We start from the raw sequence: 56,325 nt of genomic DNA on the forward strand, positions 1-56,325 counted from the left end.
GTGCGGTTATCAGGCTGGACTTTTTTCCGCAATGTCAAAAAAGGCCTGCCGCAACGAAAGTGTCACAGAGCCGGGGTGCCCGTTGGCCACCGGATCGCCGTCGATGGCCACGACAGGCATGGCAATTGTCGTCGCCGAACTGATGAAAGCCTCGCGCGCCGCCTTGGCTTCGGCGACGGAAAAACCGCGCTCTTCGATCTTCAGGCCGAGCTTTGCCGCCACTTCGAACATGGTCGTGCGGGTGATGCCGCGCAGGATGCCATGATCGGCCGGCCTGGTGACCAGGACGCCGTCCCGCGTGACGATCCATGCGTTCGACGAACCGCCTTCCTTGACGTTGCCATCGGTATCTACGAACCACGCCTCCTGAGCGCCGGCTTCCTTGGCTTTCTGCTTGGCCAATACATTGGGAAGCAGTCCAACAGTCTTGATGTCGACCCGGTCCCATCGGTTCTCGGATACGGTGATGACGGCGATGCCGGTTTCGGCTCGCTTTGTAGCGGCGGCGGGGTCGGCCTTCCTGGCGGTCACCACCAAAGCTGGCTTGGTGTCCGTCGAGGGGAAGACAAAGTCGCGGCTGGCGACACCGCGCGTCACCTGGACATAGACAAGGCCATTGACGACGTGGTTGCGGGTGACCACTTCGCGCAGGATAAGCGGCAGCACGTTGCGCGCGACCGGCCAGGCGATCGACAGTTCGGTCAGCGAGCGGTTCAACCGGGCAAGATGGCGCGGCATGTCGACGATGAAGCCTCGCGCGACCTCGCAGACCTCATAGACACCGTCGGCGAACTGATAGCCGCGATCCTCGATATGCACGGAAGCGTCGGCGTGAGCGACGTAGCGCCCGTTGACATAGGCAATGCGCGGCATTGGCGACCCTTGGGAAATTCTCGGGCTGTCTTATGCGATTCCGCCGCTGCCGTAACCGACAAATGGTTGGCCCACACGCGACTGAATGGACATCGCGCGCGTCAGACGCCCAGCGACTTCAGTTTGCGATGCAGGGCGGAACGTTCCATGCCGATGAACTCGGCTGTCTTCGAGATGTTGCCGCCAAAGCGGTTGATCTGGGCGATCAGATAGTCCTTCTCGAACTGTTCACGCGCTTCGCGCAACGGCAGCGCCATGATGTGCTGGTCGGATTGATTCGGTGTGCGCGGCATGACATCGCCGATCTCGGACGGCAGAAGGTCCGCGGTGATCGGCGCATCGACGTCGTCGCCGCGCGCCAGGATCATCAGCCGCTCGACATTGTTCCGCAGCTGGCGGACGTTGCCCGGCCAGTTGTGCGCCTGCAGCACGGCCAGCGCGTCGTCGCCGATGCGGCGCGGCTTGATGCCGGCCTGGCGGGCGATCTGTTTCATGAAATTGTCGACGAGATAGGGAATATCCTCGCGCCGCTCGGCCAGCCCCGGCACCATGACCGGAACCACCGCCAGGCGATGGTAAAGATCCTCACGGAAACGTCCGTCGGCGATCATGGCTTCCAGGTTCTGCGAGGTCGAGGAGATGATGCGGACATCGACCTTGACCCGCTTTGTGCCCCCTACCCGCTCGAACTGCTGCTCGACCAGCACACGCAGGATCTTATTCTGCGTCTCGCGCGGCATGTCGGCCACTTCGTCGATGTAGAGAATGCCGCGGTGGGCCTCTTCCAGCGCGCCGACCTTGCGCTCGACGCCATTCGATTCGGTGCCGAACAGCTCGATCTCCATGCGTTCGGGCGTGATGTTGGCGGCGCTCAGCGTCACGAATGGCGCGCCCTTGCGCGCCGACAGCGTGTGGATGGCGCGCGCCGCCAGTTCCTTGCCGGATCCGGACGGGCCAATGATCATCACGCGGCTGTTGGTCGGCGCGACGCGCTCGATGGTCTGGCGCAACTGGCTCATCGCCGACGACATGCCGATCAGGTCGAAGGTCTCGCCGCTGCGCTGCTTGAGGTCGGAAACCTCGCGCCGCAACTTCGAGGTTTCCAGCGCGCGCTCGGCAATGAGGATCAGCCTGTCGGCCTTGAACGGCTTCTCGATGAAATCATAGGCACCGCGGCGGATGGCCGAGACCGCCGTCTCGATGTTGCCGTGGCCGGAGATCATCACCACCGGCAGCGTAGGATGCATGGTCTTGATCTCGTCGAGCAGCGCCAGGCCGTCCAGACGCGAACCCTGCAGCCAGATGTCGAGGAAAATCAACCTCGGCGCGCGATCAGCTATAGCAGCTAGCGCGCTGTCGGCATCGAATGCCGTACGGGTTTCGTGACCTTCGTCGCTCAGGATGCCTGCGACGAGCTCGCGGATGTCTTCCTCGTCATCGACGATGAGAATATCAGACGCCATTACCGACCTTTTCAGTTTCTCTTTCGTGTTCCGTCTTGGCTTCACCGCGCAACGGCATGGCAGCCGCGAGCGGCAGAATGATGCTGATCATCGCACCGCGCCCACCATGGAAATCCGCAGGTGCATCATGAAGTTCCAGCCTGCCACCATGGTCCTCCACGATCTTCTTGACGATAGCGAGACCAAGTCCGGTGCCCTTCTCGCGTGTGGTCATATAGGGCTCGAGCAGCCGTTGGCGATTCTCGCGCGGCAGGCCTTTGCCATTGTCGATGACGTCGATTCGAATCGCGCCATTCTGACGGCCGGCTTGAATCCGGATTATGCCGTGCGAACCGTCCTTCTGTTCCAGCCCGTCGATCGCCTCGGCGGCATTCTTGATCACATTGCCGAAGGCCTGCGCCAAAAGGCGGCTGTCGAAGGTGCCCTTCAGTGGCTCATTGCCGAAGACCCGCTCGAAGGTGATGTCGGCGCGGCTGACTTCGACCAGGAACGACGCCTCGCGCAGCGATTCGCGCAGATCGATGGCCTTCATCTCCGGCTTGGGCATGCGCGCGAAAGCTGAGAATTCGTCTACCATGCGGCCGATGTCCTCGACCTGCCGGATGATGGTGTCGGTGCACTGGTCGAAAACCTCGCGGTCCTCGGTGATGACCTTGCCGTAGCGGCGCTTGATGCGCTCGGCCGAAAGCTGGATCGGCGTCAGCGGGTTCTTGATCTCGTGAGCGATGCGGCGCGCCACGTCGGCCCAGGCGGAAGAACGCTGCGCCTGAACCAGATCGGTGATGTCGTCGACCGTCACGACGTAGGATTTTTCCTCCGAACCGTCGTCGCCCGCCTCGATGGTGATCTGCACGTTGAAGGTGCGCTCGGTGCCGGCGCGGAAGAATGTCACCTGCTCGCGGTAGACAGGCTTGCCCGACTGGCGGCCGATCTCGAAGACGCGGCCGACATGCGGCAGAATGGCGGAAAGATTCTGCCCGAGCGCGGCACTGGCGGAGATGGCCAGCATCGATTCGGCCGAACGGTTGACGATGGTGACGATGCCGTAGGGATCGACGCCGATGACGCCGGCGGTGACGCCCGCGAGCACGGCCTCCGAAAAGCGCCGCCGCTCGTCGATCAGGTCTTTTGCCGACAGGATCTCGTTGCGTTGCGATTTGAGCTCCAGCAACATCTTGTTGAAGGTATCGCCGAGCGAAGCGACATCGCCGTCTGAAGGCCTGACGGGAACCGCGACGTCGAGATTGCCGGTCGCCACCTCATCGGCGGCACCGATAAGCTGGCGAATCGGCCGCACGAGACGGTCGGCGACGGCAATGCCGGTCCAGATTGCCGACAGGATGATGATCAGGGTCAGCGATAGGTAGGGCAGCGCGAAGGCCACTTGCGAGGTGCGCCTGTTGTCTTCGAGATTGCGGTATTCGTCGGTGTTGGACCTGACGATCTGCCGCGCCTTGATCACCTCGGGATCGACAAGGCGGATGGTGTAGAGATAGAGGCCCTCGATCTCGCGCAGCTTGACGATGGCGCCCATGATGTTGCGGGTGCGCGGCTCGATCAGCACCGGTTTTCCTTCGGTGGCGCTGCTGACTGAGCCTTCCGGCGGTTCCGGCATGGCGAAGTCGGCATCCGTCTTGGCGCTCATGACGAACGAGCCGTCGGGCTTGATCAGCGCCGCATGGGCCAGCGACCGGCCCACCGCCTCCTTGTTCAGAAGGTCGAGAAAGCCTGTGCGATCAAGGCCGTAGAGCGTGCGCGACGCATCGAGGTCATAGGCCATCGACAACGTCGTGCCCTGCAAATTGCGGGCATTTTCCTGGACATAGGCATCGGCGATCGACAGCGAGGAATTGACGATTGTCTTGGTGCGGATCTCGAACCAGCGGTCGAGGCCGATGTCGAGCGTGATCGAGGCGATGATCGCCACCATGATGGCGGGAATGGCGGCAACCAGCGCGAACATGGCGACGATGCGCACATGCAGCCGCGAGGCCGCCTTGCCATGCCGGCGCGCCATCACGATGCGATGCACCTCGCGTCCGACCAGCGCGCTGAGGAAAAGCACGAAGGCGGCGTTGAGCGCAATCAGCGCCCAGGTCGTCCTGGCGTCAGGCGCGATCGGCGTCGCGCCGACCAGGATGGTGAACGAAATGGCCGCCATGACCAGCGCGCCGACGACCGCCACGACGCCGGGCAGCGCCAGCAAGCGGCGTCCGTCGCGCGCGCCGGGTTCGCTGAAAAGCGGTTGGTTGAGTACAGGTGCCTGCGGAGCCATGTCGCCGTCTGGGAGCCAATGATTGCGTCCGATCTATGCAACGCATTGTGGCGATTATGCAACAAGTGTGACAATGGCGGAAATGTTTCGCCGCTCAGTCCCCTGAAAAGAGTGCGTCAGATCAGCGCTCAGCCTGGTCGCGATGATTTGTAGACGTTGACGCCCAGTTCGCGAATCTTCTTGCGCAGCGTGTTGCGGTTCAGCCCCAGCAGTTCCGCGGCCTTGATCTGGTTGCCGCGGGTTGCCGTCATCGAGGCCAGGACCAGCGGATATTCGACTTCGGACAGAATGCGCTGATAGAGCCCGGCGGGAGGCAATTCACCCGCAAACGAGGCGAAATAGCGCTGCAGGAAATGCTCCACCGCCTGGCCGATGGAGAGGTCGTCGGGAATGAGGTTGCCGCCGCCGGGCACCACGGGGCGCTCACCGGTCTTCAGCTCCGCCTCGATGATCTCGGCTGATATTTCGTCCTGCGAATAGAGCGCGGCCAGCCGGCGAACGAGGTTTTCCAGTTCACGCACGTTGCCCGGCCAGGGGTAGCGCTTCATCAGTTCAATGCCGCCGGAAGAGATGCGCTTGGTCTGCAGCCCTTCCATCTCGCCAAGCTTGAAGAAGTGACGCACGAGATCGGGCACGTCCTCGGAACGCTCGCGCAATGCCGGCAGCCTGAGCGGCACGACATTGAGACGATAGAACAGATCCTCGCGGAACAGTCCCTGGTTGATCAGCGTGCGCAGATCCTTGTTGGTGGCGGCGACGATGCGCACATCGGTCTTGATCGGCGTGCGGCCGCCGACCGTCGTGTATTCGCCTTGCTGCAGGACACGCAGCAGGCGCGTCTGCGCCTCCATTGGCATGTCGCCGATCTCGTCGAGGAACAGCGTGCCGCCCTCGGCCTGCTCGAATCGGCCGGTGGAGCGGTTCTGGGCACCGGTGAAAGCGCCCTTCTCGTGGCCGAACAGTTCCGATTCGATGAGATCGCGTGGGATTGCCGCCATGTTGATGGCGACGAACGGCCCGCCGCGACGGCGGCCATATTCGTGGAGCGCGCGCGCCACCAGTTCCTTGCCGGTGCCGGATTCGCCCGAGATCATCACCGTCAGGTCAGTCTGCATCATGCGCGCCAGCATGCGGTAGATGTCCTGCATGGCCGCCGAGCGGCCGACCAGCGGCATGGTTTCAGGCTGCTCATCCGGCCGCGCATCGATCTTCGGCCGCCTTGGCTCCGACAGCGCCCGGTTGACGATGTTGAGCAGCTCGGTCAGGTCGAACGGTTTTGGCAGGTATTCATAGGCGCCGGTCTCGGATGCCCGGATTGCCGTCATGAACGTATTCTGGGCGCTCATGACGATGACCGGCAGTTCCGGCCGCGCCTTCTTGATGCGCGGCAGCATGTCGAAGGCGTTCTCGTCCGGCATGACCACGTCGGTGATGACCAGGTCGCCCTCGCCCGCTGCTACCCAGCGCCACAAGGTCGAGGCGTTGGAGGTGACGCGCACCTCGTGGCCGACGCGCGACAGCGCCTGGTTGAGCACGGTGCGGATCGCCGCATCGTCATCGGCGACGAGAATATTGCCGCGAACCGTCATTTGCGGTCTCCTTCGCCATCTTCATCGGCACCGAACTGCGTTTCCTTCCAGGCCGGCATCAGGATGCGGAAAGTGGTTCCGCGTGGGGTCGAATCGCATTCGATGATGCCGCCATGCTCGCCGACGATCTTGGCGACCAGCGCCAACCCCAGCCCCGAGCCGTTCGGCTTGGTGGTGATGAAGGGATCGAACAGGATCGGCAGAATGTCCTCCGAGACGCCGGAGCCATTGTCGCGCACGCAGAACTCCAGCGGCAACGAGACGCGGTCCTGTGTGCCTGGAACCGAAACGCGAATGCCCGGCCGGAAGGCGGTCGACAGCACAATCTCGCCCTGCGGGTCGCTGCCGATCGCCTCGGCGGCGTTCTTGACCAGGTTCAGGAACACCTGGATCAGCTGGTCGCGATTGGCGAACACCGGAGGCAATGATGGATCATAGTCCTCCAATATCTTGATTCTCTTGGCAAAACCGTTCTTTGCGATCGCCTTCACATGGTCGAGCACGACATGGATGTTGACGGGATAGCGATCGATCGGCCGCTCGTCGGAAAACACCTCCATGCGATCGACCAGCGAGACGATGCGGTCCGTCTCGTCGGTGATCAGTCGGGTCAGCGCACGATCTTCGTCGGAAGCGGACAGTTCGAGCAGTTGCGCGGCGCCGCGAATGCCGGAGAGCGGGTTCTTGATTTCATGGGCAAGCATCGCCGCCAGGCCGGTCACCGAGCGCGCCGCACCGCGATGCGTCATCTGGCGGTCGATCTTGTCGGCCATCGACCGCTCCTGGAACATGACGACGACGGAGCCCGGGAATTCCGGCACCGGCGCGACATAGAGATCGACGACCTTTTCGATGCCGAGGCGTGGCGACGACACATCGACGCGATATTCGTTGACCGGAGCCCGGCGCTCGCGCACCTGGTCGACCAGCGTCAGCAGTGGGCTGCCGAAGGGGATCAGCTTGGACAGGGTGTTGCGCGCCAGCATGGTCGCGCTGGAGCGAAAGAAGTCTTCGGCGTCAGCATTGGCAAAGGTGATGAAGCCTTCCTCGCTGATCATGATCACCGGGCGGCGGATGGTATTGAGGACGATCTGCGCGGCATTCGCCGTTTCAGCGCTCTGGCCAGCGGCGGCGTTCATGCGGCGCTCCGCAGGTTCAAGGGTTGTGGATCACGCGAGAACACATTGCGCAGCAAGGCAACGACGCGGGTCGGCTCGAACATGGTCAGGATGGCTTTTCGGTCATCGTCGGCGACACCAGCCGCATGGCGATCGAGATACCAGCCCAGATGCTTGCGCGCCTGCCGCAAACCGCTCTCAACGCCATACAGCGCCAGCATGTCTTCGTAGTGGGCGACGACATAGTCAGCCAATGCCGCGGGAGTCTGAGGCTGGTCGGTCACCGTTTTGCCAGCGGCGGCGGCTGCGATGCCACCGGCGATCCAGGGCGCGCCATAGTGCGCGCGGCCGACCATCACGGCATCGGCGCCAGATTGGTCGAGAATGGCGGCCGCCTCGGCAGGGGAACAGACATCGCCATTGGCAACGACCGGAATGGACACGGCTTCCTTGACACGGGCAATGGCACGCCAGTCGGCCTTGCCCTGGTAGAACTGGCAGCGCGTGCGGCCATGCACCGTTACCATCTTGACGCCTGCCTGCTCGGCACGGCGCGCGAGGATGGGCGCATTGAGCGCGCCCTCGTCCCAGCCGAGCCGCATCTTGACCGTCACCGGCACCTTGACCGCGCCAACCACGGCGTCGATCAGCGACAGCGCATGGTCGAGATCCAGCATCAATGCCGAGCCGGCATAACCGCCGGTGACCTTCTTGGCCGGGCAGCCCATGTTGATGTCGATGATGTCGGCGCCCTCGCCTGCGGCGATCCGTGCGCCTTCGGCCATATGGATCGCTTCGCGGCCGGCCAGCTGCACCATATGGACGGGCAGGCCGGAATGACGTATGCGCAAGTCGAAGCCGGCCCTGCCCTTGGCGAGTTCGCCGCTTGCCACCATTTCGGACACGACCAGGCCCGCGCCATGCGCATGGGCGCGCCGCCGGAACGGCTCGTCGGTGATGCCCGACATCGGCGCGAGGAATACGCGATTGCGGATTTCCACGCCGCCGACGTCCAAAGGCGCGGCCAATTTGGCTGAGTTAACCATGCACAAAAACCAAGCACGTCCATTCGTTGCACATTCTCTAGCCATATCGGCCGCAATGTGCAACGCGGAATGACGCCACATTAAGGCGCAATTGGGAAAATCCCGACCTTCGGTTTTTGCGGCAACCAAGGCGCCGCGCGTCCTTCAAGATGCTTTGGAGTTCACATTTGACGCACGATCTTTTTGGAAAACCAATTACACTTTTGGGGATCGTGCGCTAAGCCAATCGCCATGACTGACGGAAGTGAAAACGCGAGCGCGACAGGTGGGGTTGCGGTGGTGATCGTCGCCGCCGGCCGCGGCGCTCGTGCCGGACAGGCCAACGGGCCCAAGCAGTACCAGAACATCGGTGGCCGCGCCGTCATTGCGCATACGCTGGAGATGTTTCTGGCCCATCCGCGAACCGGCCGGATTGTCGTCGCCATCCACGCCGACGACCACGAACTGTTCCGGCAGGCGGCGGGCACCCAGGCCCAGCGCGTCACCGCCGTCATTGGCGGGCCGACCAGGCAGGAGTCCGTCCGGCTGGGGCTGCTTGCGCTCAAAGACCACGCGCCGGACCAGGTTCTGATTCACGATGCCGTCCGACCGTTCGTCGACGCGGACTTGATCGACCGCACCATCGCCGCCATCGGCGAGAACGAGGGCGCGTTGCCCGCCCTGCCCGTCGCCGACACACTGAAGCGCGAGTCGGCTGCCGGCGTGGTCGCGGAGACCGTCTCCCGCAGCGGGCTCCACGCGGCGCAAACGCCGCAAGGTTTTCCGTACGGCCCGATCCTTGCCGCACACGACAAGGCGCATCAGCTGGGCAGGCTGGACTTCACCGACGACGCGGCCATTGCCGAATGGGCGCATATTCCGGTCAAACTGGTTCCCGGCTCGCCGGACAATGTCAAACTCACCTGGGCACGGGACATCGCCATGGCGCACCAGCGGCTTTCCAGCGAACGAACACACTTCCCCGACATCCGCACCGGCAACGGCTACGACGTCCACGCCTTCGAACCCGGCGACCATGTCACCTTGTGCGGCGTCGCCATACCGCATGACAAGAAACTATCCGGCCATTCCGATGCCGATGTTGGCCTGCACGCTTTGACCGATGCTCTGCTGGCGACCTGCGGCGCCGGCGATATCGGCACGCATTTTCCGCCGTCCGATCCGCAGTGGAAGGGCGCTGCGTCGCGGATCTTCGTCGAACATGCGGCCAAAGTGGTGCGCGAGCGCGGTGGACGCATCGCCAATGCCGACATTACGCTGATCTGCGAGGCGCCGCGCGTCGGCCCGCACCGCGAGGCGATGACGGCAGCCCTGTCGCAGATGCTGGGGATTTCCGCCGATCGCATCTCGATCAAGGCGACAACCAATGAAAAACTCGGCTTTGTCGGGCGCGAGGAAGGCATTGCGGCGATCGCCACCGCCAGCGTCGTATTTCCGGGCGAGGTGCCGGAATGAGCAACGCCGAGCTCGCAAACGCCCTGCTGCTGGCCTGCCAGCAACGTGGCATCATGCTGGCGACAGCCGAAAGCTGCACCGGCGGCCTGATTATCGCCGCGCTCACCGACATTGCCGGCTCCTCCGCCGTGGTCGACCGCGGCTTCATCACCTATTCCAATGAAGCCAAGATGGAGATGCTCGGCGTTTCTCCCGAAACGCTAGACGCACATGGAGCTGTGTCGCGCGAAACGGTGCTGGAGATGGCGGCCGGCGCGCTGGCGCATTCGCGCGCGAGCCTTTCTCTTGCCGTTACCGGCATTGCCGGTCCAGGCGGAGGTTCAGCTGACAAACCGGTCGGTCTCGTCTGGTTCGGCCTTGCCCTGGCCGGCCAGCCGGTTGTCGCCGAGCGCCAGCTGTTTGGGCACAAGGGCCGCGAATTCATCCGCCACGAGACGGTGAGACACGCGCTGCAGCTTGGCCTGCGCGCGCTTGGATAAAGCATGGATTCACCGCGATAGCGTCATGCCGGCTAGAGTGTTTCACCGTTTCATGGAAACGGCGAAACGCTCTAACTCTTTGTTTTGACGCAATTCCAGGCGGAAAACCGCTCACACTTTTCCTGGAATTGCTCTAAACGCCGTAGATGATGTCGGCACGCTTCTCGAAGGCCTCGGAAAACATGCGGAAGCCGCGGTCGAACATCGTTCCCATCAGCACGCCGAGAATGCGGCTCTTAAACTCGTAGTCGATGAAGAAGTGGACCTCGCAACCGCTGTCGGCCGGGTCGAAGCGCCAGATGTTGCTGAGGTATTTGAACGGTCCGTCGATGTATTTGACGTCGATGGTCTTCTCGTCGGGCTTCAGCAGCACCTGCGTGGTGAAGGTCTCGCGGATCGCCTTATAGCCGATGCTCATGTCAGCCAGCAGAACGGTGCGACCGTCACGCTCCTTGCGCGAGCGCACCGTCAGCGCTTCGCAAAGCGGCAGGAATTGCGGATAGGCCTCGACGTCGGCAACCAGCGCAAACATTTGCTGTGGCGTGTGGGCAACACGGCGGGTGGCTTCGAATTTCGGCATAAAATCGCCTCTAAAGCGCGTCGCGTCGGAACGGATTCATGCGACGCGCTTTAGATTTTTTGTTTTTATGCAAGTCGTTCTCCCAAAACCGAGGTCACTTTTGGGCGACATGCATCAGAGCGACTTCTGGAGCTGTGCTTCCCGCGCCGCGCGCAGCCGGGCGAAATCGTCGCCGGCATGGTGCGATGAGCGCGTAAGCGGGCTCGATGCCACCAGCAGGAAACCCTTGGTCCGGCCAATCGTCTCGAAGGACTTGAACTCTTCGGGGGTGACGAAGCGGATCACCGGATGGTGCTTCTTCGACGGCTGCAGATATTGGCCAATGGTCATGAAGTCGACATTGGCCGAACGCAAATCGTCCATCAGCTGCAGGATTTCATTCCGCTCCTCGCCCAGGCCGACCATGATGCCGGACTTGGTGAAGATCGACGGATCGAGTTCCTTGACCCGCTGCAACAGCCGGATCGAGTGGAAATAGCGGGCGCCCGGGCGGACCTTCAGATAGTTCGACGGCACGGTTTCGAGATTGTGGTTGAAGACGTCGGGCTTGGCCGCCACGACGATCTCCAGCGCGCCATCCTTGCGCAAAAAGTCGGGCGTCAAGATTTCGATCGTCGTCGACGGCGTTGCCGCGCGGATCGCCCGGATGACTTCGGCGAAGTGCTGCGCGCCACCATCGGCGAGATCGTCGCGGTCGACCGAGGTGATGACGACGTGGCTGAGGCCCATCTGCTTGACGGCATGCGCGACGCGCGCCGGCTCATCGGCATCGAGCGCGGTCGGAATGCCGGTGGCGACATTGCAGAAGGCGCAGGCGCGCGTGCAGATCTCGCCCATGATCATGAAGGTGGCGTGCCTCTTTTCCCAGCACTCGCCGATGTTGGGGCAGCCGGCCTCTTCGCAGACGGTCACCAGCTTGTGCGATTTCACGATCTCGCGTGTCTCGGCGTAACCCTTCGAGACCGGCGCCTTGACGCGGATCCAGTCCGGCTTGCGCAGCACCTCCTGGTCGGGCTTGTGCGCCTTCTCGGGGTGCCGCAGCCGCGGCGCGTTGGCGATCGTGTCGAGGACAGTGACCATCTGAACCCTGGCTTTTCTTGCGACCGCCCGTCGGCGATCGTCACGTTTACGTCATCTAGGACTTTTCGTCACAAAGAAAAAGGCTGCAGCGGCGCATGCCGCTACAACCGTTTTCGCATAGCCGGACCCGTATCGACTAGCGGCGCACTAGGCGACCGACCCAGATCAGCAGGCAGGCGCCGATGAAACCGGTGATCAGATAGGCGGTCCAGCCGACGCCGAATGGGCCGAAATTGAGCGCCTGCAGGATGGCGTTCAACACGACCGCACCAACGATGCCCATGATAATGTTCATGAAAATGCCGGTGTTGCTCTTCATGACCATTTCGGCGAGCCAGCCTGCCAGGCCGCCGATGATGATGGCTGCGATCCAACCCACGCCGTTCAAGTGCATATGCCTTCTCCTTGCGCGCGTAAAAATGCATCCGGAAACGAACTGCCTTGCCGTCGAACTCCTGCGGCTTTCGCGGCTGAGTCTCTCGCGGCGAATCTATCATGCGTTCAAGGCGCGGCCATAGGCGTCGAGCACGCTTTCCTTCATCATCTCCGACAGCGTCGGATGCGGGGAAGATGGTGTGCATCAGCTCTTCCTCGGTCGTCTCGAGGTTCATCGCCACGACAAAACCCTGGATCAGTTCGGTCACCTCGGCGCCGACCATATGGGCGCCGAGCAGCTGACCGGTCTTCGTGTCGAAGATGGTCTTGATGAAGCCCTGGTCCTCGCCAAGCGCGATCGCCTTGCCGTTGGCGGCGAACTGGAAGCGGCCGACACGGATATCCTTGCCTTCGGCCTTGGCCTTGGCTTCCGTCAGGCCGACGGAGGCGACCTGCGGGTTGCAATAGGTGCAGCCGGGGATCTTGAGCTTGTCGATGGCGTGTACACCGGGGAAATTCGCGATCTTCTCCACGCATACGACGCCCTCATGCTCGGCCTTGTGGGCAAGCATTGGCGGGCCGGCGACATCGCCGATGGCGTAGATGCCCGGCACATTGGTCTTGCCGTAGCCGTCGACGACGACGCAGCCGCGGTCGGTCTTCACGCCGAGCGCTTCCAGGCCGAGATTCTCGATGTTGCCTTGCACGCCGACGGCGGAGATCATGCGGTCGGCGGTGATCTTCTCGACCTTGCCATCCTTCATCTCGACATGCGCGGTGACCGAGTTCGCACCCTTCTCGACCTTGGTCACCTTGGCTTCGAGAATGATCTTCATGCCTTGCCTCTCGAACTGCTTTTGCGCGAATTTCGAGACTTCGGCATCCTCTACCGGCATCACCGCCGGCAGCAGTTCGACCACCGTCACGTCGGCGCCCATGGTGCGGTAGAAGGAGGCGAATTCGATACCGATGGCGCCCGAACCCATCACCAGCAGCGACTTCGGCATCTCCTTCGGCACCATGGCTTCGAAATAGGTCCAGATCAGCTTGCCGTCCGGCTCGATGCCGGGCAGCGCGCGCGGGCGGGCGCCGGTCGCGAGAATGATGTGCTTGGCGGTGTAGGTGCCCTCGCCCTTGACGCCCTTCGGCACCGGCGGCTGCGGCTCCATCGGCTTCTTGGCTGTCTTGGAGACGACGATTTCGCCGGGCTTCGACAGCTTGGCCTCACCCCAGATGACATCGACCTTGTTCTTCTTCATCAGGAAGGCAACGCCGCCATTGAGCCGTAGCGAAACTTTGCGCGAGCGGTCGACGACGGCCGATGTGTCGACGCTGACCTTGCCGTCGAGCTTCAGCCCGTAATCCTTCAAATGATCCGAATAATGCATGATCTCGGCCGAGCGCAGCAGCGCCTTGGTCGGGATGCAGCCCCAGTTGAGGCAGATGCCGCCGAGATGCTCGCGCTCGACGATCGCCGTCTTGAAGCCGAGCTGGGCGGAACGCACCGCCGTGACGTAGCCGCCGGGGCCGGAGCCGATGATGATGACGTCGTAGTTCTCAGCCACGGATTTTCTCCTTATTCACTGTTCCAGCATGCCGCGCACGACAGGCGCCAAGGCCTTGCCGATGTTGCGCGTATTTTCGGCGTCGAGATGGACACCATCGAGCGGTGTACATCTGGCGACGCTCGCGGCATCAAAAAAGCCGCAGCCCATCTCGTCGGCGGCGGTTTGATAGAAGCCGGCGAGCTTGGGCGACTCGATTGCGCCGGTCCCCAACATTTCGGCGTAGTCCGCCTTGCGGGTCTCCACGATATGCGGCGGCGAAACCAGAATAATCCGGGGGGTGGCACCGCCGAACGGATAGGCGTGCCCCCGCACGATCTCGACGAGGCGCCGCATGCCATAGGACGCAATCACCGCGCTGCCGTGAATCGACGGCTTCATGTCGTTCGAGCCAAGCATGATGACGATCAGATCGATCGGCGAATGCGTGCTCAGGATCGTCGGCAATACCCGCGCGCCGTTTCGGTCCGCGGCCGACAGGAAGTCGTCATAGGCCGTGGTGCGACCACCCAGTCCCTCGGCAATGACGCGGAAGCCCGGTCCGAGCGCTGTCGCCAGCGCGGTTGGCCACTGGTCTTCATAGTCATGTCGACCCAAAGTCTCCGGGTTGTGGCCCCAGGTCAGCGAGTCGCCGTAGCAAAGAACTGTCTTCATGCACCCACACCCATTTGTGCCTTGATCAAACCGCGTCTCACGCGCCAGCGCACGAACAACCATTGCAAAATGATGGTCACCAGGCCCGGCAGACCAAGGCCGGTTACCATTGGAATGTCCTTCTTCACCACCGCGGCGCTGCTATCGCTGTAGAGGATCAGCGCGATCAACAGGACGAGCAACACCACAAACACAATCAGCGTCCACTTGCCCGTCCTGGCCACGGCCGCGACCGGATCATTCATCAACTGCGCCACGAAGAAGACGAAGGTGACGACACACGTCACCAGCACCGAGAACATGAAGACGATGATGTATTCTTCCTCGGCACCGGTAGCGACGGCCAGTTGCTGCGCGACCAGGCCGCCGACAAAACCGGAAAGGATGAAGGCAAAAAGGCTGGTGAAGAATTTCCGCACCGCCTTTTCCTTTCCTAGACCAGCATGCCCATCGGGTTTTCGATCAGCCGCTTGAAGGCGACCAGCAGCTCGGCGCCGAGCGCGCCGTCGACAGCGCGATGGTCGGTCGACAGCGTCACCGACATAACGGTGGCGATTTTGATCTCGCCATTCTTGACCACTGCCCGCTCCTCGCCCGCGCCGACCGCCAGGATCGTCGCATGCGGCGGGTTGATGACAGCGGCAAAATCCTTGATGCCGAACATGCCGAGATTGGAGACGGCCGTGGTGCCGCCCTGATACTCTTCCGGCTTCAGCTTGCGACTGCGGGCACGGCTCGCCAGATCCTTCATCTCGTTGGAGATGGTGGACAGCGTCTTTTCATCCGCCTTACGGATAATCGGCGTGATCAGGCCACCCGGGATCGACACGGCAACGCCGACATCGGCATGCTTGTGCTTGACCATGGCGCTTTCGGTCCATGAAGCATTGGCATCCGGCACCGCCTTCAGCGCCATCGCCATCGCCTTGATGACCATATCGTTGACCGACAGCTTGTAGGCGGGAGCCTCGCCCTTGTCGGTCTTCTTCATCGGGGCGGCGGCATTGATCTGCGTGCGCAGTGCCAAAAGCGCATCGAGTTCGCAGTCGAGCGTCAGGTAGAAATGCGGGATGGTGGATTTTGCTTCGACCAAGCGCCGCGCAATGGTCTTGCGCATATTGTCATGCGGGACGAGCTCGTATGAGCCTTGCTCGAACAGCTTCAGCACCTGATCGTCCGACATCGGCTTCACGGCGGGGGCAGAAGCAGTAGCCGGCGCGCCGGCCGGAGCCTTGGCCGCGGGCGCCGCCTTGGCACCGCCACCGGCAATCGCCGCATCGACGTCGGCCTTCACCACGCGGCCATGCGGGCCGGTGCCGGTCACGGCCGACACATCGACGCCGGCGTCCTTGGCGATGCGGCGTGCGAGCGGCGATGCAAAGGTGCGCTCGCCAGCGGCGTGGCCGTTGGCGACCGGAGCTGGCTCTGCCTTCGGAGCGGCTGGGGCAGCAGGTTCAGCCTTTGGCGCCTCAGCCTTGGGAGCCTCCGCTTTGGCAGCTTCGGCCTTCGCTGGTGCAGCACCGCCACCGCTTTTCGCGGCGGCGCCTGCGTCCTCGCCTTCAGCAGCGAGCACGGCAATCAGCGCATTGACCTTGACACCTTCGGTGCCAGCGGGAACAACGAGCTTGGCGACCGTGCCTTCATCGACGGCTTCAACCTCCATCGTCGCCTTGTCGGTCTCGATCTCGGCGATGACATCGCCCGGCGAAACCTTATCGCCTTCCTTGACCAGCCACTTTGACAAATTGCCCTCTTCCATCGTGGGCGAGAGCGCCGGCATGGTGATGTTGATTGGCATTTTTCCTCCTCAGTTCCGCCCGGTCAGCGAACGGTGCTGGATATTGAACTGCTCCGACATTCTGCCACGATAGCCGTCTTCCAATGCCTGAAGCGTCTCGACTTCAGGGATGCCATCTTGTTCCAGTCTCATCCTGGCTATGTGCATACCGACATCAGCGAGCACCATGCCCCAGTTGTGAGCGTTTGGTCCAAAGAGGTCTTGCATCGTGACGACCGCCTCCGAACCAATCCAGACGCGGAGTATTTCTTCGAATTCGCTATTCTCGACCACCAACGCGGGAACTTCTAGTTCACGCGACATCTCCTTAACCCCGGTATGTAACGGCTTTGACCGCCTCGATCACCTCGCCGACATTCGGCAAAGCCAGCTTTTCGAGGTTTGCCGCATAAGGCATCGGCACGTCCTTGCCGGCAATGGTGATGACCGGCGCGTCGAGGAAATCGAAGGCGCGCTGCGAGACCTGGTTGGCGATATGGTCGCCGACCGAACTCTGCGGGAAGCCTTCTTCGACCACGACCAGCCGGTTGGTCTTCTTGACCGAGGCAATGATGGTGTCGAGGTCGAGCGGGCGGATGGTGCGCAAATCGATGATCTCGGCATCGATGCCCAGACCACGCAGTTCGGCTTCCGCCTTGACCGCATAGGTCATGCCGATGCCGAAGGAGACGATGGTGACGTCCTTGCCCGTCTTATGGATGCGCGCCTTGCCGATCGGCAACACGAAATCATCGAGCTTCGGCACGTCGAAGGACTGGCCATAGAGGATTTCGTTCTCGAGGAAGATGATCGGGTTCGGATCACGGATGGCCGCCTTGAGCAAGCCCTTGGCGTCGGCGGCAGTATACGGCATCACCACCTTCAGGCCAGGAATGTGGCTGTACCAGGCGGCGTAGCACTGCGAGTGCTGGGCGGCGACGCGGGCAGCAGCCCCGTTCGGTCCGCGGAACACGATCGGCGCGCCCATCTGGCCGCCGGACATATAAAGCGTCTTGGCGGCCGAGTTGATGATCTGGTCGATAGCCTGCATGGCGAAGTTGAAGGTCATGAATTCGACGATCGGCTTCAGCCCTGCCATGGCCGCACCGACGCCGACGCCGGCAAAGCCATGCTCGGTGATCGGGGTGTCGACGACGCGACGCGGTCCGAATTCCTGCAGCAGGCCTTGGGTGATCTTGTAGGCGCCCTGGTATTCGGCGACCTCCTCGCCCATGACGAAGACATCGCCGTCGCGGCGCATTTCCTCGGCCATGGCATCGCGCAGCGCTTCGCGCACCGTGGTCGAGACCATTTCCGTGCCGGCAGGGATATCCGGATCGGCGGCGATCTCGGTCTTCGGTGCCGCCGCGACTGGTGCCGCGGCCTCGCTCTTGGCCGCAACTGGTGCCGGTGCAGCCGTTTCAGCCTTGGCAGGCTCTTCGCCAATGCCTTCGCCGGCCTTGTCGGTGTCTTCGCCTTCAACCGCGAGCACGGCGATCACCGCGTTGACCTTGACGCCTTCGGTGCCGGCGGGAACCACGATCTTGGCAAGCGTGCCTTCATCGACGGCTTCGACTTCCATCGTCGCCTTGTCGGTTTCGATCTCGGCGATGACGTCGCCGGCGACGACCTTGTCGCCCTCGTTCTTCAACCACTTGGAAAGATTGCCCTCTTCCATGGTCGGCGAGAGAGCGGGCATGAGAATTTCGATCGGCATGTCCTGGCCCTCCCCTTACAATACGATATCGGTCCAGAGCTCGGACGTATCCGGCTCTGCATCGTTCTGGGCAAACTCGGCGGCGTCGGCGACGATGTCGCGAACCTCCTTGTCGACGGTCTTCAGCTCGTCCTCGGTCGCCCACTTCTTCTCGATCATCCGCGCCTTGACCTGCTCGATCGGATCGTGCTCCGAGCGCATCTTCTGCACTTCTTCCTTAGAGCGGTATTTCGCCGGGTCGGACATCGAGTGGCCGCGGTAGCGATAGGTCTGCATTTCGAGGATCAGCGGGCCGTTGCCGGCGCGGCACCATTCGGTGGCGAGATCGCCTGCCGCCTTGACCGCGCGCACGTCCATGCCATCGACCTGGATGCCGGGAATCTTGAAGGAAGCGCCGCGATGCGAAAAATCCGTCTCGGCGGAAGAGCGCGAGACCGAAGTGCCCATGGCGTAGCGGTTGTTCTCGATGATGTAGATTACCGGCAGCTTCCACAGCGAGGCCATGTTAAAGCTTTCATAGACCTGGCCCTGGTTGGCGGCGCCGTCACCGAAATAGGTCAGCGAAACGTTGTTGTTGTCGCGGTAGCGGTTGGCGAAGGCGAGACCGGTGCCGAGCGACACCTGCGCGCCGACAATGCCGTGGCCGCCATAAAAATGCTTCTCCTTGGAGAACATGTGCATGGAGCCGCCCTTGCCCCGTGACAGGCCGCCACGGCGCCCGGTCAGCTCGGCCATGACGCCGCGTGGCGAAAGCTCCATGGCCAGCATGTGGCCATGGTCGCGATAGGCTGTGATCATCTGGTCGCCGTCGATCAGCGCCATCTTCATGCCGGTGACGACGGCTTCCTGGCCGATATAGAGATGGCAGAAGCCGCCGATGAAACCCATGCCGTAAAGCTGGCCGGCCTTTTCCTCGAAGCGGCGGATGAGCAGCATGTGCCGGTAGGCGGCAAGCTCTTCATCCTTGGTGAATTCAGCGGGCTTAGGGGTCGAAAGCCCTGATTTGCCGTCGGATTTCGATTTGGCAGGCGCTTTTCTGGCTGCGGTGGCCATGCATCACTCCCTGTTGGCGTCTCTTTGCGGACATTAGGGCAAGATGAAATCTGCCCTGGGAAGATCAGCTCTCCCCACCGATTTATGCAAAGCTAACACGCGTCAGAGCGTTGCGCCATGACGAATTTGCATAGCTGGCATGCGCCTAAGCGATTAAAATCATTGAAAATATTGTCGATTAACTGGAATTCAGTTATTTCGACGAGGCCGGCAACATGATGGTGATTTCATCGGCCTGAGACAGATTGAGCGCCCTGCGCGCCTGCTCGTCGAGCATGTCCTTCTCCAGCGTGCCGTCATGCATGAGCCGAACGCGGCGTTCGAGTTCCATCCGACGCGCCTTGATGGCGTCAAGCTGGGCCTGCAGCGCTACTGTCTGGGCTTCCAGCTGATATTTCGAATTGATGCCGAATTCGCCGTGATAGGCGTGGAAGCCGAAATAGGCCAGGAACACCACGCAAAGCGAAGGGATGATCAGCCGGCCGGTGTTTCTCTGCTTGTGCTGACGCGTCCACATGACCGATTCCCCATGGCCGCAAACTCAAACGACCCGGAACCTTTTTCGCCTGATTGTGCTTAACGGACGGTTACGGAGATCCACCCGGCGATCAGCGAAATGAAAAAGGGCGGGAATGATCCCGCCCTCCACAGTATCTAAGTTTAGTGTTTCCCGATCAGCCCTTGATCACCGACTTGCCGGCATAACGCGCCTGCTTGCCGAGCTCTTCCTCGATGCGGATCAGCTGGTTGTACTTGGCCATGCGGTCAGAGCGCGACAGCGAACCGGTCTTGATCTGTCCGCAATTGGTGGCGACCGCGAGATCGGCGATGGTCGAATCCTCGGTTTCGCCCGAGCGGTGAGACAGGACGGCGGTATAGCCGGCCTTGTGCGCGGTCTCGACGGCGTCGAGCGTTTCCGTCAGCGAGCCGATCTGGTTGACCTTGACCAGGATCGAATTGGCAACTCCCATGCGGATGCCGTCGCGCAGGCGCGCCGTGTTGGTGACGAACAGATCGTCGCCGACCAGCTGCGTCTTCTTGCCGATCAGGTCGGTGAGGTACTTCCAGCCTTCCCAGTCGTCCTCGGCCAGGCCGTCCTCGATCGAGATGATCGGATAATCGGCGGCGAGCTTGGCGAGATACTTGGCCTGGGCCTTGGGATCGCGCGTCTTCTTCTCGCCCTCATAGACGTAGTTGCCGTCCTTGAAGAATTCGGTCGCGGCGCAATCGAGGCCGAGCGCGATCTCCTCGCCCGGCTTGAAGCCGGCCTTCTCGATCGATTCCATGATGAAATCGAGCGCCACCGGCGCGCTCTTCAGGTTCGGCGCAAAGCCGCCTTCGTCGCCGACATTGGTGTTGTGGCCGGCATCCTTCAGCTTCTTGCGCAGCGTGTGGAAGATTTCCGAACCCCAGCGCACGCCTTCGCGCAGCGTCGGCGCGCCGACCGGCAGGATCATGAATTCCTGGAAATCGATCGGGTTGTCGGCATGGGCGCCGCCATTGATGATGTTCATCATTGGCACCGGCAAGATGTGCGCCTTGGTGCCGCCGACATAGCGATAGAGCGGCAGGCCGGCGGCATCGGCCGCGGCCTTGGCCACGGCCAGCGAGACGCCGAGGATGGCGTTGGCGCCGAGCCGGCTCTTGTTGGGGGTGCCGTCGAGCTCGATCATGGTCTGGTCGATATGGATCTGGTTTTCGGCCTCCATGCCGCCGATCGCCTCGAACAGCTCGCCATTGACCGCCTCGACGGCCTTGAGCACGCCCTTGCCGAGATAGCGGGCGCCGCCGTCGCGAAGCTCAACGGCTTCGTGGGCACCGGTCGAGGCGCCCGAGGGTACCGCGGCGCGGCCCATAGAACCGTCTTCGAGTACGACGTCGACCTCGACGGTCGGGTTTCCACGGCTGTCCAGGATTTCACGTCCGACAATGTCGATGATGGCGGTCATTGCGATGTCCCCGATTGATCTGACGAAAGGTCGCGCCCGTCTTAGCCAAAGCGACGCAAAAGGCAATCCGGCCATGGCCGAATAGTGCCGCTGGCTCGATCCACGAAGCGCAAATTTCTGTCATCATAAGTCATGCGCCCGGACATCAGTTCCGGGTTATGGCTGGTGTCGCGCGGGGCGAAACAGGAGGAGTTTCGCCATGTCCGAGTGGAGCGGTATCGTGAGTTTGTTCCTGATCGCGGCGGCGTTCCTGACGTCGTGCGACACCAAGCAATCGCCACCGAAGGCTTTCGCGCCTTTGCCGGCGTTGAGCATCAGTGAATAGGCGTTGGCGTTGAATCAGAAGGGCCCCGTCGAAACGAGGCCCTTCTTGATTGCGGTTGCGTCAATGCCAGTAGGGCGTGACCTTGTAATACTCATAGGACGCGTCGCGCGCCGTCTCACCATCCGCGCCGGCCAGTTCGTTGACCGAATAGGCGGCGCCGCCTTCAACTGATCCTTGGAGAAGGGCACGACATAGCCGCCCTTGTCCTCATCATAGTCGAGGCTGGCCCAGGGAACGGCGTGGTACTTCTCGCCGATGCCGAGAAAGCCGCCGAACCCAATGACCGCGAACATGATACCGTTCGACGTCTTGTCGAGCATGATGTCCTCGATACTGCCGATGCTCTTGCCTTCGGTGTTGTAGACCGACGTGCCGATGACTCGCGAAGCGGCGATGGCTTCGGTGTGGCCTGTCTGGGTTGTCATGATCTGCTCCTCGTTGTCGTTGAACTCTGCTTTGACAATGAGGGGCGCGGGCGAAAGTTCCCGACTTTTTCGGCGGCGGCCAATCACTCCGCGAGGATGAAAGTCACCTTCATGTTGACGCGATAGGCAGCGATCTTGCCGTCCTCGACGACGATCTTCTGATCCTGGATCCAGGCGCCTTCTACATTCTTCAGGGTTTTCGCTGCGCGGGCGATTCCCTTTTCGATAGCGTCCTGAAAGCTCTTCTTCGACGACGAGGTGATTTCGGTGACGCGGGCGACGGACATGGCTTCCTCCTGCCAAAACGCTCATTTGCCGACCAAGCGTACAACCGGCCCCTCTGGACCACAAGCACCGGCAGGAAGCGCCGGCTCAGCGGCCCTTGGCGATCCGGTCGAAGGCCATCAGCCTTTCGAGAAGCGCCGGCATATCCTTCAGCGGCAGCATGTTCGGGCCGTCGGAAGAGGTCGAATTGTCGGGATCCTGGTGGGTCTCGATGAAGACGCCGGCGACGCCGACCGCGACGGCCGCGCGGGCCAGGGTCTCGACGAAGCGACGCTCGCCGCCAGACGAACCGCCCTGCCCGCCCGGCTGCTGCACCGAATGCGTGGCGTCGAAGATCACCGGCGCGCCGATCTCGGCCATGACAGGCAGTGCGCGCATATCCGACACCAGCGTGTTGTAACCGAAGGACGCGCCGCGCTCGGTGGTCAAGACGTTTGCGTTGCCGGAGCCGGTGATCTTGGCGACCACGTTCTTCATGTCCCAGGGCGCGAGGAACTGCCCCTTCTTGACATTGATCACCTTGCCTGTTTTCGCGGCCGCGACCAGCATGTCGGTCTGGCGCGACAGGAAGGCCGGGATCTGCAGCACATCGACATGCGGCGCGACGATCGCGCACTGCTCCTCGGTGTGGACATCGGTCAGAACGGGAAGCGAAAATTCCTTGCGCAGTTCGTCGAAGACGGGAAGTGCGGCGTCCATGCCGGCGCCGCGCGTTGCCGACAGCGAGGTGCGGTTGGCCTTGTCGTAGCTCGTCTTGTAGACAAGGCCGATGCCGAGCTTGGCTGTCAGTTCCTTCAGCGCACCGGCCATGTCGAAGGCGTGCTGGCGCGATTCGAACTGGCAAGGGCCGGCGATCAGCGCCAAGGCGGCCTTGTTGTCGAAGACGACATTGCCGACGGTTACCGAAGCGTTGGGCGCCATCGAATTGGATGCTTGCGGCTTGCTCATTGGATCTCCCGGAAGATGAAAGCCGCGCCCTGTCCGGAGGTCGGCCGCACGACAATATCAGTGCCCGCTATATCGTGCTGGATGGCATTGGCTGCAAGCAGGCTCGACGTGGCATCGGCACTGCGGACGGCAAAGACGATCGCCACGAAGCGAAGTTTCGTCGATAACCCGGCCGGAATGCCAAAGCGGGCGGTGAAAGATTTGGGGTCAAGCACGCTCAAGGTAGCATTGGGCAGGAGAAACGCCACGTCCTCACCGTCGGCGGCAGGACCGTTCACCGCCACGGAGATCAGCCTGATCTGTTCGGCAGGCTGGTCGCTGACCGCCACCACCTCGAGGATTCCGCTGGCGCCGTTGGCGTGGGCCTGCAGGGCCGCGCGGTCCACCTTTGGCGCATTGATCCGCTGGCAGGCAAACAGGAACGCATCGGTTGCGCCACTGGCGGCGGCAAAGGCCAGTTTGAATGACGCCACGTCGCTTTTGCCCGCTGTATCCGTGAAAGCGCGTGAAAAACTCAGCGTGTCTCCCGCCGACAGGCCGGCCTCGACATAGCGCGCATGCTCGGCATCGGCATTGCCGGTCGCCAGAACCACAGCCGAAAACCCCTCGTCGCCGCGGCTTTCGCGATAGAGGCGGTCGCGCGTGACGAAAGCGTTGCCCGCGGCGGCCTCGATCGCCGCCTGCTCGCTGCCAATCGCGAGCGGCTCCAGATAGGTGCCGTCGGCGAGGAACACGCAGCAGTTTTCCGTTCCAAAGGGATGGATGCCGGTCGGAGCGACGACGAAGCCAAGCGAGCCGAGCCGAGCTCGCGCGACCTCGAGGCTACCGGTCGGCAGAACGAGATGGTCAAGCGGATGCGTGCCGGTGGTTGATCTGTCGGTCATCGGGCGCGGTTTGCATCATTCCGGAGCGCGGTTCAAGGCCGTTTCCGGTCGGCGACCGCCGGGACTTGTCGAGATCCAGAACCGCGCCCGGGATCAGCTGCCGGCCACGACATCGGCGGAATAGCGCAGTTCGCGCAATGGTTTGACCTTGGCAGTGGTCTGCGCATAGAGCGGATGCGCCTTGTAAGCGGCCAGCGCTGCGTCATCGGCGAACTCGGCGTAGACGACGACATCAACTTCGTCCGACAGCGGGTCGACCTTGGTGTTCAAAGTGACCTCGAAGAGACTGGAATGAGGAATGCTGCCGAGTGCCAAAAGCCCGGTGCGCACGGACTCGACATCCTCCTTGCGCCGCGCGCTGAAGAAAACGATATGCCGGATCAATCCCGCCTCCTCGATCTGAATGTCGGGGTCTTTAGTAACGGCGGTCCCCTCGCGTCAACCGTTCATGGCGTCACGCGTCCTTGCGACGCGCCCCAACGGCGCTAGGCCTCATCTCGCGGCGACAAGCACGTCGGACGACGCGATAGGCTGCTCTCTTCGGGAGGGATATTCAGGCCTTGCCGGTGACGTAACGCACGACGTGGTTGAGCTCCCTGACCGAGATGTCGAGATACCGGCCCTGATTGTAGAGACCGTCCCAGATCAGGAAGAACGCTATTGCCGCAATGACGATTACATAACGCATGGCTAAAGCTATCGCACATGCGCGGCGGCGGCCATAGACGTTTTTGATTTTGGGAGCAGCCACCCGACGCAAGAGGGCAGATGCCAGGCGCCACGTGGCACAGCCCAGCCAACGACCTGCCTCTTGAAGTTTCCCCTCATGACGTGGAAGATTGTGGCAGGCATTCACTGGGAAGCGCTGAAGCTCTGACAAACGGGCGCGCGCTTTCGTTCGAGCCCGCCTGTCGCTGAACCCGTGAGCTGCCGGGACCAGGCGAGGCGTTCGAACCTGGCGAATGATCCAAGAGAACCGTGGCTCGGCAATTTGCGCCGGCACCACGAAGTCCAGGGGCATGAAATGGCACACGGGGAACATCATAACGTAGCGCCGGGCGAAGCGGTCAGGCTCGATGAGTTTAATTTCGCCGAGATCGTCAAGGGCCTGCCGGCCAAGGCACGCATGGTGCTGTCGGCGGCAATGAACCTGCCGCGCGGCTCGCTCAAGGTCAGGATGCCGGATGGTCGCGCCGTTCTGGTTGGCGGCAAGGGACCTGGCCCCGACGCCGAACTGGTGCTGAAGAACTGGCGCCTGCCAGGCCGCGCCTTTTCCGGCGGCACGATCGGTGTTGCCGAATCCTATATGGACGGCGATTGGGAAAGCCCTGACGTCACCAGCTTCCTGGAACTGTTCGTCGTCAATTCGGCGATCGGCGAACGCGTCGCCGGCGGCGCCAGCTGGCTCATCAACACCGTCCAGCGCATCCGCCACTGGTTCAACGAGAACACACGCACCGGTTCGAAGCGCAACATCTCGGCGCACTACGATCTCGGCAACGCCTTCTACAAAGAGTGGCTCGACCCGAGCATGACCTATTCCTCGGCGCTTTACGCCAATGGCGCCAATGACCTCGAAAGCGCCCAGGCGGCCAAATACCGGGCGCTGGCCAGGGATACGGGTATCGGCAGAAAGGATCATGTGCTGGAAATCGGCTGTGGCTGGGGCGGCTTTGCCGAATTCGCGGCACGCGAAATCGGCTGCCGCGTTACCGGACTGACGATCAGCCGCGAACAGCACGACTTCGCCAAGGCACGCATCGCCAAGGCTGGCCTTGCCGACAAGGTCGACATCAAGCTGCAGGACTACCGCGACGAAACGGGGACTTACGATCGCATCGCCTCGATCGAGATGTTCGAAGCGGTCGGCGAGAAATACTGGCCGGTGTTCTTCTCGAAGATGAAGGCCTGCCTGAAACCCGGCGGCACCGCGGGCCTGCAGATCATCACCATCAACGAGGCCGCCTACGACACCTACCGCGCCAGGCCGGATTTCATCCAGCGCTATGTCTTTCCGGGCGGCATGCTGCCGACACCGTCGATCCTGAAGACGCTCGGCGCGGACCATGGCCTTGCGCATCTGCGTGAGCGCGTGTTCCCCGACGACTATGCGCGCACGCTCGCCGAATGGCGGCGTCGCTTCTGGGCGTCGTGGGAGAAGATCGTGCCGCTCGGCTTCGACGATCGCTTCAAGAAGCTCTGGGAGTTCTACCTGCACTATTGCGAAGCCGGCTTCCGCGCCAGCTACATCGATGTGCGCCAGGTGGTCTACAAGGCGTAAGCCGGCGCACTGATCGATATCATCGCCAGTGGCCGCCTTTCGGGGAGCATGTCCCCGCAGCGTTGAGATTGCGGGGCCAGCGCGGATCGCGGTGTCTTGATGCGACGTGATGAAACCGCGATCGCGTGGCGAGCGTTCTGCCGCATCCGACGCCCGCGCCCAATACCCTTACGCCGAGCGCCTCTGACCATAGGAGGCTTCCATGAAGCGAACTGTTGCCGCCATTGCCATCCTGCTTGCCGCCATATCCGCAGCCGACGCACGGCGCGTCGTTCCACCGACCGTCATGAACGATCCGCTGGGTCTCAGCATCAGCCCAACCTTGACGCCTGGTGCGAGCGATCTCATCGACAACACACCAACCTCGACCATCCACGAAGTCCATGCCCCGGCCGGGATGTCGCCGTTGACCGTACCCAGCGACCCGACTGGCACGTCGCTTGAGCCGACACAGCCAGTCAGCCGCAAGCGCCCGCGACAGCCTTGCCGCTGACGCCGGTGCCTGCAACCAATTGAAGCTGCGTAACGCAAGGATGAACTCACGCCTGGCTGGCGTGAACTCGCCTCCCGCGGATTGCGCACCAATCTTCAAAGAGTGATGCGATATTTCGCAAAACCGGCTTCGCCCTCGCCTGCCGGTTCGATCTTCAGCGACTTCACATCGGCGATGAAATCCTTTGCCTTGACGCCTGTCTCGAACACGACGCTGGTTCCCGGCAGCGGCGCGAACGACCAGTTGCCGTCCGCCGACGGGTTGATCGTGCCCTGGCTTACGATGTAGCGAACGATGACGTCGCGGTTGGTGTCCGGCGCCTCGTAGATGATCTTCGAGGCATTGATATCAGGGAAATTGCCGCCGCCGCCGGCCCGGTAATTGTTGGTCGCAACGACGAATTTCTGTTTGGGATCAATCGGCTTGCCGTCGAACATCAGGTCGACGATGCGATTGGCGCCGGCATTCGCCACGCCGCCCTTGGCATCGTATTTCGGCGGCTGCGACAGGTCTATCTTGTAGGTGACGCCGTCGATGACGTCGAAATTGTAGGATGGGAAATCGGTGTTGATGAGCGCCTGGTCAGCCTTCCCCGCCTCGATCCTGTTGAAGATGCCGGCCGACATTTCCAGCCATTCCTTGACCTGCGCACCCGTGATTTCGACGGCGCGCACGGTGTTCGGGTAGAGATAGAGGTCGGCGACGTTTTTGATGGCGATGTCACCGGCCGGCACGTCGGTATAGTAGTCGGCGCCGTTGCGCCCGCCGGCCTTGAAGGGAGCGGCGGCCGACAGCAGCGGCACGTCCTTCCACTGCGTGTTCTTGAGAATGTCCTTCAAGTACCAGGTCTGCGCCTGGCTGACGACCTGGACCGACGGATCATCGGCGACCAGCGAGAAATAGGAATAGAGCGGCGCGGAGGTCTTGCCGACCGGACGGCGCACATAGGCCAGGGTCGCCTGGTGGTCCTGTTCGAGGGCAGCGATGATGCGCTTGTCGTCGGGAACCGTCGGCTTGTTCTTGTTGTCGACGCGCTCGAAGATCGGCCGCGCCTCGGAGGTGGCGGACACGACCTTCCATTTCGATCCGTCGCGCTCCAGCATCAGGTCGATCAGGCCCATATGCGAGCCCCAGAAACCACCCATCACGGCGGGCTTGCCCTGCAGCGTGCCCTTTTGCGTGTCGACGCCTTCGAGCGACTGGAAATCCTTCTTGCCGGGGAACACCAGATGCTGGTGGCCGGTGAACACGGCATCGATGCCATCGACGCCGGCGACGAAGAACGAGGCGTTCTCCATCATGTCGCCCTGCTTCACATCGATGCCGGAATGCGAGAGCGCGATGACGATGTCGGCGCCCTCTTCCTTCATCTGCGGCACCCAGGCCTTGGCCGCCTCGACAATGTCGCGCGTCTTGACGTTGCCTTCGAGATTCTTGAGGTCCCAGACCATGATCTGCGGCGGCACGAAGCCGATGATGCCGATCCGGATCGGCTGCTCGGCGCCCGAACCGTTCTTGATCTTCTTGTCGAGGATCACATAGGGCTTGAGATAGAGCTTGTCGTCGCGCGGATTGGCGGCGAGCTCGGTGCCGCGGATCAGATTGGCGCAGACGAACGGGAAATTGGCGCCGGCCAGCGCCTTGTCCAGAAAGGACAGGCCGTAGTTGAACTCGTGGTTGCCGAGCGTCGAGCACTCGTAACCGAGCAGGTTCATGCCTTTCATGATCGGGTGCAGATCGCCGTCCTTGAGGCCTTTCTCGTAGGCGATGTAGTCGCCCATCGGGTTGCCCTGCAAAAGGTCGCCATTGTCGATCAGCATCGAATTGACGGCTTCCTTGCGCACCGCGTCGATCAGGGATGCCGTGCGCGACAGGCCCATCGTGTCGTTGGCTTTGTCGGCGTAGTAATCATAAGGCAGGACATTCACATGGATGTCGGTGGTTTCCATGATCCGAAGATGCGCCTGGTTGGCTTGAGCGCGGGCGGAGAAGGGATGAAGCACGATCAGCGCCCCTGTGGCTGCGGCGCCGGCGAGGAAACCGCGGCGGGAGACGGGATGGAGCAGTTGCGACATGTTTTCTCCTCGTTGACAACGTGACACGCCCTGCCCCTAAGCGAACTTGGCGCTGAAATCGGCTCAAGTCCACTCAACAAGTCGCGCGCATCCAGACATCAGTCGATCAGCACCAGATGACGCGCGGATGAATTGGACCGTGGAGAAAACTCAGGTCCTGTCGTCGTCGCCCTGGGTGATCAGGCGCGCGCTGCGCTGGCCGGTGACGTAGATCCATAGCCAGCTCAGGGAAACCGCAAGCCGGTTGCGGAAACCGATCAGAAAATAGATGTGCGCAATGCCCCACAGCCACCAGGCGAGCCAGCCCGTGAGCTTGATCCAGCCGAAGTCGATCGCAGCGGCGCGTTTGCCGATCGTCGCCAGATCGCCGGCGTGCTTGTAGTGGAAGGGACGTGCGGTGGTGTCACCGCCGAGCCTGGCCTTGATCGTCGCGGCGACATGGCGGCCCTCCTGCTTGGCGGAAGGCGCCACGCCGGGTACCGGCCGTCCATCGGGCCGCAGCACAAGGGCGGCGTCGCCGATGACAAAAATCTCCGGGCTGCCGGGCACGCTGAGGTCGGGCTCGACGAGCACCCTGCCCGCGCGGTCGGCCTTCGCACCCAGCCATTCGGCAGCGGGTGAAGCGGCAACGCCAGCTGCCCACAGGATCGTCTTCGCCGCCAATTGCTTGTCGCCAAACACAACACCGTCGGCATCGCAGCGTGTCACGGCACGTCCGAGCTCGACCGTCACGCCGAGCCGCTCGAGCGCCTTGCTGGCGTAATCGGAGAGTTTTGGCGCGAAATTGGCCAGGATGCGCTCGCCGGCCTCGATCAGCACCACGCGCGTCTGTCGCGTATCGATGTTGCGGAATTCGCCGCGCAGCGTGTCGTGCGCCAGCTCGACAATGGTGCCGGCCAGTTCCACCCCGGTCGGCCCGCCGCCGACGATCGCAATGGTCAGCAGCGCCTGGCGTTTGGCGGGATCGGTTTCCCGCTCGGCCTGCTCGAAGGCGAGCAGAATGCGGCGCCGGATGGTGGTGGCATCCTCCAGTGTCTTCAGCCCCGGCGCAAAAGGTTCCCATTCGTCGTGCCCGAAATAGGCATGACGGGCGCCGGTGGCGAGCACCAGCGTGTCGTAGGCGACGGCACTGCCGTCATCGAGCAGCACGCGTTTGCCGGCGCGGTCGACACCGATGACGTTGGCCAGCAGCGTCGTCACGTCCTTGCGCTTGCGCAGCAGGTGGCGGATCGGCCAGGCAACCTCGGAGGTCGCCAGTGCGGTCGTCGCCACCTGGTAGAGCAGCGGCTGGAAAAGATGATGGTTGCGCTTGTCGATCATGGTGATGCGCACCGGCTGTCCAGCCAGCGCGTGGGTGAGTTCGAGGCCGCCGAACCCCGCGCCGACAACGACGACATGATGGCTGGCTTCGTTCATCTCATTCATCCTGACGGCAAGATTGCCTGTCCCAGATGTAGGTATTTTTGTGCATTGCAGCAACAGAGGGACGGTGCCCGGGACTCGCCGTTCCATGTCGTGAATGCACAAGTTATATCGTGTCGCGAGGTATAGCCTCATAGAACACGCTATGAGGTGTCCGCATGGCCAACGATCATGACGACCAGGGTCCGGCACAGTATGCCTCGCCGCCCTGTTTCATGCATGAACTCGATCGGGAATTTCAGGCACCGCTATCCGACTGGACCGATGTGAGGCGTTGGCGCAAGGCCGAGCGCGAACGGCTGATCGCCGCCCGCCTTGCTGTTTCGGCCGATGCGAGGGCAGCAATGTCCCAGCGCATTGCCGAGGGGCTCGACGCGATCATCGGCGCGATCAGTGGCCGCATGGTCAGTCTTTACTGGCCGTTTCGTGGCGAGCCGGACCTGCGGCCTTGGATGGCATCCGTCAATGCGCGCGGCGGCCGCACCGCGCTGCCCATCGTCGTCGAGAAAGGGCGCCCGCTGATCTTCCGTGCCTACAAATCCGGTGACCGGCTGGAAAAAGGCGTCTGGAACATCCCGATCCCGGCCGAGGGCGATCCGGTGCTGCCTGATATCGTCATCTCGCCGATCGTCGGCATCGATCCGGTAAACTATCGCCTGGGCTATGGCGGCGGCTTCTTCGACCGCACGCTGGCCGCCATGCCATTCAAGCCGCTGGTCATCGGCGTCGGCTACGAACTGCAACGCATCGCCACCATCTATCCGCAGCCGCATGACATTGCGATGGATCGGGTGGTGACGGAGGCCAGCTAAGCCATCTCCGGCTTCATGCCCATCGCCGTGCGGTCGACGATTTCGCGCAAGGCAAAGGACGAGTTGATCTTGGTCACGTGCGGCATGGCCGACAGCCATTCCTTGTGGATGCGCTCATAGTCGACCAGGTCTTTTGCCGCGATGCGCAGGATGTAGTCGTACTCGCCCGACATCAGATGGCAGGACAGTACGTTGGGGCAACGCTTGATCGCCGCCTCGAAATCCGACAGCGTTTTCTCGAACTGGCCCGACAGCGATATATGCACGATCGCCGTCATCTGATGACCGAGCGCTGCGTTGGACAGTCGGGCGTGATAGCCGCGAATGGTTCCGGATTTTTCCAGATTATCGAGCCGACGCGAACAGGCCGACTGCGACAGGCCAACCTTCTCGGCGAGTGCCGCATTGGGTATCCGGCCATCCTTCTGCAACGTCTCGAGAATGGCGATATCGATCCTGTCGAGCGGCATTTTTCGTGAATCCTGCGAATATCCTGCTATTTCGCGCAAGGATTATCGAAACCTGCCTGTCCGCGCAAGCGCATTCGCAAACACTTGTGCGCCGATTCGTGGTTCACTCCGACAATACAGGGAGTGAGCCCAAAAGGGCCCGGATCAGGAGAAGACAATGCGCGTCGGTTGCCCGAAGGAAATCAAGAACCACGAATATCGCGTCGGCCTCACGCCAGGCTCGGTCCGCGAATATGTGGCGCACGGCCACGAAGTGCTGGTCGAGGCCGGTGCCGGTGCCGGCATCGGCGCCGATGACAATGCCTATCGCGCCGCCGGCGCCACCATCGCCAAGACCGCCGCCGACGTGTTCGCCAAGTCGGACATGATCGTCAAGGTCAAGGAGCCGCAGCCCAATGAGTGGGTGCAGTTGCGCGACGGCCAGATCCTGTACACCTATCTGCACCTGGCTCCGGATCCGGAGCAGACCAAGGGCCTGCTCGCTTCGGGCGTCACCGCGATCGCTTACGAGACCGTGACCGACGACCGTGGCGGCCTGCCGCTGCTCGCGCCGATGTCGGAAGTCGCCGGCCGCCTGTCGATCCAGGCCGGCGCCACGGCGCTGCAGAAGGCCAATGGCGGCCGCGGCGTTCTGCTCGGCGGCGTGCCCGGCGTGCTGCCCGGCAAAGTCACCGTGCTCGGCGGCGGCGTCGTCGGCCTGCACGCGGCCCGCATGGCCGCCGGCCTTGGCGCCGACGTCACCATCATCGACCGTTCGATCCCGCGCCTGCGGCAGCTCGACGACCTCTTCGCCGGCCGTGTGCACACCCGCTACTCGACCGTCGAGGCGCTCGAGGAAGAATGCTTCTCGGCCGACATCGTCGTCGGCGCCGTGCTGATCCCGGGTGCTGCAGCACCCAAGCTCGTCACCCGCGAGATGCTGTCCGGCATGAAGAAGGGCTCGGTGCTGGTCGACGTCGCCATCGACCAAGGCGGCTGCTTCGAGACCTCGCATGCGACGACTCACGCCGAGCCAACCTACGAGGTCGACGGCGTCATCCACTATTGCGTCGCCAACATGCCGGGCGCCGTGCCGGTCACCTCGGCCCATGCGCTGAACAATGCGACGCTGCATTACGGCCTGCAACTCGCCGACAAGGGCCTGAAGGCGCTGGTCGACGACCATCATTTGCGCAACGGCCTCAATGTCCACAAGGGCAAGATCACGAATCGTGCGGTGGCCGAAGCGCTCGGCTACGAACTGGTCGAGCCAAAAGCTGTCCTGGCCGCGTAACCTGAATTACAAGAGTTTCCTCCTGTCAGCCCGCCGGCCCGTGCCGGCGGGTTTTTCTTGCCTGCCAAGTGCAGGCAACAAAAAGCGGAGCCAAAGCCCCGCTTCCTCGATATCGAGATTGCCGCCGGTTCATCCGCGGTCGGCCAATCGATCGACATTCGCCTTCTATCGCATCTATGCGACGGGAGTACGACAGGCTTCTTGACCGCAATCCTTGTGGTTCAGGCCCGTTCAATCCGGCACTGATAGCAGTTGTTGCGCGCCGAGCGGACATGCACATAGGCAATGTCGGCTCGTTCGAACAAGGCCTTGGCCCGCGCAACGACTGCCTCTGTCGGGATGACCCCGCCGCTGCCGTAGACGATGCGGTCATCCCTGCCATAGCCGCGCACGATATAGTCCGGGCTTTCGAGAATTTCGGGAAGTTCTTCGCTTCCGTCGGCACGTTCGCATTCTTCGGCGTGCAGGAAGATCGGGCCGGTTTCAGCATAGGGCTGAAGCTCCGGAAATGGGCGATAGGCGAGGATGAGATAGGCATCGCCGGCGGCGATGTTCTTCAGGCAATGCCGGCAAGGCATGCCGTCACCGTCTGAAATCCTGCGCTCGGGCGTCTGGCCGTAAGCATCGGGACCACCTCGCTGCAGTGCCCTGACATGGTCGGTGGGTAGCGCCTTGAACTGAATGGTCATGGTGAAATCTCCGGTGTTGTCGACCGGAAATTATGCGCTCGGGCCGATGCTTCCCACCCGATTCTTGCCAAGTGTCCAAGAGCCGATCGGGTGTTGGCAGCCGGTGCTGGTCGATCTCTCGATGGATCAGCGATGCCATCAATCGAGAAAAGCCGGCTAATCAAAATATCAGGGCCGCATGACGCTGGCCGAGCGCTCGGCGAAAGGCAGCGGATGCACGACCTCTTTCTTCTGCGCGACCGGCCTGAAACCGAGCTTCTGGTAGAGCGGCAGAGCCGCCGGATGGTCAAGCGTGCAGGTCTGCACCGTCACCCGTTTCGGCCCGTGCGACCAGGCGGCTGAAATCGCCGAACCCAGGAACCAGCGACCAATGCCTTGCCCGGTGGCATGTTCCATCATGCCGAAATAGGCGAGCTCGACTTCTTCAGGCAGATGCGGCTTGAGGTCAAAGAAGCCGGCCGGCGCACCGTCGAGATAAAGCACCCTGATGTCGCGATCCTCACGGTGGATGCCCGCCGAAAGCTCGTCGTCGTCCAGCCTCAGAACATTCACCCAATGCCATTTGCGGCCCACCCTATCCATCAAATAGCGGTAGAAATGCAGGGGAATGTCCTTGGTCTTCAGCAGCGCGACCTGGCGGTTGTAGGGCACCGGCGGCGAGACGGCAGGAGGGGCATGCATTTCAAGAAAAGTCACCGTGACTTCAATGTCCTGCAGCACACCGTTTTCCATCGTCTTCATTCCTTGCCGGTAGCCGGGCCGATCGCGACAGGCGTGTCGGAGAGCCCGCCCCACTCGGTCCACGAGCCGTCATAAAGCCTGTTGTCGGTGTGGCCAAGCGTCTCCAGCGCCAGAGTGATGACCGCGGCGGTGACACCGGAGCCGCAAGATGTGACGACGGGCTTCGACAGATCAATGCCGGCCTCCTCGATCACCTTGCGCAAACGGTCCTTCGACAGCAGTTCGCCGTTTTCCGACAGTGCGGAGTACGGCACATTGCGCGCGCCCGGCATATGGCCGGAACGGATACCGGCGCGTGGCTCGGGCTCGGTGCCGGTGAAGCGGCCGGGTCCGCGGGCATCGGCAATCTGGCTGGCGCTGGTCTCGACGATCCGGCGCATGTCGGCGAGGCTGGCGACACGACCGGCGTCGAAATCGGCATGGAACACGCTTGGCGCGATCTTCGTCAGCTCGGCCGTCACCGGCCGGCCGGCCGCTTTCCAGGCGTCGAACCCACCATCCAGAATATAGGTCTGGAAAACGCCCATGATGCGGCACATCCACCAGGCCCGGGGTGCCGAGAAGAATCCCGGACCGTCGTAGATGACGATGGTGTCGTCGGCTGAGACGCCCATCGCGCCGACATATTGCGCGAAATGCTGCGGCGACGGCAGCGTATGCGGCAATGCAGAATCTGGATCCGAAACCGCATCCTGATCCAGGAACCGGGCACCCGGAATGTGCGCGGCCTGATATTCCGCACGCGCGTCGCGCTTTTGCGCCGGCAGATACCAGGACGCGTCAATGATCGTCAGGCCGGGCTCGCCCAGGCGCGTCTGCAGCCAGTCCGCGTCGACTGTGAAAGGACTGTCCTGGGCCATTCTTGTTCTCCTGCTTCGTCTTCGGCAAAACGTTGTTTAGCTTGGCAATTCGGAGGCGTTCCGAGCGCGCGACATTCGCTTTGGATATGCAACATAGCCAAGCCGCAGCGGTTCGCTGATTCCGATTGTCTTCGTGTTTCGTGGCGAGTACGGATTGATCGTTATGATCTGGGGTGGGCGGGGTCAACAATCTAGGCATGGGCAATCTTCTATTTACCCGTATTCCCAGCAATCCGCTTTCGCTCGGACTTGTTTGCAACTTCATCGCGCATTATCCGCCTTTTGATGGCTACGAATTCGGCCTGATGGTGAAGACGCTGCGCTACCAGCTGGATCAGCAGACACATATGATCGGCTCGATCGACGACGCCATCGTCGCTTATGTCGGCTGGATCCAGACCAGCCGCGAGATAGCAGAGGCGTGGGCGGCGAATGGCGGGCCGCTCAATCCCTTTCCCGGCGGCGACGCCACCGCGGTGACGGTGCTGGCGACGCGATCGTCGTCCCACATCCTGCCGATGATCAAGGAAGCCAAGCGCATCAACCTGGACAAATCGGTATTCTGGAAGCGTGACTTCATCGACAGCCGCGGTTCGGTCAAGCGCGCCGTCCGCAAACGTGACGCCTGATGGATCCGGCCGGTTCCGCCGAGGCGCTGACGCAAGAAATCCTCATCCGGCTGGATGACCGATATGCCGCGATGTTCGTGCGCATCTGGCGGCCGGCCGGCACGCCGCGCGCAACGGTGTTCTGCCTGCACGGCTTTGCCGGCAATGGTGCCGACTTCGACTATCTCGCCACCTTCCTGTGCCGCAATGGCTTCCTGGTTATCTGTCCCGACTTGCTGGGGCGCGGGCGCAGCGCCTATCTGGGGTCGGGATACGACATCAATGTCTATTCCAAATGCCTGCGCGCGCTCGGCGAGTTCGCCGGTACGGAGAACCACTTCATCGGCACGTCGTGGGGCGGTACGATTTTGCTGCTGTTTCTGCAGATGACCCGCTCCAAGGCCGCGAGAATCATTCTCAACGACGTCCCCATGGTCGGCGGGCCGAAGGTTGACGCGATGAGAAACGAAGTCCTCAGGGAAAGTACACTTGCGTTCGAAACCCGCGCGGCGGCCAGGAACTATCTAAGCGCCGCCAGAGCCGTCATGAGCCCGGTCGAGGATACAGTGTTCAACCGCTACGTCGAGAACAGGATCGCCGCCGGTCCCGATGGCTTCCGGCTCGCCTATGACCCGGCCACGACGGGAAATTTCGGCGCCCTGACCGGCCGCGAATACGATCTTTTCCCGATCGCCGCCAAGATCGACGCTCGCATCCTGCTGATGTACGGTCGCGGCAGCCAGGTCATTGACCGGCAGGCTATCGAGCGCACGCGGCTGACACGGCCTGATCTGTGGCTTGTCGACAACATCGATGCCGGCGATCCGCCGTCGCTGATGACACTGGACCAGGCTCTGCTCATCCTGGGGTTCCTGTCCGCAGTCTGAAATTTGGATTCTGGTCGTGGCGGAGTTGGTTCCAAAAATGCATTTCGACGATTTGTACAGCGAATATGTCGCCGCGACCTATGATCGCCAAAGCTCAATCGAAAATCCCGCCAAGATCCTGATTTGTACGACCCCGCGAACGGCGGGGCATTCCTATTGTCAGGTGTTGCAGCAGTTTGGTCTGGGACTACCTACCGAGTATTTTCAGTGGCTGTATGCCTTGCCGTTGATGAGACGCTGGTCGGCTGACAACACGATGGACCTCGAGACACTCAATGAGCAGGGGCCGGCATACGGTCGCCATCTCATGGAGAAAAGAACCGAGAACGGCGTGTTCAGCGCAAAGATATTTTATGAGAACCTGCCATTCGCACGCAGTTCAATCGGCGTCGACGACGACAACTCGTTCTACGTTTTCCTCTCCAGGAGAAACAAGATCGATCAGACCATAAGCTTGCTCTCGGTGCTTCAAACGGGCCAGCCATTCGACAGCCAGGAGACATTGCCTGGAATTCCAACGGTCGCAGTTTTGAACGAGAGGGTGGTCCGAGATGCCGCGCAACACATTTTGAATGGCGAGATCAGGTGGAAGAATTATCTGAACACCGTTGATCGGAACAGGGTGGCTCACGTCTTCTATGAGGACTTTATCGCGAACCAACAGGAAAACGTATCCGCCACAATAAGCAACTGGCTCCCGGGCTTCGAGCTGAAGTCAAATGCCACGTCGACAAGCAGACGCTATGCGCAAGGTGTCGACTTCAAGGACATGATCGGAAGGCAATTCGGCGCCTTGATCCGACGGTTTTGGCGGGACCATGCCTGATCTAACCTGTCATCGACGCGAAACACTAACCGAAGACCCCTGCGCGGGCCGCAACGCCAGCGCATAGTCGAACCGGATTATATCGTCGGCACGACTGAATGCGAACTGCCGCACAACGGCCAGAATCGCCTCCTTAACTTCCAGCCGACCGAGACGAGCGCCACCGCACATGCGTGGTCCGGTAAGGAAGGGAATAAAGGCCCGTCGGTCGAAGCTGTTCTCCATGAATTCCTTGCGGCTGGCATCGAAGACGTGCGGGTTTGACCAGAAGGCCGGATTCTGGTGCACACCGACGATCGATACCATGATCAGTTGCCCGGCGGAGAGGTTCCGTCCGTCGAGAACCGTATCGGCGCCGACTTCCCGGGTCAGGAACGGTATCGGAGGGAAATAGCGCATCGTCTCGTTGATCATGCAATCGGTGTACGGCGTCTGCGCCTCGCCCGAGAGAACCTCGGCATGGATGCGCTCCTGCACCTGCTGGTTGGCCCCCAGCCGATCGATGACCCAAAGTGCGGTCGTGACCGTTGTCTCGACGCCGGCGAAGAAATTCATGACGAACTCTTCCACCGGCGAAAAGCCTTCGACATCAGTGGCTTCGCTTCTAAAGCGGTCCATCTCCGCAGCGGCCCTGGGATCCGCCATCAGCAGCGATGCGAAATCGGCAACCACCGCGCGAGCATCCTGGATGGCGTTCGCACGTTCGGCGGTCGTCGGCGTCACCCAGGAATAATATTGGAGACGCCTCAGCACATCGCGGACCCTGTCGAGCAGCAATAGCGTCGCCGCCCTGTCGGGAACAAGGCCGAAAGCCCGGTAAAATATCGTCATCGATGCGGCGAACAAAGCTTGCTGAATTGCGGGCAGCGTAGCCTCGCTACTGGACAGACAGGCGGCGAAGATTTCCGCCACGGGATGCTGCTGCGCCGGCCTGGCGGCCGACAGATAAATATCCTGGGTGATGACGCGCCGGCCAGACCAGTCCTCATCATTGGTGTTGAAGCGGCTGAAACCTAGGGCCGAGATCAGGGAGAAGTTTTTTCGGAAGAGCTCTGGCGCCTTGACGATGACGTCGACGGCCTCGGGATTGTCGAAGACCGGGAGATTGCCGAGATCTCGGGCTTTCCCGTCGGCCCCACCTGCCCGCTCTGGGCGAAAAGCACATAGACCAGGTTGTTGAGCACGCTTTCGATTTGCGCTGGATTGTCCACCAAACCCCCTGTCGGTCGCGGCTCGGTCAGCCCCAGCGCGACGCTTACCACATCTGTCCAACGGCGCTACCGAGGCATCGTGGCAAAGCAGCAACACTACCCCGCAAAGTTGCTGGCCGGACTTGCTGCAATGTGCCGTTAGGTTATGTGTGTAATGTTGGTTTTGGGGCAAGATTCTAAACGGGGGTTAGTATGCGGGCTCGGGCACCTGGTAAATTGTTGGCGACTGTAGCGGCGTCCGCTGCTTCGGTGACTTCCGCAGGCGTGGTTGCCGCGCATGCGGAGGATGTGAAGGTCACAGACCAGTCGGCGATCGATTCCCGCGTCAAGATCGCTTTCGAGGGCGCGTTTTATCAAAACAACGTCCACCAGGACGACAAGACCGGAGTCACCGACAAGCTTGGAAACAGCAATGGTGACTTCTCAGGTTCGGTCGCGCTGACCAAGCAGATTTCTTCAGACATGGACTGGCGCCTTGCAGGCGCGTTTCATTTGGGCAAGAACCGTTCTTGGCAAGAGAGTGGCCAGATAACGGGCAGCGACCCAGGCTTTTTGACCATAGGCTACGGCGACGATTACAACTTCCAGGCGTTCGATTTCGATGTCGGCAAGCATGTCAAGGTTCAGGCCGCCGATATTCGATTCTTTGGCGGTCTGCGTCTGGTGCATTCGGATGAAAGAGCCGATGTCTTTGAAAGTTTCTCCCCGGACAATGCTGCCGACAAGGGCGGTACCGTCGACAAGGTAGGATCGTCGGAATATCGGGGCATTGGCCCGCGTGTTGGCGCCGAGGCATACTATCCGCTGAGTGAAACCTGGGGGCTGACAGGCGCGGTTTCCGGCTCCGTCATGTGGGGCCGCCGTGAAAACCGCGCCGGATCCAACTACGACTTCACAACGGGTCAAAAGGGCTCAATCACGGTGGCAAGCCAGTCCGCCAATCAGACCGTGACCAATCTCGACGCCTCGGCCGGCCTGAGTTGGACCCCTCTTGCCGGCGCCACCTTTACGGCGGGCTACAAGATCGAGCAGTGGCACAATCTGCTTATCAATGCGGACAGTACCACCCAGACCTTCCACGGACCGTTCCTTCGTCTCGAAGTCAAAATGTGACCGAAGTAACCGGCGCGCGGTGAGCTTGGGCGCGATGTTCGAATCCAGGATCGCGGTCAACGGCAACGTCAAATTGCACTACACGGCGGCGGGCTCTGGCCCGCCGATCGTCTTTCTGCACGGCTTTCCGGATCATGGAATGGGCTGGCGCCGGCAGATGCAGGCGCTTTGCGGCCGCTATCGCGTGATCGCGCCGGACCTGCGTGGCTTCGGACAAAGCGATGCGCCGCAGGGTTACGGCAACTATGTGCTGGCAAACCTGGTCAACGACGTGCTGGCCGTTCTCGCCGCTGAAAAGCTGACCCAGGCCGCGATTGTCGGCCACGATTGGGGCGGTATCATCGCATGGTGGCTGGCCATACGAGTGCCGCAGGTCGTGCGCCATCTCGTCCTGTTGTCGACTCCGCACCCGCGCAATCATCTGCGTGCGATTGCCGATCCGGCCAATGCCGAGATCACCGGCTACATACGCCGCTTCCAGGTACCGGGCGCAGCCCAGATGCTGGACATCAACGAACTCTGCGCATGGGTCACTGATCCGGCGGACAGGCAAGCCCTGGTGGACTCCCTCAGGCGATCCGATCCGGAGGCGATGCTGGGCTACTACAGGGCCAACATACCGCTTGGCAGAGTGCCTGACTTAGGGCCGTTGCCTCTCGTCAAGGCACCGACCCTGGTGCTGTTCGGCACCGATGATCCTTATGTCCCGGCCAGCGCTTTTGACGGCACGTTCCGCGAGGTCGACAACGTGACCGCACTGGTGGCCTTGCCCGGCGCCGGTCACTTCATCCACCATCAGGCAGCCAAGTTCGTCACCGAGCAGATCGAGGCGTGGGTGGAGCGACCACCTTCCAGTTTCCGTCACCTGGCGTAAGGTATCTCAGGATCGCCTGACCAGTTATAGAAAGCCAAGTGCTGTCCGACCTCAGTTCGCCGGCATCGGGCCGAAGCGGATGCGGAAGCGCCTGTTCTCGCGGCCCTTCTTCTCGATCTTGCCGATGTGGATTTCACCGATTTCGCCGGTGCTTTTCACGTGCGTACCGCCGCAGGGCTGGCTGTCCACCGAGGCATTCTCGCCGATGCAGACCAGGCGGATCTTGCCGGTGCCAACCGGCGGCCGGACGTTCTTCGACTTGACTAGGCCAGGGTTGGCGGCGAGTTCCTCGTCGCTGATCAGCCTGGTGAAAATCGGATGATTGGCCCGCACCAGATCCATCAGGCGCGCGGTCACCTCTTCCTTCGAGAAGCTAGCGTCCGGAATGTCGAAATCGACACGGCTGTCGTCCTCGGAAACCGCCGCACCGGTGATCGGAAATGGGCAAACGACGGTAAGCAGGTGGCAAGCGGCGTGCATGCGCATCAGGAGATACCGGCGCTCCCAGTCGATGGCGAGTTTGACCCTCTCGCCAACCGCCAAGGTCGCCTGCTCCGGCGCCGGCACATGGATGATCTCGTCCTTGGTCTCACCCGTGATGGTGGCGGCAATGGCGATGCGGCCGCCATCGGCGCGTTGGAGATAGCCGGTATCGCCCGGCTGGCCGCCCGAGGTGGCATAGAATATGGTCCGGTCGAGGATGATGCCGCCGCGCTCGTTGACGGCAACGACCGTCGCGTCCGCCGTGCTGAGATAGGCATCGTCGCGAAACAGCGCTTCCGTCTTGTGCGCCATCACGCGACCTTTTCGAACGGCACCGAAATCTTGCTCTGCAGCTCCATCCAGCCCGGTACAGGCAGGTTCTTCTCGCGCAAAAATTCCGGGTTGAACAGCTTCGACTGATAGCGCGTACCGTAGTCGCAAAGAATGGTCACGATGGTGTGGCCGGGACCCAATTCCCTGGCCAGACGGATGGCGCCGGCAATGTTTATGCCGGTCGAGCCGCCGACGCACAGGCCTTCTTCCTGGATCAGGTCGAAGACGATCGGCAGTGCGTCCTCGTCCTTGATCTGGAACGAGAAGTCCGGTGTGAATCCTTCGAGATTGGCGGTGATGCGCCCCTGCCCGATGCCTTCGGTGATCGAACTGCCCTCGGACTTCAATTCGCCGCTGGTGTAGAAACTGTAGAGCGCGGCCCCGAGCGGATCGGCGAGCGCGATCTTCACATCCTTGCTCTTGGCCTTCAGCCCGAAGGCAACGCCAGCCAGCGTGCCGCCGGAACCCACCGCCGAGACGAAACCGTCGACCTTGCCGCCGGTCTGGTCCCAGATTTCCTCCGCGGTGGTGCGGATATGTCCATCGCGGTTGGCGACATTGTCGAACTGGTTGGCCCAAATGGCACCGTTCGGCTCGCTCCTGGCCATCTGCTCGGCGAGCCGTCCCGACAGTTTCACGTAGTTGTTGGGGTTCTTGTAGGGCACGGCCGGCACCTCGATCAGCTCAGCACCGAGCAACCGGATGGTGTCCTTCTTTTCCTGGCTCTGCGTATCCGGGATAACGATGACGGTGCGATAACCCAGCGCCTTGGCGACCAGCGTCAGCCCGATGCCGGTGTTGCCGGCCGTCCCCTCGACGATGACACCGCCCGGCTTCAACAGGCCGCGCTGTTCGGCGTCACGGATGATGAACAGGCCGGCGCGATCCTTGACCGATTGCCCCGGATTCATGAATTCGGCCTTGCCCAGGATCTCGCAGCCGGTTTCTTCGGAAGCTTTGTTGAGGCGGATCAGAGGCGTGTTGCCGATCGCGTCGATCACAGAACGGGGCATTCAGGATTCCTTGTGTGCGTGCGCCGAAACCCTAGAAACCCGAAGCTTCGGTTTCAAGGCAAGAATTTGCCTGGTCCAGTCGCATTTCCGGCACTGCGGTGTATCTGCAGCCTCCAGGCCGGGCTCGATGCCGCACAGTTCATTTGCACCTGTGGTCGAAAAGCACTCTTTCCATTCGATTTCTTCACCGCTAGAGCAGAGCACCAACAAACTCGGCAGGGCGCAGCATGACACTCTATCGGGCCGATCCGAAACACGGCGTCGCCTGGGTCACGGGCGGCAGCAGCGGCATTGGCCGCTCGCTGGCCAGGGATCTGGCGTCGCAGGGCTACGCGGTGGCGGTAACCGCACTCGATGACGACCCGATCGACACGCTCATCGTCGAGACCACGCAGATGCCCGGTAGCGTTACCGCTTTTCCCTGCGATGTCACCGACGAGCCGCGCATGGCAAAAACGGTTGCCGCGATCGAGAAGGAACTCGGCCCGATCGTGCTCGCCGTCTTCAATGCGGGGAACTACATTTCGACGCCTGGAGAGGCTCTCGTCGTCAGCGACTTTCGCAAGTCCTTCGAGGTCAACTATTTCGGCATCATCAACGGGCTGGTGCCGGTCGTGGAGCATATGCGCGTGCGATCGCGCGGCCATGTCGTGCTCGTCGGATCGGTCACCGCCTATTTCGGCTGGCCGACGACGGCCGCCTATGGCGGCACCAAGGCGGCGATCAACATCCTGGCCGAGTCGCTGAAATATGACTTCGACAAGATGAACATCCGCGTCCAGGTGATAAACCCCGGTTTTGTCGACACGCCGCTGACCGAAAAGAACATGCTGCCAATGCCGGGCCTGATGCCGGTCAGCCGGGCGACGCGCCGCATGGTGAAGGCAATCAAATCCGGTGGCTTCGAAGTCACCTTTCCCTACCGCACGAGCTGGCCTCTGAAATTTCTCGCTTTGTTGCCCAGGCCGATCACCCGGTGGGTGATCATCTTGACGACCAGCTGGAAGGCAAGGCCGCTGCATTACGAGCGCAAGCCGCCCAACAAATAGGATGCCCACAGGATTGGTGGTGTGGCTGCCTGGACGGCCGTTGCCTGTTCATGGCCGCCACCATAGGTTTGTTGTTGTTGCGTGGAGTCTGCAATGGGGCGACGGATCGTGCTTGCTGTGCTGGGCCTGATCGCCGTTCTTGCTCTGGCTTTCGTCTTTGGCCCACGCGTTCCCGTCGACACCACGATCCGCTTCGATCCTTCCGTCATCGGTGACGATCCGCAGGCCTATGTGGCAAAGGTGGAAGCCGCCGTGCCCGGTATCCGTGACGGGCTGGAGAAGGAGATCGTCTGGGCCAACCCGATGGTGCATGCCAAGACGCCGCTGTCGATCGTCTACATCCACGGCTTCTCGGCTTCAAAGGGCGAAGTCCGCCCCCTGCCCGACGACGTGGCCGACCAGCTCGACGCCAACCTCTTCTACACCCGCCTCACCGGTCACGGGCAGGACGGCGCGGCGATGGCGCAAGGCAGCATCAACGCCTGGATCAACGATTATGAGGAAGCGCTCGCCATTGGGCGGGCGATCGGCGACAAGGTGATCGTCATCTCAACCTCGACTGGCGGCTCGCTGGCGGCATGGGCGGCAACGCAGCCAGGCGCATCGGACGAGGTGGCGGCCATTGCGTTCATCTCCCCCAATTTTGGCGTGAGGGCGTCCGGTGCCGAACTCCTGACCATGCCATGGGGCAAACAGATCGCCGAACTGGTCATCGGCAAGGAGCGCAGCTTCGCGCCGCGCAACGCGCTGCACCAAAAATTCTGGGCCACCAAATATCCGGTTGCCGCGACGCTGCCGATGCAGGCGCTGACGGAACTCGCCTATGGCGCGCCGGTGGAGAAGGCTAACATCCCTGCCCTGTTCATCTTCTCGGATATGGACAAAGTTGTGCGACCGGACCGCACGCGTGAGATCGCCGGGCGCTGGGGTGGTGCGCATGAACTGGTCCCCATCGAAAGCACTGGCGATCCCGACAATCACGTCATCGCCGGCGACGCGCTGTCGCCGTCGACAACGGCTTTCCTGGCGCAACGGATTGCTGTTTGGGTCGAGGCGGTGGCGAAGTAAGGCTCGGAGACAAAAAGGGCGGCTGAAGCCTCGCTTCAACCGCCCTTTTCTCTATCAGTGTGGCAGCCATCCAAGCGCCAAGGCTTGGCCGACCGTCACGAGGCTTCGTTACGCAGCGCGCGCCGCCGGACGCTTGCCGCCGAAGCGGCGCTTGTTGTTGCCCTTGAAGGCTGGCTTGCCGCCTTCCGGCTTGCGTTCACCGGCAAAGGCCGGCTTGTCGCCGAACCGCTTCTTGCCGAAGCCGTTGCCCTTGTTCTCGCCGCCCGGCCGCCTGCCGTCGCGACGGCCATTGCGGTCGTTGCGATCATTGGCGGGCTCGAAGCGCTCGTTCTTTTCAGCCGGATTGCGCTGCGGATCGGGGCTGCCGAGATGGTCGGCAACGATTGGCAGCTTGGTGCGGATGATGCGCTCGACCTGGCGCAGCTTGCTGTTTTCCGAAGGATCGCAAAGCGTGATCGCGATGCCGTCCATGCCGTTGCGGCCGGTGCGGCCGATGCGGTGGACGTAGCTTTCAGCCTCGTCCGGCAGGTCGAAGTTCACGACATGGCTGATGCCGGGAACGTCGATGCCGCGCGCCGCGATATCGGTCGCGACCAGAATGCGCACCGATCCCTCACGGAAATCATTCAGCGCCTTCTGACGAGCGTTCTGCGACTTGTTGCCGTGAATGACGGCGGCCTTGAAGCCGTCGCGCTCGAGGTCCTTGGTCACCCGGTCGGCGCCATGCTTGGTGCGCGAGAAGATGATGACGGACTTCATCGCCTCGTCGGCGAGCATCGTCGACAGAACCTGGCGCTTCTGCTTGGTGCGGGCAAAGACGACGCCCTGGGAGATTTCGACCGCCGCGGTGCTTTGCGGCGAGACTTCGATGCGGACGGGGTTCTTCAAGAGACCCTTGGCCAGTTCGGCGATCTCGTCCGGCATGGTGGCCGAAAACAGCGCCGTCTGGCGGTCAGGCGCGGTCGCCTTGGCGATACGCTTGACGTCGTTGATGAAGCCCATGTCGAGCATACGGTCGCCCTCGTCCAGCACCAGCCATTTGGTGTCGGAGAGGATGAGGTCGCCTTCGCGCACCAGGTCGGTCAAGCGGCCCGGTGTGGCAATGAGGATGTCGACGCCGGGCGCTACCTTCTTCACCTGGCTGAAGCGCGAGACGCCGCCCAGCACCAGTGCGGTGGAGACATGCTGGCCTTTTGCGAGGATCTTGATGGTGTCTTCGATCTGCACGGCAAGTTCACGCGTCGGCGCCAGGATCAGCGCACGGGCCGTCTTGGCGCGCCGCTTGGTGCCGAGCGCGATGATCTTCGAGAGGATCGGCAGCGCAAAGGCCGCGGTCTTGCCGGAGCCCGTCTGCGCGATGCCGAAAATGTCACGGCCTTCCAGCTGCGGCGGGATGGCCTGCATCTGGATCGGCTTCGGCTCGGTGAAGCCGGCATTGTGGGTGGCCTTGAGCAGCGCACCCGTAATTCCCAGCGCTGCGAAACCGGAGAGTTCCGCGGTGTCGTTGCCGGGCAATGTGTTTTCGTTGGTCAAAATAATCTTCTTTCAAGCGGCCTCTTGGCCGCAAACATCAATGGCGGCAGGGCGCAACCTGCCGTCGAAAAATTTGATATGAAACGACAAGGCGGGCGGACGGTATCGTCCACTCGGCTGCGCTGTCGTGCCCGCAGGCGTCATGCCACGGGGCTTTTTCGCCGCCTTACCGATTTGCCGGAAAGAGGGAAAACAGACGCAACCAGTCTCATTTGTCGAGAAGGCCGGAATCTCCCGGCCCAAGCGCCTATGGGCTGCATATGGCTGAGTTCGCCCCGGAATGCAAGGGGCGTCATGTTGCAGCGCAGCAAAAACCAGCCGAAAGCCGACGCTTGCGCTCTCCGGCAGGCATCATTACCACAAATGCAGCTTCTATTTTGGGGACCGAGCGATGAAGGACGTGCTGAAGGAACTCGAGCGCCGGCGCGAGATCGCCCGCATGGGCGGCGGCCAGGCGCGCATCGATGCCCAGCACAAGAAGGGCAAGCTGACCGCGCGAGAGCGCATCGAGGTGTTTCTCGACGAAGGCTCGTTCGAAGAATTCGACATGTATGTCGAGCATCGCTCGACCGATTTCGGCATGGAGAAGACCAAGATCGCCGGCGATGGCGTCGTCACCGGCTGGGGCACGGTCAATGGCCGCCCGGTCTATCTCTTCGCCAAGGATTTCACCGTGTTCGGCGGCTCGCTGTCTGAAGCCCATGCCGAGAAGGTCATCAAGGTGCAGGAGATGGCGCTGCGCAACCGCGCGCCGATCATCGGCCTCTACGATGCCGGCGGCGCCCGCATCCAGGAAGGCGTGGCAGCGCTTGGCGGCTATGCCGAGATCTTTCAGCGCAACGTGCTGGCCTCCGGCGTCATTCCGCAGATTTCCGTGATCATGGGGCCGTGCGCCGGCGGCGACGTCTATTCGCCTGCCATGACCGACTTCATCTTCATGGTGCGCGACACCTCCTACATGTTCGTCACCGGACCGGATGTGGTGAAGACCGTCACCAACGAGACGGTGACCGCCGAGAGCCTCGGCGGCGCCTCGGTGCATACGACGAAATCCTCCATCGCCGACGGCGCCTACGACAATGACGTCGAGGCGCTGTTGCAGATGCGCCGCCTGGTCGATCTGCTGCCCGCGTCGAATACGTCGGAGCTTCCCGAGATCGAATGCTACCAGTCGGTCACCGACCATGATTTGTCGCTCGACCGGCTGATCCCCGACAACGCCAACAAGCCCTACGACATCAAGGAGTTGATCCTGAAGGTCGCCGATGAAGGCGACTTCTTCGAAATCCAGCAGAGCTTTGCCAAGAACATCGTCACCGGCTTTGGCCGTGTCGAAGGCCGCACGGTCGGCTTCGTCGCCAACCAGCCGATGGTGCTGGCCGGCGTGCTCGATTCCGACGCCAGCCGCAAGGCAGCGCGCTTCGTGCGCTTCTGCGACTGTTTTTCGATCCCGATCGTCACCTTCGTCGATGTGCCGGGCTTCCTGCCGGGCACCGCACAGGAATATGGCGGGCTGATCAAGCACGGCGCCAAGCTCTTGTTCGCCTATGCCGAAGCGACCGTGCCGAAGATCACCGTCATCACCCGAAAAGCCTATGGTGGCGCCTATGATGTCATGGCCTCAAAACATCTGCGCGGCGACATGAACTATGCCTGGCCGACGGCGCAGATCGCGGTCATGGGGGCGAGAGGCGCGGTCGAGATCATCTACCGCAAGGACATTGGCGACGCCGAAAAGATCGCAGCCCATACAAAGACTTACGAGGATCGCTTCCTGTCGCCCTTCGTCGCCGCTGAACGCGGCTATGTCGACGAGGTGATCATGCCGCACTCGACCCGCCGCCGTATTGCGCGCGCGCTGCGCATGCTGCGCAACAAGGACATGCAGAACCCCTGGAAGAAGCACGACAACATACCGCTGTGAGGTGGCCGATGGGGGCCCTCACTCTTCGTCGGCCGCACCGAACCCCGCGTCCATGGTGGCGCTGGTTGGGCTCGCCCAAGGTGTTGCGTGGTTGTCGATGCGCATCTGGAAGATGAAATAGGTCGGCGAGCAGAAGCCGACGCCTTTCACTTTTGAAATGCCCGGCATGTCGGGCGGCATTGACTGGCACATATAATCCTCGCGGCAGAAATGCTCGGCATCGCAGGCCGGCCGGTTGCCGCGATTGACCGCGCCGCCGAGGCACTGGTCGAAATTGTTGGTCGCCACGCAAGTGTCGAATTTCTTGCCGCCAACCAGCCCGCAGATTTCGTTCGGCATTGGCCTACCCTTCTTGAAGGCGGCGAAGTTGCGATCCTTGTCGTCGCAGGCGCGGTAGGCGATGCCGGCCGGCACGCCGATCTTCGGCGGCCGGCAGGTATAGGCGGTCCGCGAAATCCCCGGCGCGAAGGCGGCGAACTGGCCTGATATCGTGTAGCGGTCGTTGAAAGGCTGCGACTGGTTGCTGGCGATCGACCCGGTCAGGCAAGGATGGCCGGAGAACATTTTCGGGCTGTCTTGGCTGTCCTTGGGCAGCAGACACTGGGCCAGGGTGGTGCGCACGCCAGACGCGGTCGCCAGTGGCGTGCAAACCGTGCCACCGCCACATGCCCAACTCGCGCCGAAGCGCTTGGCATCGTCCGGCATCAGGCACGGCATCGCCATTTCCGCCGGCGCGTAGTTGACATCGCCGGTCTCGGTCCAGGTGGCGGGCGGTGCGAAGGACAGCGGCCGGTAGCGGTTCGGCTGCTTGCCGTCTTGCGTTGCGCGCAACCAGGCCTGGCGCCGGGGAATCTCGGCATGGAGATGCGGCGAGATGCCGACCTCGATGCGGTTGAGCGGCGACGTCGTCTTGTCGTCGAGGCCGATGAAGTGGAAGCCGGCGGTGGACCCCGCCTGGTGACAGCCCTGGCAGGCGCCATTGTCCAGCCGCTCGACCAGCGCCTCCGGCGTGCGAACCAGCTTCATCGAGGAATAATCGAGCGATACGAATTCCTTGGGTTGGAATATTTGCGTAAACGGATGATTGGCCTGTCTTGCGCTGCCGAAGGTCGACCACGAGATGACCTTCTTCGCCAGGAATTCGTCCGGGATTTCGTAGACGCCGAGATCGACCGCCGCGACATTGGTGCTGACATAGTCGGCAAGCCGTTTCTTCAGCTCCGCGTCTTGTGAGAGGCGTGCGGTGTCCGGCGTATTCTCCAAGGGCTTCTCGCCGACCTTGGCGCCATCGATGCCAAAGATGCGCATCAGATACGCGGCCTGCCCGCCGAATTCGGTCTCCTGGCCCGAGGGAAAGCGCACCACCTGTGCATTGAGTTCGAGCTGCTTGAAGGTGAACCCGGCCCGCTCCAGCGGCCCGCCGCTCAGCCAGCCGGCATCGACGCTCTCATCGAGTTGCGGCGTCCAGCGCCCGGCAACGCCGACACAGCCGCCATCGGCATCAGCTGTCGCACTGTAGACGGCGTTGAAGTTGAACGGCAGCCGCGAGGCCAGAACCTTGCCGTCCTTCTTGAAACTGTAGGCCAGGCGATAGATGAAACGCACCTCGCCGCAGCTCTTGTCGCCTTCCAAGGCAGCGAAATCACGCCGGTCGAGCCGGTTGACGACGCCGACCAGCCGGAAGCGCGCCGCCTCGCTCTTCAGCCAGCGCATATCCATGATGCGGCCGACATTGCCGTCGGTCACCTCGTAAAGCGTGCGCCCGCCAGCCTTTATCTCGGCCCGCAGCGTGGCGATGTCTGATGCCACGGTATCGACGATCGCATGATAGGCCGGCGCCTTGTCATAAAGCGTTTTCAAATCGTCCGCGCCATCGACGCCGAAAATGCCGGCGAAGCCGAAGCCCCTGGCATCGAGCGCGGCGAGAACAGCGGGATCATCTACGATGGTCACCGGCTGCTCGGCGTGCACGCCGTGTGACGCGAACAGCGCGATGACGGCCGCAACGATGAGCGCGAAACGCTTCATCCAATGACCTTCTGCCGCGCTTCGACCAGTTCGCGCAGCACCGGCACCAGCGCCAGCGGCAGATCCTCGGCGATCAACCCCGGTCCGGACCGGCTGCCGGTCTCCGCATGGATCCACACAGCAGCGCGAGCCGCTTCGAACGCCGGCATGCCTTGCGCCAGCAGCCCGGCGGTAATGCCGGACAGCACGTCGCCCGACCCGGCAGTGGCAAGCCAGGCTGCGCCGTTGGCATTGATGGCCGCCCGGCCATCGGGCGCGGAGATCACCGTATCGGCGCCTTTATAGACGATAACGGCATTGGCACGGGTGGCCGCTGCACGTGCCTTGTCGAGTTTGGACGAGCCATGGTCACCGGCAATGTCAGGAAACAGCCTGGCGAACTCCCCTTCATGCGGTGTCATCACCAGGGCCGGCGCATTCGGCCCGCGCACAGCTTCGAACAAAACGTCCGGCGCCTCGCGAAACGCGGTGATCGCGTCGGCGTCGAACACAAGGCCATCGACCCGTGCCGAAGCACCTTGCGGCTTGCCGGAGGCGAGGAGCGCAAGTCCAAAAGTCCGCGTTCTCTCCCCGACGCCAAAGCCGGGGCCGAGAACGAAGGCCGAAGGCCGGTGTTCGCCGACAAATTCCTCGATGTCCGTGACGTCATCGGTCTTGCGCAGCATGATCGAGGTCAGATGGGCGGCATTGACCTGCATGGCGTTGCCCGGCGACAGCACGGTCACAGCCCCTGCCCCACTTCGGGCGGCGGCAAGCGCCGACAGCCGCGCCGCGCCGGTGGCGCTCGGCCCGCCGGAAAAGACGCCGACATGGCCGCGCTTGTATTTGTGCGCGTCGACAGCCGGCACCGGGAAATCGCGCAGCCAATGCGCCGGCCAGTTCTCGAACGTCCGGGGCTGGAGCGATGCGATGATGTCGTCGCCGATGCCGATATCGGCCAGCACGATCTCGCCGCATCGCTCCCGACCCGGCAGCAACAGATGGCCTGGCTTCTTGCGGGCGAAGGTCACCGTGGTGGTAGCGGTAAATGCCACGCCCAATACTTTGCCGCTGTTGCCAGAAACGCCCGAGGGTAGATCGACCGCGACAACTGGCAAACGCCGATCGGTGGCGATGCCGACCGCCCTGGCGGCATCACCAGACATCGGCTTGGACAGCCCTGCCCCGTAAAGCGCATCGACCACGATCGAGCCGGGCTCGGCTACAAAGCCGGACAGCGGCCGGGGCGCGATCGGGCACTCTGCCGCGGCGAGCGCCGCGTCGCTTTGCGGCCTCGGCGCACCGGACGCCCAGACAGTGGTGGCGACGCCGCTGCCGGCCAGGATGCGGGCGACGACATAGCCGTCGCCGCCATTGTTGCCAGGGCCGCAAAGCACATGAACATGTGTTGCAGAGGGATAACGCCTGAGAATCTCGGCTGCGACCGCTTCGCCGGCGCGGCGCATCAGGCCGATGCCGTCGACTGGGCCGGCGGCAATGGTCAGCCGATCCGCCTCGCCCATCTCGGCCGGAGAAAGAACTTCATCGCTCATGGATTGCCGATCCGCATTCGATCAAGCATTGTCCAGTTTTCCGGCCGAAGCAAACGAAGAGGAGTTCATCATCAGCTGCGGCCATGTCGCCAGGAGGGTATCGAGGCGCAAAGATGCACAATCGATGGGCGATCTGCCTAATTATTATGCGGATGCAAGTGCTGGCACTGTGTAGGCTTCAGCAGCTCATGCCGCATCCGATGTATCGAATGACGCGAATTTGCACCTCGGCGCGACGTGACTTGGAAATCATATGAAACCGCTTCGAATCCAGCTATCTGGCACAGTTCGTGCTTGATGGAGGCGCAAGCGGGGGCTCACAACCCGTTTTTTTGGCAGTGGAGGCCACTTTTTACATGAAAAAGATCGAAGCGATCATCAAGCCATTCAAGCTGGACGAAGTGAAGGAAGCGCTTCAGGAGGCCGGACTGCAAGGCATCACCGTGACCGAGGCCAAGGGCTTCGGACGCCAGAAGGGCCATACCGAACTCTACCGTGGCGCCGAATATGTCGTCGATTTCCTGCCCAAGGTGAAGATCGAAGTTGTCCTCGGCGACGATGCGGTCGAAGGCGCGATAGAAGCCATCCGCAAGGCGGCCCAGACCGGCCGTATCGGCGACGGCAAGATCTTCGTCTCCAATATCGAGGAAGTCGTGCGCATCCGCACCGGCGAAACCGGAATGGACGCCGTCTGACGCGACCATCCTATAAGAAACGTCATCCATCAAAAAACGTCATCAAACAGGGATACATGACATGACGACAGCCAAAGACATCATGAAGCAGATCAAGGACAACGACGTGAAATTCGTCGACCTGCGCTTCACCGACCCGAAGGGCAAGCTGCAGCACGTAACGATGGATGTCGTCGAGGTCGAGGAAGACATGTTTGCCGATGGCGTCATGTTCGACGGCTCCTCGATTGCCGGCTGGAAGGCCATCAACGAGTCCGACATGGTGCTGATGCCCGATCCGGACACGGTCCATATGGACCCGTTCTTCGCCCAGTCGACCATGGTCATCCTGTGCGACATTCTCGATCCGGTTTCGGGCGAATCCTACAACCGCGACCCGCGCGGCACCGCCAAGAAGGCCGAGGCCTACATGAAGGCCGAAGGCATCGGCGACCAGATCTTCGTCGGCCCGGAAGCCGAGTTCTTCGTGTTCGATGACGTCAAGTACAAGGCCGACCCCTACAACACCGGCTTCAAGCTCGATTCCACCGAACTGCCGTCCAACGACGACACCGACTACGAGACCGGCAATCTCGGCCACCGTCCGCGCGTCAAGGGCGGCTATTTCCCGGTGCCGCCGATCGACAGCGCGCAGGACATGCGCTCCGAGATGCTGACCGTGCTCGCCGAAATGGGCGTGCGCGTCGAAAAGCATCACCATGAGGTCGCCGCCGCGCAGCACGAACTCGGCATCAAGTTCGACACGCTGGTGCGCAACGCCGACAAGATGCTGATCTACAAATATGTCGTGCACCAGGTCGCCAACGCCTACGGCAAGACGGCCACCTTCATGCCGAAGCCGATCTTCGGCGACAATGGCTCGGGCATGCACGTCCACCAGTCGATCTGGAAGGGCGGCAAGCCGACCTTCGCCGGCAATGAATATGCCGGCCTGTCGGAAAGCTGCCTGTTCTACATCGGCGGCATCATCAAGCACGCCAAGGCGATCAACGCCTTCACCAACCCGCTGACCAACTCCTACAAGCGTCTGGTGCCGGGCTATGAAGCGCCGGTGCTGCTTGCCTATTCGGCGCGCAACCGGTCGGCCTCCTGCCGCATCCCGTTCGGCTCGTCGCCGAAGGCCAAGCGCGTCGAGGTCCGCTTCCCCGATCCGGGCGCGAACCCCTACCTCGCCTTCGCCGCCATGCTGATGGCCGGCCTCGACGGCATCAAGAACAAGATCCATCCCGGCCAGCCGATGGACAAGGATCTCTACGACCTGCCGCCGAAGGAGCTGAAGAAGATCCCGACCGTCTGCGGTTCGCTGCGTGAAGCCCTGCAGAGCCTCGACAAGGACCGCGGCTTCCTGAAGGCCGGCGGCGTCTTCGACGACGACCAGATCGACAGCTACATCGAGCTGAAGATGGCCGAAGTGATGCGCTTCGAAATGACCCCGCATCCGGTCGAATACGACATGTACTACTCGGTCTGAGAACCTCTGCGGATAGCATCGAAAGGCCCTTGAAGGATCCCCCCTTCAAGGGCTTTTTGCTGTCTCGACCCTTCGCGATGAACCGCATGACCACGCAACAGCGCGGCGAGCTCTTTTGGTTTTAAAGATTGTTGATAGTCGGACTGGCCAGTGACCTGGCAGAAGACGCAAAATGAAGGCTAGCGGGCAACCACTTCAGGCGCAATCAAACGCCAGGAGCGAGCGGCACACTGCCTCAGGCTGCAATGCCCGCTCGTCCGGCGCCCCCGCCAATGCCGTCGTTCAAGAAACCCCGCCCCGTTCGAACAGCATCGCTTTGGCGTAACCCCATAGCCCGTGAATACGCATGCCGCAGCGTGATCTGTCAACGCCGCCGCCGGAGGCACAAATCGCCGATTTCGATGTATGAACAGAGGCTTATAGACAGGATCGTTGGTGTACGGATGAGCCGGAACAGCCTGTTTTCCGGGCTTTTCCAGCGAACTCGGAAACGCACGACACCAGTGGCGCCAACGGTCGTCAGTCAAAAGCCTCCCCTTCCGGTGAATTTGTTCAATCCTTTTCAACCTGACTTTTTTTGGGGGTATTCGCCCCGCCAGGCCATCACGGCCAAAAGAGAACCCCGACCGAAGCCGGGGTTCTTGCAGGGACAAGAGTCGGAGGGTGACGCCTATCCGGCAAGTTCGTCGGGGCCGTGCAGGTTCCAGTCCGTTCGCCTGGCCAGCACCAGCACGTAGTAGATCGCCGCCACGACCATAATCAGCAGCGTCGCGATCAGGCTCGGGCGGCCGAAGGCGGCGTCGAGCAGGTTCTGATAGGCGACATAAACCAGCGCCACGAAGGCAAGAACGGCCGGCACCGGAAACAACGGCATGCGGTAATGTCCGCCAGCCGTGCTGCCATTGCGGCGGCCGGCAAACGCCGCCACGCACAGAAGCGCGTAGATCACCACCAGCGACGTGCCGCTGACCACCAGCAGGAGATTGATGTCGATGAAGCAGGCGACCGCCGCCAGCACCGATACGACGATGGTGGCGATCCAGGGCGACGCGTAGCTGCCATGGACAGAGGCGACGGCGGCGTTGATCGGACCGAACCAGGTCTTGTCGCGGCCGGAGCTGAACAGCAGCCGTGCCGCCTGCAGGATGATGGCGATGACCGCGTTGAAGATGGCGACGGCGATGGCAAGGCTGATCAGCACGGTCAGCGCATGACCGCCCCGCGCCTCGAGGAAGTACTCGATCTTCTGCGGCGCTGCTAGCAGGCCCACCAGATCCGGGGAGCCGAGCAGCACTGCGGTCAGCGGAATGAGCTCGGCGGCGACGGTGATCAACAGCGCCCAGACCACGACCTTGCCGATATTGCGTTTGGCGTCCTGCGTCTCCTCGCCGAAATAGGCCGCCGCGCCGTAGCCATTATAGGCAAAGAGCGAAACGGCGGTGGCCGCAAGGATGATGCCGGCCGAGGCCGGGACCAGCGTGTTGGTACCATCGAGCAATTGCGGCGATGTGAACAGGCTGGAGAGCGGCCGCTCGACATGGGCAAAGCCGAGACCGGTCAGGATCAGCAGCGCCAGCATTTCGATGCCGAGGAAGATGCCGGTGACAAAGGCGTTGAGCTTGATGCGCATGGCCGCGACCGTGCCGGCCAGCGCGATCGTCACCACGCCGACCCATTGCGGGCTGAGGTTGGGAATGAGCACGCCGAGATAGGTGCCGACGCCGAGCGCGATGACGGCGACGATCAGCACGATCGAGACGAACACCAGCACCAGCGTGACAAAGCCCCAGAAGCGGCCAAGCGTGCGGCCGATCATGGTATATTCGCCGCCGGCCATCGGATAGGCCGACGACAGTTCGGCGTAGACGAAGGCCATGAACAGGCCGATGACCGCGGCGATAACGAAACTCAGGAATGAGCCTGTGCCGGCAAGCGCGATGACACCCGGCACGATGATGAACACCGAGGATGCCGGCGTCACGGCTGACAAGACGATCATCAGCGTACCCAGCGCGTTGAGCGCCCGGTCCAGTCCCTTGGCGGTTGGCGCGGCCTTGTCGACCGCCCCTGTTGTTGCTTCGCTTGTAGACATCGTCCTCCCCTTTTTTTAATAAGATAAAAATTATCCTCCGCTGCGGAACCTATCGATGGAGTCAGATATCGTCAATGATTATGCCGCAATGGTGCTTGCACAATTTCACACACCAGTTTTAAACTGAATCAAATTCAGGAAATAGAAATGGGACGACCCAAAACCCAGACCGATCGCCGCCTCACCCTCGTCGCGGCAGCTGAATCGATGATCGCCAGGCGCGGCCTTGCCGGCGTCACGCTGCGCGACGTCGCCAATGAGGCAGGGATGAGTTCGAGCGCCCTGCTCTACTACTATCCCGGCCTCAAGGACCTGCTGGACGATGTGCAGCGCAAGGCTGTCGAGCGGTTCTGCACGATACGCGCGGCGTCGGTCGCCGAGATCGCCGATCCACGGTTGCGGCTGAAAACGATGATCGAAAGCGGGCTGCCGACCGACGCGGACGACCAGCTCTGCCGGCTGCTGCTCGAGCTCGGCGCCTATTCGCGCTCGGATGCGAGCTATGCGGCCCGCCACATCACCTTGTTCGAGCGGCAGGTGTCGATCTATGTCGG

At 62.1% G+C, this 56,325-nt stretch carries 53 protein-coding genes and 2 pseudogenes (1 of these 55 cut by a window edge); 18 read left to right on the forward strand and 37 right to left on the reverse strand.

Annotated features, from left to right (window positions below; genetic code table 11):
* Positions 1 to 9: 9 nt before the first annotated feature.
* From AC0V8S_RS23215 to dusB, 6 genes are all read right to left on the reverse strand, one after another.
* Complete coding sequence (locus tag AC0V8S_RS23215; protein ID WP_475433585.1) at positions 10 to 873, reverse strand: D-amino-acid transaminase; 864 nt, start codon at positions 871 to 873, stop codon at positions 10 to 12.
* Between the two features lie 101 nt (positions 874 to 974).
* On the reverse strand, positions 975 to 2,336 hold the full coding sequence (ntrX, locus tag AC0V8S_RS23220) for a nitrogen assimilation response regulator NtrX (RefSeq protein WP_010909346.1): 1,362 nt from the start codon (positions 2,334 to 2,336) through the stop codon (positions 975 to 977).
* On the reverse strand, positions 2,326 to 4,611 hold the full coding sequence (locus AC0V8S_RS23225; RefSeq protein ID WP_475433587.1) for a sensor histidine kinase NtrY-like: 2,286 nt from the start codon (positions 4,609 to 4,611) through the stop codon (positions 2,326 to 2,328). The genes ntrX and AC0V8S_RS23225 overlap by 11 nt, the downstream gene beginning before the upstream one ends.
* 128 nt (positions 4,612 to 4,739) lie before the next feature.
* Positions 4,740 to 6,200 (reverse strand): nitrogen regulation protein NR(I), encoded by a 1,461-nt coding sequence (ntrC, locus tag AC0V8S_RS23230; RefSeq protein ID WP_019858034.1) that lies wholly within the window; start codon positions 6,198 to 6,200, stop codon positions 4,740 to 4,742.
* Positions 6,197 to 7,339 (reverse strand): two-component system sensor histidine kinase NtrB, encoded by a 1,143-nt coding sequence (locus AC0V8S_RS23235; RefSeq protein ID WP_475433588.1) that lies wholly within the window; start codon positions 7,337 to 7,339, stop codon positions 6,197 to 6,199. The genes ntrC and AC0V8S_RS23235 overlap by 4 nt, the downstream gene beginning before the upstream one ends.
* Positions 7,336 to 8,364, reverse strand: a complete 1,029-nt coding sequence (gene dusB / locus AC0V8S_RS23240) for a tRNA dihydrouridine synthase DusB (protein WP_475433589.1) — start codon at positions 8,362 to 8,364, stop codon at positions 7,336 to 7,338. The genes AC0V8S_RS23235 and dusB overlap by 4 nt, the downstream gene beginning before the upstream one ends.
* Before the next feature lie 231 nt (positions 8,365 to 8,595).
* Between dusB and AC0V8S_RS23245 the strand changes: the two genes are divergently transcribed.
* Together AC0V8S_RS23245 and AC0V8S_RS23250 are read left to right on the forward strand one after the other, a co-directional pair.
* Complete coding sequence (locus AC0V8S_RS23245) at positions 8,596 to 9,819, forward strand: bifunctional 2-C-methyl-D-erythritol 4-phosphate cytidylyltransferase/2-C-methyl-D-erythritol 2,4-cyclodiphosphate synthase (protein ID WP_475433591.1); 1,224 nt, start codon at positions 8,596 to 8,598, stop codon at positions 9,817 to 9,819.
* Positions 9,816 to 10,298 carry a CinA family protein gene (locus tag AC0V8S_RS23250; protein ID WP_475433593.1) on the forward strand — a complete coding sequence of 161 codons (483 nt, stop codon included), beginning with the start codon at positions 9,816 to 9,818 and terminating at the stop codon, positions 10,296 to 10,298. The genes AC0V8S_RS23245 and AC0V8S_RS23250 overlap by 4 nt, the downstream gene beginning before the upstream one ends.
* 133 nt (positions 10,299 to 10,431) lie before the next feature.
* Here the strand turns inward: AC0V8S_RS23250 and AC0V8S_RS23255 are convergent, their stop codons facing one another.
* The 12 genes and pseudogenes from AC0V8S_RS23255 to eno form a co-directional block, all read right to left on the reverse strand.
* The gene (locus AC0V8S_RS23255) at positions 10,432 to 10,878 is read right to left on the reverse strand and encodes a type II toxin-antitoxin system RatA family toxin (RefSeq protein ID WP_475433595.1); all 447 of its coding nucleotides are present in this window, start codon (positions 10,876 to 10,878) and stop codon (positions 10,432 to 10,434) included.
* A gap of 114 nt (positions 10,879 to 10,992) precedes the next feature.
* Positions 10,993 to 11,958: a lipoyl synthase gene (gene lipA, locus AC0V8S_RS23260; protein ID WP_475433597.1), complete on the reverse strand. Its 966-nt coding sequence runs from the start codon at positions 11,956 to 11,958 to the stop codon at positions 10,993 to 10,995.
* A gap of 136 nt (positions 11,959 to 12,094) precedes the next feature.
* The gene (locus AC0V8S_RS23265; protein ID WP_143978087.1) at positions 12,095 to 12,352 is read right to left on the reverse strand and encodes a GlsB/YeaQ/YmgE family stress response membrane protein; all 258 of its coding nucleotides are present in this window, start codon (positions 12,350 to 12,352) and stop codon (positions 12,095 to 12,097) included.
* Positions 12,353 to 12,451: 99 nt separating this feature from the next.
* Positions 12,452 to 13,898: pseudogene (gene lpdA / locus AC0V8S_RS23270) on the reverse strand (dihydrolipoyl dehydrogenase).
* Between the two features lie 15 nt (positions 13,899 to 13,913).
* Complete coding sequence (locus AC0V8S_RS23275; RefSeq protein WP_475433599.1) at positions 13,914 to 14,552, reverse strand: SGNH/GDSL hydrolase family protein; 639 nt, start codon at positions 14,550 to 14,552, stop codon at positions 13,914 to 13,916.
* Positions 14,549 to 14,971: a hypothetical protein gene (locus AC0V8S_RS23280; protein ID WP_475433600.1), complete on the reverse strand. Its 423-nt coding sequence runs from the start codon at positions 14,969 to 14,971 to the stop codon at positions 14,549 to 14,551. Before AC0V8S_RS23280 ends, AC0V8S_RS23275 begins: the two co-directional genes overlap by 4 nt.
* 14 nt (positions 14,972 to 14,985) lie before the next feature.
* Positions 14,986 to 16,350, reverse strand: a complete 1,365-nt coding sequence (locus AC0V8S_RS23285; RefSeq protein ID WP_475433602.1) for a pyruvate dehydrogenase complex dihydrolipoamide acetyltransferase — start codon at positions 16,348 to 16,350, stop codon at positions 14,986 to 14,988.
* A 9-nt stretch (positions 16,351 to 16,359) separates the two neighbouring features.
* Positions 16,360 to 16,653: a DUF5076 domain-containing protein gene (locus AC0V8S_RS23290; RefSeq protein ID WP_475433604.1), complete on the reverse strand. Its 294-nt coding sequence runs from the start codon at positions 16,651 to 16,653 to the stop codon at positions 16,360 to 16,362.
* Positions 16,654 to 16,657: 4 nt separating this feature from the next.
* Positions 16,658 to 18,046: a pyruvate dehydrogenase complex E1 component subunit beta gene (locus tag AC0V8S_RS23295; protein WP_475433606.1), complete on the reverse strand. Its 1,389-nt coding sequence runs from the start codon at positions 18,044 to 18,046 to the stop codon at positions 16,658 to 16,660.
* A 15-nt stretch (positions 18,047 to 18,061) separates the two neighbouring features.
* Entirely contained in the window at positions 18,062 to 19,099 is a 1,038-nt protein-coding gene (gene pdhA / locus AC0V8S_RS23300; protein WP_475433608.1) for a pyruvate dehydrogenase (acetyl-transferring) E1 component subunit alpha, read from the reverse strand.
* A gap of 193 nt (positions 19,100 to 19,292) precedes the next feature.
* Positions 19,293 to 19,616, reverse strand: a complete 324-nt coding sequence (locus AC0V8S_RS23305; protein WP_044550389.1) for an FtsB family cell division protein — start codon at positions 19,614 to 19,616, stop codon at positions 19,293 to 19,295.
* A 157-nt stretch (positions 19,617 to 19,773) separates the two neighbouring features.
* Positions 19,774 to 21,048: a phosphopyruvate hydratase gene (eno, locus tag AC0V8S_RS23310; protein ID WP_475433611.1), complete on the reverse strand. Its 1,275-nt coding sequence runs from the start codon at positions 21,046 to 21,048 to the stop codon at positions 19,774 to 19,776.
* A gap of 199 nt (positions 21,049 to 21,247) precedes the next feature.
* On the opposite strand from eno, the gene AC0V8S_RS23315 reads away from it, so the two are divergent.
* Entirely contained in the window at positions 21,248 to 21,373 is a 126-nt protein-coding gene (locus AC0V8S_RS23315) for a hypothetical protein (protein ID WP_095203323.1), read from the forward strand.
* Positions 21,374 to 21,433: 60 nt separating this feature from the next.
* On the opposite strand, the pseudogene AC0V8S_RS23320 reads toward AC0V8S_RS23315, so the two are convergent.
* The 6 genes and pseudogenes from AC0V8S_RS23320 to AC0V8S_RS23345 all read right to left on the reverse strand — a co-directional run bounded on the left by AC0V8S_RS23320 (position 21,434) and on the right by AC0V8S_RS23345 (position 24,603).
* Positions 21,434 to 21,798, reverse strand: a pseudogene (locus tag AC0V8S_RS23320) (PRC-barrel domain-containing protein).
* Between the two features lie 83 nt (positions 21,799 to 21,881).
* Positions 21,882 to 22,085, reverse strand: a complete 204-nt coding sequence (locus AC0V8S_RS23325; RefSeq protein WP_019858016.1) for a dodecin family protein — start codon at positions 22,083 to 22,085, stop codon at positions 21,882 to 21,884.
* Positions 22,086 to 22,170: 85 nt separating this feature from the next.
* Positions 22,171 to 23,031 (reverse strand): 3-deoxy-8-phosphooctulonate synthase, encoded by an 861-nt coding sequence (kdsA, locus tag AC0V8S_RS23330; RefSeq protein WP_475433614.1) that lies wholly within the window; start codon positions 23,029 to 23,031, stop codon positions 22,171 to 22,173.
* Entirely contained in the window at positions 23,028 to 23,915 is an 888-nt protein-coding gene (locus tag AC0V8S_RS23335) for a VOC family protein (RefSeq protein ID WP_475433616.1), read from the reverse strand. Before AC0V8S_RS23335 ends, kdsA begins: the two co-directional genes overlap by 4 nt.
* A 93-nt stretch (positions 23,916 to 24,008) precedes the next feature.
* Positions 24,009 to 24,299 (reverse strand): Dabb family protein, encoded by a 291-nt coding sequence (locus AC0V8S_RS23340; RefSeq protein WP_183459048.1) that lies wholly within the window; start codon positions 24,297 to 24,299, stop codon positions 24,009 to 24,011.
* 169 nt (positions 24,300 to 24,468) lie between these two features.
* Positions 24,469 to 24,603: a hypothetical protein gene (locus AC0V8S_RS23345; protein ID WP_257784390.1), complete on the reverse strand. Its 135-nt coding sequence runs from the start codon at positions 24,601 to 24,603 to the stop codon at positions 24,469 to 24,471.
* 336 nt (positions 24,604 to 24,939) lie between these two features.
* Here AC0V8S_RS23345 and AC0V8S_RS23350 point away from each other — a divergent pair, with 336 nt between their 5' ends.
* A complete protein-coding gene (locus tag AC0V8S_RS23350; protein ID WP_475433618.1) occupies positions 24,940 to 26,196 on the forward strand; it encodes a class I SAM-dependent methyltransferase in 1,257 nt (418 codons plus the stop codon).
* A 202-nt stretch (positions 26,197 to 26,398) separates the two neighbouring features.
* On the forward strand, positions 26,399 to 26,689 hold the full coding sequence (locus tag AC0V8S_RS23355) for a hypothetical protein (RefSeq protein ID WP_475433620.1): 291 nt from the start codon (positions 26,399 to 26,401) through the stop codon (positions 26,687 to 26,689).
* A 95-nt stretch (positions 26,690 to 26,784) separates the two neighbouring features.
* Here the strand turns inward: AC0V8S_RS23355 and AC0V8S_RS23360 are convergent, their stop codons facing one another.
* Complete coding sequence (locus AC0V8S_RS23360; RefSeq protein ID WP_475433621.1) at positions 26,785 to 28,764, reverse strand: bifunctional 2',3'-cyclic-nucleotide 2'-phosphodiesterase/3'-nucleotidase; 1,980 nt, start codon at positions 28,762 to 28,764, stop codon at positions 26,785 to 26,787.
* Between the two features lie 150 nt (positions 28,765 to 28,914).
* The gene (locus tag AC0V8S_RS23365; protein WP_475433623.1) at positions 28,915 to 30,180 is read right to left on the reverse strand and encodes an NAD(P)/FAD-dependent oxidoreductase; all 1,266 of its coding nucleotides are present in this window, start codon (positions 30,178 to 30,180) and stop codon (positions 28,915 to 28,917) included.
* A gap of 164 nt (positions 30,181 to 30,344) precedes the next feature.
* Between AC0V8S_RS23365 and AC0V8S_RS23370 the strand changes: the two genes are divergently transcribed.
* Positions 30,345 to 30,998: a 5-formyltetrahydrofolate cyclo-ligase gene (locus AC0V8S_RS23370; RefSeq protein WP_183459039.1), complete on the forward strand. Its 654-nt coding sequence runs from the start codon at positions 30,345 to 30,347 to the stop codon at positions 30,996 to 30,998.
* Here AC0V8S_RS23370 and AC0V8S_RS23375 read toward each other — a convergent pair.
* Positions 30,995 to 31,468, reverse strand: coding sequence for an Lrp/AsnC family transcriptional regulator (locus tag AC0V8S_RS23375; protein WP_010909317.1), 474 nt, complete (start codon positions 31,466 to 31,468; stop codon positions 30,995 to 30,997). The genes AC0V8S_RS23370 and AC0V8S_RS23375 overlap by 4 nt on opposite strands.
* Positions 31,469 to 31,625: 157 nt before the next feature.
* On the opposite strand from AC0V8S_RS23375, the gene ald reads away from it, so the two are divergent.
* Entirely contained in the window at positions 31,626 to 32,741 is a 1,116-nt protein-coding gene (gene ald, locus AC0V8S_RS23380) for an alanine dehydrogenase (RefSeq protein WP_010909316.1), read from the forward strand.
* Between the two features lie 221 nt (positions 32,742 to 32,962).
* Here the strand turns inward: ald and AC0V8S_RS23385 are convergent, their stop codons facing one another.
* From AC0V8S_RS23385 to sseA, 3 genes are all read right to left on the reverse strand, one after another.
* On the reverse strand, positions 32,963 to 33,430 hold the full coding sequence (locus AC0V8S_RS23385) for a DUF1203 domain-containing protein (protein WP_475433625.1): 468 nt from the start codon (positions 33,428 to 33,430) through the stop codon (positions 32,963 to 32,965).
* A 168-nt stretch (positions 33,431 to 33,598) separates the two neighbouring features.
* On the reverse strand, positions 33,599 to 34,162 hold the full coding sequence (locus AC0V8S_RS23390; protein WP_475433627.1) for a GNAT family N-acetyltransferase: 564 nt from the start codon (positions 34,160 to 34,162) through the stop codon (positions 33,599 to 33,601).
* 5 nt (positions 34,163 to 34,167) lie between these two features.
* On the reverse strand, positions 34,168 to 35,031 hold the full coding sequence (sseA, locus tag AC0V8S_RS23395) for a 3-mercaptopyruvate sulfurtransferase (RefSeq protein WP_475433629.1): 864 nt from the start codon (positions 35,029 to 35,031) through the stop codon (positions 34,168 to 34,170).
* Positions 35,032 to 35,228: 197 nt separating this feature from the next.
* Here sseA and AC0V8S_RS23400 point away from each other — a divergent pair, with 197 nt between their 5' ends.
* From AC0V8S_RS23400 to AC0V8S_RS23410, 3 genes are read left to right on the forward strand one after another with little or no spacing between them, the layout of a single operon-like run.
* Positions 35,229 to 35,660: a hypothetical protein gene (locus tag AC0V8S_RS23400; protein ID WP_475433631.1), complete on the forward strand. Its 432-nt coding sequence runs from the start codon at positions 35,229 to 35,231 to the stop codon at positions 35,658 to 35,660.
* Positions 35,660 to 36,526 carry an alpha/beta fold hydrolase gene (locus AC0V8S_RS23405; RefSeq protein ID WP_475433632.1) on the forward strand — a complete coding sequence of 289 codons (867 nt, stop codon included), beginning with the start codon at positions 35,660 to 35,662 and terminating at the stop codon, positions 36,524 to 36,526. Before AC0V8S_RS23400 ends, AC0V8S_RS23405 begins: the two co-directional genes overlap by 1 nt.
* A gap of 16 nt (positions 36,527 to 36,542) precedes the next feature.
* Entirely contained in the window at positions 36,543 to 37,352 is an 810-nt protein-coding gene (locus tag AC0V8S_RS23410; RefSeq protein WP_475433634.1) for a Stf0 family sulfotransferase, read from the forward strand.
* Between the two features lie 9 nt (positions 37,353 to 37,361).
* Here the strand turns inward: AC0V8S_RS23410 and AC0V8S_RS23415 are convergent, their stop codons facing one another.
* The gene (locus AC0V8S_RS23415; RefSeq protein ID WP_475433636.1) at positions 37,362 to 38,657 is read right to left on the reverse strand and encodes a cytochrome P450; all 1,296 of its coding nucleotides are present in this window, start codon (positions 38,655 to 38,657) and stop codon (positions 37,362 to 37,364) included.
* A 125-nt stretch (positions 38,658 to 38,782) separates the two neighbouring features.
* Here AC0V8S_RS23415 and AC0V8S_RS23420 point away from each other — a divergent pair, with 125 nt between their 5' ends.
* Both AC0V8S_RS23420 and AC0V8S_RS23425 read left to right on the forward strand, forming a co-directional pair.
* Positions 38,783 to 39,676 (forward strand): Lpg1974 family pore-forming outer membrane protein, encoded by an 894-nt coding sequence (locus AC0V8S_RS23420; protein WP_475433637.1) that lies wholly within the window; start codon positions 38,783 to 38,785, stop codon positions 39,674 to 39,676.
* 34 nt (positions 39,677 to 39,710) lie between these two features.
* Entirely contained in the window at positions 39,711 to 40,550 is an 840-nt protein-coding gene (locus AC0V8S_RS23425) for an alpha/beta fold hydrolase (RefSeq protein ID WP_475438684.1), read from the forward strand.
* A gap of 51 nt (positions 40,551 to 40,601) precedes the next feature.
* Here the strand turns inward: AC0V8S_RS23425 and AC0V8S_RS23430 are convergent, their stop codons facing one another.
* Both AC0V8S_RS23430 and AC0V8S_RS23435 read right to left on the reverse strand, forming a co-directional pair.
* Positions 40,602 to 41,345 carry an alanyl-tRNA editing protein gene (locus AC0V8S_RS23430; protein WP_475433639.1) on the reverse strand — a complete coding sequence of 248 codons (744 nt, stop codon included), beginning with the start codon at positions 41,343 to 41,345 and terminating at the stop codon, positions 40,602 to 40,604.
* Positions 41,345 to 42,379 carry a cysteine synthase A gene (locus AC0V8S_RS23435; protein WP_095203311.1) on the reverse strand — a complete coding sequence of 345 codons (1,035 nt, stop codon included), beginning with the start codon at positions 42,377 to 42,379 and terminating at the stop codon, positions 41,345 to 41,347. Before AC0V8S_RS23435 ends, AC0V8S_RS23430 begins: the two co-directional genes overlap by 1 nt.
* A gap of 227 nt (positions 42,380 to 42,606) precedes the next feature.
* On the opposite strand from AC0V8S_RS23435, the gene AC0V8S_RS23440 reads away from it, so the two are divergent.
* Together AC0V8S_RS23440 and AC0V8S_RS23445 are read left to right on the forward strand one after the other, a co-directional pair.
* Positions 42,607 to 43,428, forward strand: a complete 822-nt coding sequence (locus AC0V8S_RS23440; protein WP_475433641.1) for an SDR family oxidoreductase — start codon at positions 42,607 to 42,609, stop codon at positions 43,426 to 43,428.
* 93 nt (positions 43,429 to 43,521) lie between these two features.
* The gene (locus AC0V8S_RS23445) at positions 43,522 to 44,496 is read left to right on the forward strand and encodes an alpha/beta hydrolase (RefSeq protein ID WP_475433643.1); all 975 of its coding nucleotides are present in this window, start codon (positions 43,522 to 43,524) and stop codon (positions 44,494 to 44,496) included.
* A 108-nt stretch (positions 44,497 to 44,604) separates the two neighbouring features.
* Here the strand turns inward: AC0V8S_RS23445 and AC0V8S_RS23450 are convergent, their stop codons facing one another.
* Entirely contained in the window at positions 44,605 to 46,029 is a 1,425-nt protein-coding gene (locus AC0V8S_RS23450; protein ID WP_475433644.1) for a DEAD/DEAH box helicase, read from the reverse strand.
* Between the two features lie 391 nt (positions 46,030 to 46,420).
* On the opposite strand from AC0V8S_RS23450, the gene AC0V8S_RS23455 reads away from it, so the two are divergent.
* On the forward strand, positions 46,421 to 47,953 hold the full coding sequence (locus AC0V8S_RS23455; protein ID WP_095203307.1) for an acyl-CoA carboxylase subunit beta: 1,533 nt from the start codon (positions 46,421 to 46,423) through the stop codon (positions 47,951 to 47,953).
* 18 nt (positions 47,954 to 47,971) lie between these two features.
* Here the strand turns inward: AC0V8S_RS23455 and AC0V8S_RS23460 are convergent, their stop codons facing one another.
* Entirely contained in the window at positions 47,972 to 49,981 is a 2,010-nt protein-coding gene (locus tag AC0V8S_RS23460) for a hypothetical protein (RefSeq protein WP_475433646.1), read from the reverse strand.
* Complete coding sequence (locus AC0V8S_RS23465; RefSeq protein WP_475433648.1) at positions 49,978 to 51,513, reverse strand: NAD(P)H-hydrate dehydratase; 1,536 nt, start codon at positions 51,511 to 51,513, stop codon at positions 49,978 to 49,980. Before AC0V8S_RS23465 ends, AC0V8S_RS23460 begins: the two co-directional genes overlap by 4 nt.
* A 356-nt stretch (positions 51,514 to 51,869) precedes the next feature.
* Here AC0V8S_RS23465 and AC0V8S_RS23470 point away from each other — a divergent pair, with 356 nt between their 5' ends.
* Both AC0V8S_RS23470 and glnA read left to right on the forward strand, forming a co-directional pair.
* Positions 51,870 to 52,208, forward strand: a complete 339-nt coding sequence (locus AC0V8S_RS23470) for a P-II family nitrogen regulator (protein WP_006205430.1) — start codon at positions 51,870 to 51,872, stop codon at positions 52,206 to 52,208.
* Between the two features lie 61 nt (positions 52,209 to 52,269).
* Positions 52,270 to 53,679 carry a type I glutamate--ammonia ligase gene (gene glnA / locus AC0V8S_RS23475; protein ID WP_095203303.1) on the forward strand — a complete coding sequence of 470 codons (1,410 nt, stop codon included), beginning with the start codon at positions 52,270 to 52,272 and terminating at the stop codon, positions 53,677 to 53,679.
* A gap of 670 nt (positions 53,680 to 54,349) precedes the next feature.
* On the opposite strand, the gene AC0V8S_RS23480 is transcribed toward glnA, so the two are convergent.
* On the reverse strand, positions 54,350 to 55,771 hold the full coding sequence (locus AC0V8S_RS23480; RefSeq protein WP_475433656.1) for an APC family permease: 1,422 nt from the start codon (positions 55,769 to 55,771) through the stop codon (positions 54,350 to 54,352).
* 147 nt (positions 55,772 to 55,918) lie between these two features.
* Between AC0V8S_RS23480 and AC0V8S_RS23485 the strand changes: the two genes are divergently transcribed.
* Positions 55,919 to 56,325 carry the 5' portion of a TetR/AcrR family transcriptional regulator gene (locus tag AC0V8S_RS23485; protein WP_475433658.1) on the forward strand. 196 nt of this gene lie beyond the right edge of the window, so the window shows 407 of its 603 coding nt (coding positions 1-407); it begins with the start codon at positions 55,919 to 55,921; its stop codon lies off the right edge, out of view.

It is taken from the genome of Mesorhizobium oxytropidicola (assembly GCF_056174625.1).

Coding starts and splice junctions, on each gene's coding strand:
- AC0V8S_RS23430 (WP_475433639.1), bottom strand. CDS start 41,345: ATGGCGCACAAGACGGAAGCGCTGTTTCGCGACGATGCCTATCTCAGC.
- AC0V8S_RS23265 (WP_143978087.1), bottom strand. CDS start 12,352: ATGCACTTGAACGGCGTGGGTTGGATCGCAGCCATCATCATCGGCGGC.
- AC0V8S_RS23315 (WP_095203323.1), top strand. CDS start 21,248: ATGTCCGAGTGGAGCGGTATCGTGAGTTTGTTCCTGATCGCGGCGGCG.
- AC0V8S_RS23275 (WP_475433599.1), bottom strand. CDS start 14,552: ATGAAGACAGTTCTTTGCTACGGCGACTCGCTGACCTGGGGCCACAAC.
- AC0V8S_RS23360 (WP_475433621.1), bottom strand. CDS start 28,764: ATGTCGCAACTGCTCCATCCCGTCTCCCGCCGCGGTTTCCTCGCCGGC.
- AC0V8S_RS23345 (WP_257784390.1), bottom strand. CDS start 24,603: ATGCGTTATGTAATCGTCATTGCGGCAATAGCGTTCTTCCTGATCTGG.
- sseA (WP_475433629.1), bottom strand. CDS start 35,031: ATGGCCCAGGACAGTCCTTTCACAGTCGACGCGGACTGGCTGCAGACG.
- AC0V8S_RS23370 (WP_183459039.1), top strand. CDS start 30,345: ATGGCCAACGATCATGACGACCAGGGTCCGGCACAGTATGCCTCGCCG.
- AC0V8S_RS23390 (WP_475433627.1), bottom strand. CDS start 34,162: ATGGAAAACGGTGTGCTGCAGGACATTGAAGTCACGGTGACTTTTCTT.
- AC0V8S_RS23425 (WP_475438684.1), top strand. CDS start 39,711: ATGTTCGAATCCAGGATCGCGGTCAACGGCAACGTCAAATTGCACTAC.
- AC0V8S_RS23305 (WP_044550389.1), bottom strand. CDS start 19,616: ATGTGGACGCGTCAGCACAAGCAGAGAAACACCGGCCGGCTGATCATC.
- AC0V8S_RS23325 (WP_019858016.1), bottom strand. CDS start 22,085: ATGTCCGTCGCCCGCGTCACCGAAATCACCTCGTCGTCGAAGAAGAGC.
- AC0V8S_RS23250 (WP_475433593.1), top strand. CDS start 9,816: ATGAGCAACGCCGAGCTCGCAAACGCCCTGCTGCTGGCCTGCCAGCAA.
- glnA (WP_095203303.1), top strand. CDS start 52,270: ATGACGACAGCCAAAGACATCATGAAGCAGATCAAGGACAACGACGTG.
- AC0V8S_RS23400 (WP_475433631.1), top strand. CDS start 35,229: ATGGGCAATCTTCTATTTACCCGTATTCCCAGCAATCCGCTTTCGCTC.
- AC0V8S_RS23385 (WP_475433625.1), bottom strand. CDS start 33,430: ATGACCATTCAGTTCAAGGCGCTACCCACCGACCATGTCAGGGCACTG.
- ald (WP_010909316.1), top strand. CDS start 31,626: ATGCGCGTCGGTTGCCCGAAGGAAATCAAGAACCACGAATATCGCGTC.
- dusB (WP_475433589.1), bottom strand. CDS start 8,364: ATGGTTAACTCAGCCAAATTGGCCGCGCCTTTGGACGTCGGCGGCGTG.
- lipA (WP_475433597.1), bottom strand. CDS start 11,958: ATGGTCACTGTCCTCGACACGATCGCCAACGCGCCGCGGCTGCGGCAC.
- AC0V8S_RS23355 (WP_475433620.1), top strand. CDS start 26,399: ATGAAGCGAACTGTTGCCGCCATTGCCATCCTGCTTGCCGCCATATCC.
- AC0V8S_RS23455 (WP_095203307.1), top strand. CDS start 46,421: ATGAAGGACGTGCTGAAGGAACTCGAGCGCCGGCGCGAGATCGCCCGC.
- kdsA (WP_475433614.1), bottom strand. CDS start 23,031: ATGAGCAAGCCGCAAGCATCCAATTCGATGGCGCCCAACGCTTCGGTA.
- AC0V8S_RS23405 (WP_475433632.1), top strand. CDS start 35,660: ATGGATCCGGCCGGTTCCGCCGAGGCGCTGACGCAAGAAATCCTCATC.
- AC0V8S_RS23285 (WP_475433602.1), bottom strand. CDS start 16,350: ATGCCAATCAACATCACCATGCCGGCGCTCTCGCCCACGATGGAAGAG.
- AC0V8S_RS23480 (WP_475433656.1), bottom strand. CDS start 55,771: ATGTCTACAAGCGAAGCAACAACAGGGGCGGTCGACAAGGCCGCGCCA.
- AC0V8S_RS23465 (WP_475433648.1), bottom strand. CDS start 51,513: ATGAGCGATGAAGTTCTTTCTCCGGCCGAGATGGGCGAGGCGGATCGG.
- AC0V8S_RS23435 (WP_095203311.1), bottom strand. CDS start 42,379: ATGCCCCGTTCTGTGATCGACGCGATCGGCAACACGCCTCTGATCCGC.
- AC0V8S_RS23290 (WP_475433604.1), bottom strand. CDS start 16,653: ATGTCGCGTGAACTAGAAGTTCCCGCGTTGGTGGTCGAGAATAGCGAA.
- AC0V8S_RS23235 (WP_475433588.1), bottom strand. CDS start 7,339: ATGAACGCCGCCGCTGGCCAGAGCGCTGAAACGGCGAATGCCGCGCAG.
- ntrX (WP_010909346.1), bottom strand. CDS start 2,336: ATGGCGTCTGATATTCTCATCGTCGATGACGAGGAAGACATCCGCGAG.
- AC0V8S_RS23245 (WP_475433591.1), top strand. CDS start 8,596: ATGACTGACGGAAGTGAAAACGCGAGCGCGACAGGTGGGGTTGCGGTG.
- AC0V8S_RS23255 (WP_475433595.1), bottom strand. CDS start 10,878: ATGCCGAAATTCGAAGCCACCCGCCGTGTTGCCCACACGCCACAGCAA.
- AC0V8S_RS23225 (WP_475433587.1), bottom strand. CDS start 4,611: ATGGCTCCGCAGGCACCTGTACTCAACCAACCGCTTTTCAGCGAACCC.
- AC0V8S_RS23445 (WP_475433643.1), top strand. CDS start 43,522: ATGGGGCGACGGATCGTGCTTGCTGTGCTGGGCCTGATCGCCGTTCTT.
- AC0V8S_RS23470 (WP_006205430.1), top strand. CDS start 51,870: ATGAAAAAGATCGAAGCGATCATCAAGCCATTCAAGCTGGACGAAGTG.
- AC0V8S_RS23365 (WP_475433623.1), bottom strand. CDS start 30,180: ATGAACGAAGCCAGCCATCATGTCGTCGTTGTCGGCGCGGGGTTCGGC.
- AC0V8S_RS23375 (WP_010909317.1), bottom strand. CDS start 31,468: ATGCCGCTCGACAGGATCGATATCGCCATTCTCGAGACGTTGCAGAAG.
- pdhA (WP_475433608.1), bottom strand. CDS start 19,099: ATGGCCACCGCAGCCAGAAAAGCGCCTGCCAAATCGAAATCCGACGGC.
- AC0V8S_RS23460 (WP_475433646.1), bottom strand. CDS start 49,981: ATGAAGCGTTTCGCGCTCATCGTTGCGGCCGTCATCGCGCTGTTCGCG.
- AC0V8S_RS23335 (WP_475433616.1), bottom strand. CDS start 23,915: ATGACCGACAGATCAACCACCGGCACGCATCCGCTTGACCATCTCGTT.
- eno (WP_475433611.1), bottom strand. CDS start 21,048: ATGACCGCCATCATCGACATTGTCGGACGTGAAATCCTGGACAGCCGT.
- AC0V8S_RS23215 (WP_475433585.1), bottom strand. CDS start 873: ATGCCGCGCATTGCCTATGTCAACGGGCGCTACGTCGCTCACGCCGAC.
- AC0V8S_RS23440 (WP_475433641.1), top strand. CDS start 42,607: ATGACACTCTATCGGGCCGATCCGAAACACGGCGTCGCCTGGGTCACG.
- AC0V8S_RS23350 (WP_475433618.1), top strand. CDS start 24,940: ATGGCACACGGGGAACATCATAACGTAGCGCCGGGCGAAGCGGTCAGG.
- ntrC (WP_019858034.1), bottom strand. CDS start 6,200: ATGACGGTTCGCGGCAATATTCTCGTCGCCGATGACGATGCGGCGATC.
- AC0V8S_RS23295 (WP_475433606.1), bottom strand. CDS start 18,046: ATGCCGATCGAAATTCTCATGCCCGCTCTCTCGCCGACCATGGAAGAG.